This is a genomic window from Actinomycetospora sp. C-140, assembly GCF_054796175.1.
In genome coordinates this window covers 1-56,776 of the sequence record NZ_JBTWNF010000012.1, presented here as the reverse complement: position 1 = coordinate 56,776, position 56,776 = coordinate 1, and the positions used below count along the sequence as shown (strand labels likewise).

The window sequence follows — 56,776 nt, the reverse complement described above, 5'->3', positions numbered from 1 at the left end:
GTCCTGCCCGTGCTCGCCGGGACGGCCTTCCAGCCTATCGCCGTCGACGACGTCGCCGCCCGCCTCGCCGCGCTCGCCGCCGGTCCCCCGCACGGGTGGACGACGCCGATGGGAGGCCCTGAGGTCCGGTCGATGGGCGACCTCGCCCGGACCTGGGCACGGACGACGGGACGGCGCCGCCCGGTGGTGCCGCTGCGCGTGCCCGGCGCGATCGCCCGGGGCTTCCGCTCGGGCGCGCACCTCGCCCCCGGGCACGCCGACGGCGTCGTCACCTTCGAGCGGTTCCTCGCGGCCCGGGCCGGGGTGCACTCGTGACCGTGCGCGTGCTGCTCGCCGTCCTCGCCGCCTTCCAGTTCGTCATCGGCGTCTGGTCGTTGGTGCTGCCGCCGTCGTTCTACGCCGACTTCCCTTACGGCGGGACGCCCTGGGTCGCCCTGCTCCCGCCGTACAACGAGCACCTCGTGCGCGACCACGGCGCCGGGACGCTCGCGCTCGGCGTGGCCCTGGCCCTGGCGGCGTGGTGGGCGGACCGAAGGGTCGTCCTCACGGCCGTCGCGGCGTTCCTGACGTTCGTGGTGCCCCACACGCTGTTCCACACCCTGCACCTCGAGCACTTCCCGCTCGGCGACGCGATCGCTCAGCAGGCCGCCTTCGTGCTCGAGATCGTCCTGGCAGTAGCCGTGCTCGTTCTGGTGGCCCGCGACCGTCGGTCCACGCCGGCCAGGGACGCCGTGAGCTCTCCACGATGATCTCCCGACAATGTCACCAGCGCGCCACGCTGGTGACACTCCCGGGAGATCGTTCTGGAGAGCCCCTCAGCGGCCGGTCGGGGTGAAGCCGCGGACGACGTCCGTGATCGACGCCCGCAGACCGTCGGGGTCCCGGGACGGACGGCCGGCCCCCGCGAGCTGGTCGAACGCGAGACCGTCGAGGCAGGCGACGAGGTCGTCGGCCCGCCGGCGCGGGTCGGCGACGCCGAGACCGTGCAGCGTGGCCGCGACCCGCTCCCGGATCCGCGCCCCGGAGGTGCGCAGCGCGGTCTCGAGCTCCGGGCGGCGGGTCGACTCCAGCGCGAGCTCCCACCGCGCGAGCAGGCGCTCGTGGTCGTGTGCGAGCCAGCGCCCGACGACCGCCACGCAGACCGTGACCAGCGCGTCCGGCGTCGCCGGCGCGGCCCCGTCGGTGGGCATGTCCGCCAGCGTCCGCGCGGCCAGGCGGTCGACACAGGCCTGCAGCAGCGCCGAGCGGGTGCGGAAGTAGTACGAGCTCGTGCCCTGCGCGAGACCCGCGGCCGCGTCGACCGCGCGGTGGGTCAGCCCCCGGCCGCCCGCCCGCGCGAGCACGGTGATCGCCGCGTCGGCCAGCACGTCCCGACGGTCCACCGGCACCCCTTCCGCCCGATCCCTCTACAGCCGTAGAGTAGCGCCACTACAGATGTAGAGGGGCGTGGGTGATGGCGCGGGCGGTCGTCGTGGGCGCGGGACTGGGCGGACTGGCGAGCGCGGTCGCGCTGCGGCGGCGCGGCTGGGAGGTCACGGTCCTCGAGCGCCGTGCGCACGCCGACGAGGTCGGCGCGGGGATCGCGGTCTGGCCGAACGCCCTGCGCGCCCTCGACACGCTCGGCCTCGGCGCCCGGGTCCGCGCGCTCGGCACCGTGGAGATCGGGGGCGGCATCCGCACGCGGACCGGCCGCTGGCTCGCCCGGTTGGACGCCGCGGACCTGCGGCGACGTCAGCACGACGAGGTCGTCGTGCTCGCGCGTCCCGACCTGCACGGTCTCCTGCGCGCCGCGGCGCCGGCGGTGCACGAGGGCGTGACCGTGGCGCGGGTCGACCCCGGTGACGCCGACCGCCCCGCGGTCGTCCACGACGAGGCGGGCGGACGCCACGAGGCCGACCTGGTGGTCGCGGCCGACGGACTGCACAGCACCGTGCGGGCGGGGTTCTGGCCCGCCGCGACGGTCCGCGACACCGGGCTGACGGCCTTCCGCCTGGTCGCGGCGCACCGGCTCGACGCCGGGGGCGAGAGCTGGGGGAACGGCGACCTCGTCGGGCTGGGGCCGCTGCCCGGTGGCCGGACCTATCTCTACGCCGTGGTGCCGACCGTCGAGGTCCCGGCCGCCGCCGATCCGCTCGCGTGGCTGCGGGAACGGCTGCGTGGCTGGCACGACCCCGTCCCGGCTGTGCTCGAGGCGGTCGAGGGCCCGGTGCTCGTGCACCCGCTCGCGGACCTGCGCCCGCCGTCGTCGTGGCACCATGGTCGGGTCGCGCTGCTCGGTGACGCCGCCCACGCCATGACCCCGAACCTCGGCCAGGGCGCGGCCCAGGCCTTCCTCGACGCGGTCGCGCTCGCCGAGGAGGCCACCGGCGACCCGACCTCGCTGGCTGCCTACGACCACCGGCGCCGCGCGGCCGCCGAGGCCGTCGCCCGCCGGTCCCGGCGCGCGGGCGAGGTCGCCGCGTGGCGGTCGCCGGTCGCCGTCGCCGTCCGCAACGCCGTCGTCGCCGCTCTGCCCGCGCGCGCCTCGGCCGCCGCCCTCGACCGCCTGCTCGGCACGCCCGGCGGCGCTCCCGGCGACCGGGTCCCCTCGGGCCGCACGGCAGAATGACTCCGGTGAGCACGACGCCCCTGGTCCTCGGCATCGAGACGTCCTGCGACGAGACCGGCGTCGGCCTCGTCTCCGGCGGGGTGCTCCTGGGCGACGCGCTCGCGTCGAGCATGGACGAGCACGCGCGGTTCGGCGGCGTCGTGCCGGAGGTCGCCGCGCGGGCGCACCTCGAGGCGATGGCGCCGATGGTCCGCACCGCGCTGCAGCGCGCCGAGGTCGACCTCGCCGACGTCACGGCCGTCGCCGTCACCGCCGGCCCCGGGCTGAGCCCGGCCCTGCAGGTCGGGCTCGCGGCGGGGAAGGCCTACGCGCTGGCCGCCGGGGTGCCGCTCTACGCCGTGCACCACCTCGCCGGGCACGCGGCGGTCGACGTCCTCGACCACGGCCCGCTGCCCGCGCGCTGCGTCGCGCTGATCGTGTCGGGGGGCCACACGTCGCTGCTGAGCGTCGGCGACCTCGCGCGCGACGAGATCGTGCACCTCGGCGACACCGTGGACGACGCGGCCGGGGAGGCGTTCGACAAGGTCGCCCGCCTCATCGGCCTGCCCTACCCGGGCGGCCCGGCGATCGACCGGGCCGCGCGCGAGGGCGACCCGCACGCCATCGCGTTCCCCCGCCCGCTCACCGGGCCCGCCGACCCGCCCTGGACCTTCTCGTTCTCCGGGCTGAAGACGGCGGTCGCCCGCTGGGTCGAGGGTCACGACGGCCCCCTGCCTGTGCCCGACATCGCCGCCTCCTTCCAGGAGGCCGTCGCGGACACGCTCGCGCGCAAGGCCGTCGCCGCGTGCGCCGACCAGAGCGCGGACACGCTGCTGATGGTCGGCGGGGTCGCGGCGAACTCGCGGGTGCGGGGTCTGGTGGAGGAGCGGTGCACGGCCGCCGGCCTGACGCTGCGGGTCCCGCCGATCCGCCTGTGCACCGACAACGGGGCGATGATCGCGGCGCTCGGCGACCTGCTCGTGCGGGCGGACGTCGAGCCCGACCCCCTCGACGTCGCGGCCGACCCCCGCGCCCGGCTGACCGGCGCCCTGCTCCACGGGACACGGGCGTTACCCGTGGCGTGACACCGGGGTGTCGGAACCCTCACGTTGTCGCCCGAACGGACGCTCGGTATCCGTGGAGGGGTGCCAGGTTTCCGCGCCGTCCTCGACGCCGAGCAGTTCCCGCTGCGGCGCTGGCAGATCCTCGCCGTCGCGGACGACTACGGCGTGGACACGCGGACCCGCGCGAAGCTCGAGCAGATCCCCGACCGGCGCTACGTCGACGCCGGTGACGTCATGATCGCGCTGGCCATGACGCCGGCGCACCTGGCGGCCCGCACACCGTTGTGACGAGCGCCGGTCGACGCCGTCAGCCCCGCGGCGAGACGGCGAGCACGATCGCGGTGGCGTTGTCGTGCCCGCCCTCGTGCAGTGCCGCGTCGACCAGGGCGAGCGCGCCGGCGTGGACGTCAACCTGTGACTCGTCGGCGCCCTCGTCGGCGGTGAGCACCGCGGCGAGCACCGCCGGATCGGGCAGGTGGTTCCACACGCCGTCGCTGCACAGGAGCAGGACCCCGGTGTCGTCGAGCGGCCAGCCGCGGTGCCGGGCGACCACGTCCGGCGCGTCGGCGGCGAGCCACCGCGTGATCACGTGGGCGCGCGGGTCGGAGAGCGCGTCCTCGGCCTCGACGATGCCCGCGGCGACCATCTCCGCGGCCCACGAGTCGTCCTCGGTGAGCACGCCGGACTCGTCGGGCCGTGCCGGGCTGAGCCAGTACGCGCGGCTGTCGCCCGCCCAGCTGATCACCGCGCGCTCGGTGTCGAGCACGGCGGCGACGTAGGTGCACGCCGGGGACGACCCGGCGGCGGGGGCGAGGGCGGCGACCGCGCGCCGGGCGGCGTCGGCGGCGGTGGCGGCGGCCTCCTCGAGGTCCTGCCCTCCGGAGAGTGCCTCCTGCCCGGCGGCGACGGCGACGTCGCAGGCGGTGCGCGACGCGGCCGCGCCGCCGGGGACGGACGCGACCCCGTCGCACACGACGGCGACGACCACCGGCGCGCCCTCGGCGGTGACGGCGCGGGTCAGGGCGAACGCGTCCTCGTTGCGCCGCCGGCGGTGTCCGCGGTCGGTGACGCCGGCGCCGAGCACCACGAGCTCGCCGGAGTCGTCCTCGGGCGGCGCGAGCGTCTCCTCCGCGTGCTCGACGCCGGCGGCCAGGTGCCCGCAGTCGGCGCAGCGGCCGTCCTCGCCCACCGCGCCCGAGCCGCAGGCGCTGCACGTGGCGCCGCCGGACGACCCGCCGGAGACGGACGACGAGGCGGGCGACGCGGAGGCGGGCTCGATCGGCACGGGCACTCCCTACACCCTCACGCCCGGTCGGGCGGGACCGACGCGGCCGGACGGGGCCGCCGTGTCGTCCGACGGGCCGTCCGGGCGGCGGAGCGCACACCGGGGAACGATCACCAGCTGTCCCCTCCGCGCGGCGGCCCGGATCGCCGGGAGTCTCCCCCGAGAGTAACCGCTCACCCTGCGCAGCGGGCCTCCCACCAGGCGCCCCACCAGGCAGGAAGCGCCGTCAGCTCCAGCCGTAGCCCCGTCGCAGCTCGTCGGCGACCGTGTCGAAGCGGTCGGCGGGCATGACCGCGCCCTCGCGCCGGATGCCGTGCTCGGGGATGTCCAGGACGCGGTCGAGGCGCACGAAGGACTCGCGGCCCTCCCGGTCCCAGGGCCCGGACCCGACCGGGAGCCAGTGGGCGTCGTCGCGGCGGTGACCCTGGCTGGAGAGCATCAGCCCGAGCAGGTCGCCGTGCTCGGCGCGCGCGACGACGAGCACGGGACGGTCCTTGCCCTGCGACGCGTCCTCCTCGAACGGCACCCACGTCCACACGACCTCGCCCGGGTCGGCCGCCCCGTCGAGGTCGGGCGCGTAGGAGATCCGCCGCGCCCGCTCGCCCGCGGGTGCGGTGCGCACACCGCTCGGTCCCGGCCTCGGCGCCTGCTGCCCGGGCCGGTCCGGCGACCCCGGCGAGCGTTGCCCGTCCACCTGCTTGTTCAGCAGGTCCAGGCCTGCCTGCAGCGCCCGCCCCACCACGTCCCGGAATCCCGCCACGCGGGCAGCATGCCACCAGCCCGGGCGCGGCGTTCTGGCAAGGTCATCCGCCATGACCGTCCTGGCGCTGATGGTCGCCGCGCTGCTCGTCGGGGTGCTCCTGGTCGGGGTCGGGGACCGGCTGCGGCTGCCGTGGCCGGTGCTGCTGGTGCTCGTCGGCACGGCCGCCGCCTTCGTGCCCGGCATCGACGCGCCCGACCTCGAGCCCGAGCTGATCCTGCCGCTGTTCCTGCCGCCGCTGCTGTTCGCGACGGCCCAGCGGGCGTCGTGGTCGGTGTTCCGGGCCCGCTGGCGCTCGGTGCTGTTCCTCGCGGTGCTGCTGGTCGCGGCGACGATCGCCGTGGTCGGCGCGACGGTGATGTGGCTGGTGCCCGGGATCGCGCTCGGCGCCGCGCTCGCCGTCGGCGCGGCGGTGGCGCCGCCGGACCCGGTGGCGGTCGAGGCGGTGGCGGGGCCCCTGCGGATGCCGCGCCGGCTCGTGGCCGTACTGCAGAGCGAGGGCCTGTTCAACGACGCGCTCGCGCTGGTCGTGTTCCAGGCGGCGATCGCCGCGACCGTGTCCGGGGAGCACCCCGGGATCGGCACGGCGCTCGGCCTCGTCTGGGCGGCCGTCGGCGCGGTCGCCGTCGGGCTGGCCGCGACGTGGATCGCGGAGCGTCTCGCCGACCGGCTCACCGACGCCGTCGCGCCCAGCGCGCTGACCCTCGTGCTCCCGTTCGCGGTGTACCTCGCGGCCGACGCGCTGTCGGCCTCCGGCGTCATCGCCGTCGTCGTCGCGGCACTGCAGACCCGCCAGCACGCCGACGCCGACGACGTCCTGCAGCGGCTGACCGGCGGCGCGTTCTGGAACGTCGTCGAGATGCTCGTGACCGCCGCCGCGTTCGCGCTCATCGGCCTCGAGCTGCGCGCGGTCGTGGCCGACGCCGGGGACGCGCTCGGCCGGATGGTGGCCGACGCCGCGGTCGTCGCCGTGATCGTCGTCGGCGTGCGGGCGGTCTGGATGCTGGGCGCGCTGGTCGCCGTGCGCCGCCGGGGCGCGGACCCCACGGCCGCGCCGCGGACCGGGCGTGAGGCCGTGGTGCTCACGTGGTCGGGGATGCGGGGCCTCGCGACGCTCGCGCTGGCGCTCGCGCTGCCGCGCGTCACCGCCGACGGCGCGCCGTTCCCGTTCCGGACCGAGCTGGTGATCATCGCGGCGGGCGTGCTCGTCGGGACGCTCGTGATCCCCGGTCTCACCCTGCCCCTGCTGCTCCGGGCGCTCGGGGTGCGCGAGAGCGAGGAGGTCGGGCGCGCGGCCGAGCAGCGGCTCGCGTCGCGGGCGCGGCGGGCGGCGCTGACCGAGCTCGCGTCGCTCGACCGCGAGGCGGCGGGCGTCGACGACACCGTGGGGGAGGAGGTGCTCGGCGAGCTGCGGGCGCGCTTCGCCCGCCTCGGCACCGGTGAGGGCGGCGGCGGGGACGCGCCCGGCGAGGACGCCGCCGACCGTCCCGATTACGACCAGCGACTCGAGACCCTGCGCCGGCGTCGCGAGCAGTGGACCCGGCTGCAGACGCTCGCCCTCGCGGCCGCGCGGCGCGAGGTGCTGGCCGCCCGGACCGAGCCCGGCGTCGACCCCGAGGTCGCGGACCGCGTCCTGCAGCGCCTCGACGTCCGGTCGGTGGCGTCGTCGCGCTGACCGGCCGCGACTCCGGGCGACCTCAGCGACCGTCGCCGAACAGGCCGCCGAGGGCCTCGACCGCCGGGTCGAGCCCGGCGGCGTTCTTGGTGGTCGTGGTCGTGGTCGTGGTCGTCCGCGACGTGGTGGTCGACGGGCGCGTGGTGCTCGCGTGCGGCGTGGTGGTCGGGCGCGGCGTCGTCGTGTGCGGCGTCGTCGTGGAGTGCGTCGCCGTGCTCGTCTCGTCGTCGTCCGATGTCGGGGTCGGCAGGCTCGGCAGCGACACCGAGGGCAGACCGGGCACCGACGGCACCGTGACGTGGGGCAGCGACGGCCGGCTCGGGCGGCGCGTCGGCTCCTGCGTGGACGTCGACGTCGGCGCGGTGGTGGTCGTCGTGCGCTCGGTCGAGCCGCCGTCGGTGGGCGGCGCCTCGCGCTGCGTGCTCGCCACCGCACGGCGCTCGGAGCCGTCGGACGTGCCCGCCCCCCGCGTCGACACGGTGGCGTCGTCGGACGAGCTCTCCCGGTGCTCGGACCCGCCACCGGACCCGCCGCCCAGCAGGGACCCGGCGCCCGGGTCGGCGACGACCTCCGCGGACGGCGGCGCCACCGTGGCCGCGGGCGGGGCGGCGGCGCCGACGCGGTCGACGGTCCAGGCGGAGGCGACGACGACGCCGCTCGCGAGCAGCACGGCCGCACCGACGGACGCGGCGACGACCAGCCCGCCCGCTCCGGCGGCGGCGCGACGCGCCCGCCCCGGCGTCTCGTCGAGCTCGGGGTCCGCGGTGTCGGCCGCCGCGGCGGCGCCGGGCATCCCGACGGGGGCGGCCCCGCCCGTGCCGGTCGCGGCGGCGGGCCCCCGGGCCGCGGCGCCGGTGCCCGTGGAGCGCAGGGTCTCGGTGGTGGCGTCCGGGACGGCCGAGGCCGGACCGACGTCGGCGATCGGGGCGACGGCCCGCAGCGGCGTGAGGGTCTCGGCGGCGAGGGCGGCGCGCCGCAGGCCGACGCACACGCGGTCGGCGGCGGGCCGGGAGCGCGGCTCGTCGGCGGTCATGGCCTCGAGCAGGGCCTCGACCTCGATGTCGATGCCCGGGGGCATCTCCGGGCGCCGTTCCAGGCGCGCCCGGGCGGCGGCGAGCGGCTTGCCGTCGTAGGCGGGCCGCCCGGTGAGCGCTTCGATCATCACGAGGCCGAGCGCGTAGACGTCCGCGGGCGGTCCGACCGTCCCGCCGGCCACCTGCTCGGGCGCGAGGTAGGGCGCCGACCCGACGACGATGCCGGTGTCGGTGATCCGGGGGGCGTCGGCGACGAAGGCGACGCCGAAGTCCGCGAGGTGGGCGCGCCCGTCGGCGTCGAAGAGGACGTTGCGGGGCGTCACGTCGCGGTGCAGCACGCTGGCGCGGTGGACGTGGGCGAGGCCGTCGGCGACCGAAGCGACCGCGAGCAGCGTCTCGGTGACGCCGAGGGGTCCGTCGGCCAGCCGGTCGACGAGGTTGCCGCCCTCGAGCAGCGCCATCACGACGAACGCGCGCCCGTCCACCGAGCCGACGTCGTACACGGGCACGAGGCTCGGGTGGTCGAGCGAGGCCATGAGCGCGACCTCGCGCTCGATGCGCGGGTCGTTCTCGACCGGGAAGATCTTCACCGCGGCGTCGCGGTCGAGCAGGAGATCGTGGGCGCGGTACACCTCGGAGCAGGTGCCGCGGCCGATGAGCTCGCCGAGCGCGAAGCGCTGACCGAGGCGTTCGGGCAGGGGTCCGGGCTGAGGTCCGGGCTGCGGTCCGGGTCGGGATCCGGGCGCGGGCGAGCCGGGATCGGTCGTCACGTCGCCTCCCCCCTCCCACGTTCCTCGATCGACAGTCTTCCACTACCGATACCCGGATCGGGGCACATCGACATACCGGTTTCCCGAATTCGTGTGACCGTCATGTGGTGTTCGGGCCGTTCGGCGTCCCGCGTCCCCTCGTCCGGGTGACGGCGCTCGCGCCGGGACCGGACAGCGTTGACAGAAGTTGTAGTGCCGAGTAGAACTTCGGCGCGTCCCTCCTGCTCACGGGCGGGTCGGACTGCGCAGAGCACGAACACAAGGACGCGACGGAAGCCGTGGGCGCCGAGAGCCTCGACGACGAGGACACCCCCGCCCTGACCACCGGTCAGGCGGCGGAGTTCCTCGGGGTTCGACCGGCGTTCCTCCGGAGTCTGGACGCGGGTCGGATGGTCCGCCCGGAACGCTCCGCCGGCGGGCATCGGCGCTGGACGCGCCGTCAACTGGCCCTCGCCGCCCGGATCCGCGAGCTGTTCGACGAGGGCCTCACCCTCACCGCGGCCGCGATGGTCGTGTCTCTGCAGGACGAGGTGGCCCTGGTCGCGTGCGAGCGGGATCAGGCCCACGACGAGCTCGACCGAGCCCGACGCGAACTGGCCCGGGTGCGCCACGAGCTCGCCGCGGCCCGGAACGGATCTACCGCCGGTTCCGGGTCATCCGCACGTGTCCACAGCGCGTGCGGGCCCGAAGTGCCCACGACCGCTCTTCGACCGTCCCTGCCGGCCCTACCACCTCAACGGACTTCCTGACTCATGAAGCTCATCGACCACCGTCGGTCCCACCGTCCTCTCCTCCGCGCCCCCCTGCCGCCGTCGCTGGCCCGGGTCCCGCTCGTGGACCTGTGCACCTGCAAGCACCCGCGCGAGTCGCACGAGCACTACTACCTCGGTGACCACTGCGCGCAGTGCCAGTGCGCCCACTTCAAGCGCGTCGAGCCCTCGGACATCTGAGCGCGCGCCGTCCCGGCCCCGTCACCGCTCCGGTGGCGGGGCCGTTCGCTGTCCGGGCCCGGCGCACCCGGGACCGAGAGCGGCACCACGTCGCCACGGGCGGCCGGTCGGGCGACGTGCGCCTACCCTCGTGATCGTGGAGCGGACCGGGCGAAACGGACGGAGCGCTCTCGTCGTGGGGGCCGGGGTGGCCGGGCTCGCGGCGGCCGCCTCGCTGGACCGTGCCGGCTGGGACGTCGTCGTCTGCGAGCGTGCCGCCGCCCGCCGCACCGGGGGGTACTTCGTCCGCCTCGCCCCCGAGGGCCTCGCCGCCGCGGGCCGGCTGGGCGTCGCCGAGGCGCTCCGCACGCGCTTGCCGGCCGACGGCGTGATCACCGGCGTCGACGCTCGGGGCCGCACGGTCTCGCGGGTCGAGGCCTCGCTCGCCGACGACCCGGAGGCGCTGGCGCTGGTGCGGGGCGACCTCGAGGCCGCGCTGTGGGCGGCGCGCCCCGAGCACGTCGCGGTCCGCTTCGCCACGGTCCCGCGGCGCATCGACATGGCGCGCGACGCCGCCGACGTGGTGCTCGACGGTCCCGACGGCGTCACCCGCGAACGGTTCGACCTCGTCGTCGGCGCCGACGGGGTGCGGTCGGCGGTGCGCTCGATGATCTTCGGGCCCGAGGAGCGGTTCCGTCGCGAGTTCGACCACGTCGTCGTCTCCGCGGTGCTGCCGCGGCTTCCCGGCGGTCTGCGTGAGGGCGACTACGTCGTGCCCGCCGACGTCGGCCGCACCGCGCACCTCATGGCCGTCGAGGCCCACGCGCCGGTCGTGTTCTTCACGTTCCGGGCCGACCTCGCCGGCGACGTCGAGCGTGTCGCGGCCGACCCGGTCGGGACGCTGCGCGCGGTCTACGGCGACTTCGCCGGGCTGATGCCGGAGATCCTCGACGGCGTCGAGGAGGCCGGCGCCACGCACGTCGACACCGTCGCCCAGATCCGCCTGGGGTCGTGGCGGCGCGGGCGGGTGGTGCTCGTCGGCGACGCCGCGTGGTGCCCGACGCTGTACTCCGGGCAGGGCTCGGCGCTGGCCCTGGTCGGCGGCGAGTCGCTGGGCACGCACCTCGCCGCGCACCCCGACGACCCGGAGGCCGGCCTCGCGGCGTGGGAAGGCACCCACCGCCCGGCGGCGCTCGCCGCGAGCAGCGCCGCGCGCCGGTCGCGGCACTTCTTCCTGCCCGGCAACCGCGTGGTCGCCGCACTGCGGGTGACGGCGCTGCGGCTCGCGTCGTGGTCGCCCGCGGGACGGTTGTTGCAGGCGGTGGCCTCGCGCGCGGCCGGTCCCGGCGGGCCGGGAACCTCACCCGATCGACGTGACGTTCATCCGACAGCCACTTCCGAGTCGCGCTCGCCGCGTCAACCGGCGCTGCACCGCCCGTAAGCTGTCGCTCGCCGGTGTCCGACGTTGGGCCGTTCGGGCGCCGTCGCGCCGGCGGCGGCGACACCGGACGCGTCGAGACCACGGCGCGGACGAGCGACCCGCACACCCTCGTCGTCGAGAGGACGCCAGCCACCCCCATGGCCTCCCCACCCGTTCCCCGTCCGCAACGCGGTCTGCTCGCGCGCATGGTCGACCCGCTGGGCATCGCCTCCGGCGTGCTCGACCGCGTCGACCCCTTCCGGCACCGCGGCCGCCGGGTGTGGCGCGGCGCCGGGCGGGTGCAGATCGGCGTCCCCGGGATCGTCGGCGAGGCGGGGGAGGAGCTCGCGCGCGCCGTGGAGAAGGCGCTCGCGGCGCACCCGGACGTCGCCTGGGCGGCGGTCAACGCCACCCTCGGGGCGGTCGTGGTCGGCATGACCGCCGTCGCCGACGACGGGCCGGCCGGACTGCCCGACCAGGAGGTCGTCGACGACCTGGTCGACCTCGTCGAGATCCTCGAGGAGCGCGAGGGCGGCGTCGCCGTCGAGCCCACCCCGCGCGCGATCGGCGCCGCCCAGCAGGCCTTCACCGCGCTCGCGGCCGACCTCGCCGGCCTCGGGGTGGCCGCCGTCGGCACCGTCCTGCGCCGCACGCCGCTGCCCACCGAGCTCGCGTCCGCGGCGACCTTCGTCGACCACCAGCCCCGCCTGCGCGACGCCGTCGAGCGCGCGGTCGGGCAGGACCGGGCGAACGTCCTGCTCGCGCTCGCCAACGCCGCCGCCCAGGCGATCGGCCAGGGCAGCACCGGCCTGCTGGTCGACGCCGCCTACCGCGCGATGCAGGTGGCGGAGGCCCGCGCCCGCGCGACGACGTGGACCGAGGCCGAGCCGCGTCTGCTCGAGACCGCCGACCACGCCGTCGCCGTCGCCGACGACGAGCTGCACGAGCCCCGCCCCGTGCCGCTGCCCCTCGGTCCCGTCGAGCGCCACGGCGACGTCGTGGGCACGGGGGCGGCCGTCGGGTTCGCCGCCGTCGCGGCCGGCACGGGGAGCCTGCGCAAGGGCGCGGGCGTCGCGCTCTCGACGCTGCCGAAGGCCGGACGGATGGGGCGCGAGGGCTTCGCGACGACGTTCGGCCGGGTGCTCGCGCGCCGGGGCGCCGTCGTCGTCGAGCCCACCGCGCTGCGCCGTCTCGACCGGGTCGACACCGTCCTGCTCGACGCCGAGGCGCTGACCACCGGCGTCCTCATGCTCGGCGACCTGCTCGCCCTGCCCGGCGCCGACGGAGTCGCGGACCCGCTCGAGGAGCTCGTCCCGCGGGTCCACGAGCTGTTCGACCCGACCGACGCGACCACGCACCAGCGCCTCGCCGACGAAGGTGAACACTGGCTGCTGGCCCCGCTCGACGACGTGCCCGGCGGCGACGACCCGCGGGCGGTCGAGGCCGCCGACGCGCTCGTCGCCGACGGAGCCACGCACGTCCTGGGCCTGCGTCGCGACGACCGGCTCACCGCCGTCGTCGGCGTCCTGCCCGAGCCCGCCTCCGCCGCCGAGGCCCTGGCCGCGGCCGCCCGCCGCGCGGGCGTCACGCTCGTGCTCGGCGGGCAGGAGGGGATCGCGGCCGGCATCGGCGACCGCGCCGTGGCCGGCGGGGAGGCGCTGCGCACCTCGGTGCGCGAGCTCCAGGAGGCCGGCGCGGGCGTGCTCGTCGTGTCCCGCGACCGCCGCGCCCTGGCCGCCGCCGACCTCGGCATCGGGGTCTCCCGGCCCGACGGCACCGCGCCGTGGGGCGCGCACGTCCTCGTCGGCGACGACCTCGGCACGGCCGCGCTGCTCATCGAGGGCGTCAAGGTGGCCCGCGGGGTCTCCGGCCGCTCGGTGAACCTGGCCCGCGCCGGCACGGTCCTGGGCACGATCATGGCCACGGCCGGCACGGCGCCGCGCGGGCCGTCGCTCGCGGGGCTCGCGGTCAACGGCGCCGCGGCGGTCTCGCTGGGCAACGGCGCCTGGCAGGCCACGGAGCTGGGCCGGCGCGTCGTCGTCCCGGGCGTGAGCCGGACGCCGTGGCACGTCATGCCGGCGACCACCGTGCTCGCGCGCCTCGACGTCACCGAGCGCGGCCTGACCACCGCCGACGCCCACCGCCGCCACCGGGACGACCCGGCCGCGGCGGAGAGCGGGACGACCCTCGGTCGCGCGTTCCTCGACGAGCTCAACAACCCGCTGACGCCGGTGCTCGCCGGTGGCGCGGTGCTCTCGGCGGCCATCGGCGCCGTCGTCGACGCCGCGATCGTCGTCGGCGTCACCGCGTTCTCGGCGCTGATCGGCGGCGTGCAGCAGGTCGCCACCGAGCGTGCCGTCTCCGGGCTGCTCGAGCGCTCCGCGATCCGCACGCGGGTGCTGCGCGACGGCCACACCCGCGGCGTCGGCGCCGACGAGGTCGTCGTCGGCGACGTCATCGAGCTCGGCCCCGACGACGTCGTGCCCGCCGACTGCCGCGTGCTGCGCTCCGACGCCCTCGAGGTCGACGAGTCCTCGCTGACCGGCGAGTCCCTGCCCGTGGTGAAGACCCCGTCGCCGGTGATCGCCCGGACGGTCGCGGACCGCCGCTCGATGCTCTACGAGGGCAGCACGGTCGCCACCGGCCGCGGGGCCGCGGTGGTCGTGGCGACGGGCTCGAGCACCGAGGTCGGTCGCTCGACGGCCGCCGCGAAGGCCGCCGCGCCCGTCGCCGGCGTCGACGAGCGCCTCGCCGGGCTCACGAAGATCACCACCCCGCTGGCGCTGGGGTCGGCGGCCGCCGTCGTCGCGGCCGGTGCGCTGCGGGGCCTGCCGTTCCAGCAGAACCTGCACTCGGGCGTCGGCCTGGCCGTCGCCAGCGTCCCCGAGGGCCTGCCCTTCGTCGTCTCGGCCGCCCAGCTCGCGTCGGCGCGGCGCCTGTCGGCCGAGGGCGCGCTCGTGCGCAACCCGCGCACGATCGAGGCGATCGGGCGCACCGACGTCCTGTGCTTCGACAAGACCGGCACCCTCACCGAGGGCCGCCTGGCGCTGTCGGCGATCTCCGACGGCGTGAAGCTGCGGCCCACCGACCGCCTCCGCAAGCGCCAGCGCCGGGTGCTCGCCGCTGCCCTCCGGGCCACGCCGCGTCCCGCGCCGGGCGAGCGGCTCGCGCACCTCACCGACCGTGCGGTGGTCTACGGCGGCCAGCAGTTCGACGTCGACCCGGCCCAGAAGCGCCCGGGCTGGTGGCCCGTCGCCTCCCTCGACTTCGACCCGTCCCGCGGGTACCACGCGACGCTCGGAGAGGTGGACCCGCCGGAGGACACCACCGACGACGGTCCGTTCCGCCTGATCTCGGTGAAGGGCGCGCCCGAGGTCGTCATCGAGCGCGCCACGAGCTGGGGCGGCGCCCCGCTCGACGACGAGGCCCGTCAGCGTCTCGTCGAGCACACCGAGCTGCTCGCGGGGCAGGGCATGCGCGTGCTCGCCGTGGCCGAGAAGGTCCTCACCGCCGACGAGCACGCCGCTCGCGCGGCGGAGCGCGACACCGACGGCGCCGACGACAACGATCTCGACGACGTCGACGTCGCCGACCTCGAGTTCACCGGCTTCGTCGGGTTCACCGACCCGGTGCGCGCCGGCTCCCAGGCCACGGTCCGCGACCTGCGCGACGCGGGCGTCCAGGTCGTCATGATCACCGGTGACCACCCGAGCACCGCCGAGGCCGTCGCCGAGGAGCTCGACGTCCTCAACGGCGGGATCGTCGTGACGGGCAGCGAGCTCGACGAGCTCGACGACGACGCGCTCGACGACGTGCTGCCGAAGGTCCGCGTCGTCGCCCGCGGCACGCCGGGGCACAAGGTCCGGATCGTCCAGGCGTTCCAGCGCCTCGGCCGCACCGTGGCGATGACCGGCGACGGGGCGAACGACGCCCCGGCGATCCGGCTGGCCGACGTCGGCATCGCCCTCGGCCGCCGCGGCACGCCCGCGGCCCGGGCCGCCGCCGACCTCGTCATCACCGACGACCGCCTCGAGACGATCCTCGCCGCGCTGGTCGAGGGCCGCGCGATGTGGGCCTCGGTGCGCGAGGCGCTGGGCGTGCTCGTCGGCGGCAACCTCGGCGAGATCGCGTTCACGGTGCTGGGCGCCACGACCACGGGCACCTCGCCGCTCAACGCCCGCCAGCTCCTGCTCGTCAACCTGCTCACCGACCTCGTGCCCTCGCTGGCCCTCGCGGTGCGCGCGCCCCAGCCCGAGTCCGCGGCCGAGCTGCTGGCCGAGGGGCCGGAGGCGTCGCTCGGGGAGGCGCTCGACCGCGAGATCGGGCTGCGCGCCATGGCCACCGCCGGCGGCGCGAGCCTCGCGTGGTTCCAGGCCCAGGCCACGCCGTACGGCAGCCCGGCGCGGTCCCGCACCGTGGCGCTCACGGCGCTCGTCGGCACCCAGCTGGGGCAGACCATCGTCGCCGGTGGCGGGCGCAGCCCGCTGGTCATCGGCGCCGGGATCGTGTCCGCCGGCGCGCTCGTGGCGGTCGTCCAGACGCCCGGGGTCAGCCAGTTCTTCGGCTGCGTGCCGCTCGGGCCGATCGCGTGGGCACAGGCGGCGGGGTCGGCGACGGCCGCCACCGCCGCCTCCGTCGTGGGACCGGGGCTCGTGGAGCGCTACGGTCCGGTCCTCGTGCCCGAGGGCTCGCCGCAGGCGTCGTGGCTCGCCCGCCTCGAGGAGGTCCGCGACGAGGCCACGAAGCGCTACACGGAGCTCCAGGACCGCGCCACGGCGGCGCTCAACGGCTGAGTTTGGCGCCGGTCACGCTGCGTTTGTGCAGGTCGGAGCCTGGGAATCAACCACGCGGATGATGTCGAAAGTCAGGAGTTGAGACCGAATGGCCGACCGTTACGTCGTCCCCACCGAGGACGGCTGGCAGGTGCAGAAGAAGGGCGCGCAGCGCGCCAGCGCCAAGGCGGCCACGCAGGCCGAGGCCGTCGAGCGGGCGACCGAGATCGTGTCGAAGGACGGCGGCGGCAAGGTCGTCGTGCACGGCACCGACGGCAAGGTGCGTGACACGCACACCGTCGCCGGAGGCACGGAGAACACCACCGGCGAGGCCGCGAAGGCCACGACGAAGGCGACCGCCGAGGGCGCCCGCGCCAAGGCTCAGTCCGCCTCGGACAAGGCCTCGAGCAGCGCCAAGAAGGTCGGCGCGGACGCGAAGGCGACCGCGCAGAAGGACGCCGACCGTGTGGAGGCGTCCGGCAAGAAGGCGGCGGCGCAGGCCCAGGCGGGCGCGACGGGTGTCGCCGACGAGGCCGCGAAGGCCGCGTCGGGCGACAAGTCGGTCTCGGCCGCGGCCCAGGACGCCGCGACCGTGGCGCAGGTCAGCGGCGACCAGGTCGCGACCACGACGTCGCGCGCGGGCGAGCGCGTCGCGAAGGACGCCACGCGGGTCGCGCAGCACGCCGGGTCCGAGGCCAAGGCGCGCGCCGACGAGGCCGGGGGAGCGGTCGCCGACGCCGGCGACCGCGCCGCGACCGTGTCGTCCGGGGTCGCCTCGGAGCTCGACGACGCGGGCACCACGACCGCCCGCAAGGTCAGCGCCGCCGCGGAGTCCACCGCACAGCAGGTCGACCGCTCCGTGCGCCAGGCCGCCCAGGACGTGCAGGACAACGCCCCGGACTACAACCCGGTGCGCATCGCGGGCAACGCCGCGGCGATGACGGTGAAGACCGCGTTCAGCGTGGCCGGTGCCGTGATCTCCACGGGCGGGCAGGTGCTGCAGTTCGCCGCCCGCAAGGTCACCGGGCGCGGCTGACAACCAGCCCGTCGTCTGTCTGTGTGCCCGCTCAGGCGGCGTGCGAGCCGGCGGTGTCGCCGATGCGCGCGGCGCGGCGCATGGCCCGCCGCTCGTCCTCGCTGGTGCCGCCCCAGACGCCGGCCTCCTGGCCGGTGTCCATGGCCCACTGGAGGCAGCCCCGCTGGAGCGGGCAGCTGCCGCACACCGCCTTGGCGGCGCTCAGCTGGGCCGAGCCGGGACCGTGCTCGGTGAGGGGGAAGAAGAGTTCGGGGTCGTGGTCGCGGCAGGCCGCGAGCTCCCAATCCATGATCCTGCTCGTCCAATCTCGCTCGTCGGTGGTGTGCACCCCGGCCCCTGCGGAGCGGGCAGGGCGGGGTCGGTGCCGCCGGGCCCGACACGAGGCGCGCTTGCGCGCGCCTCGCCACGGCCCCTGCGGCACAGTCGTGCGCCGGGCGTCGTACGTATCCGGGGGTCCTTCGTGTCGGTCCTCGGAGCGGCCCGGGGTGGGCCCGCGCCCCGGGGTCCGGAGCACCTGCTGTACTCGGTATGACGTCGGGGCCGCCGTGGCGGTTCCCTCGACCGCGACCTTTCCGTCGCGAACAGGGTCCACGCGCATGCGTGTGCCCTGCGTCAGCCGAACCACCATGATCTATCCGTACGGCCGGTCGCGCAAACGCCTTTGACGCGGACCACTCCGGCGAACGTGTGTGGTGTTGGTCACACGTGTTGCTCACGCTGTGCCGACCCGCTGGGACGAACGGGTGGGGACGCGAGGTCCGTGCCGTCGATGCGCTGCGATGTCGGCCCGAATGGGCGACACTGGCCGGGTCGCTCGGCCACGATCGAGTGATCCGCGTCGGGGGGCCGCGGTCCGGGAGACGGAGGCGGATCGGAGGCTGGGCCATGCGCGCGCGACGGACGGCACGCGACACCGTGATCTGGGTGGTGGCCACCGCCGGCATCGTCGCGATGGTGCTCGGCCAGACGATCATCGGAGCGATCCTGCTGGCCTTCGCCGTGTGGCAGCTCGTGCTCGTCGCCCGCCGCGGCGGCGGCCTGTTCGTCGACCAGCGCGCCGCCGACCGCCCTGGCAAGCCCACCGTCAGCTGATCCGACATCGCCTCGGCGTGCCCCGCCGCGGCGGGCCCACGAGGATGACCGCATGCGCTGTGCGGTGATCGGGGGAACCGGCTACGTCGGGGTGCGCCTGGTGGGGCGTCTGCTCGCCGCGGGCCACGACGTCACCGTCCTCGTCCGCACTCCCGGCAAGCTCGCCGCCACCGGCTGGGCCGAGCGCGTCGACGTCGTCCCCGGCGACCTCGCCGACGCCGCGGCCGTGGCGACCCTGGTCGAGGGCGCCGACGCCGTCGTCCACCTCGCCCACGCCCTCGAGCACGAGGACTTCCCGGACCGCGACCGGGCGGCCGCCCGCGTGGTGGACGCGGCCGCGGCGGACGCCGGCGTGCGGCGCCTCGTCTACCTCGGGGGGTTGCGGCCGTCGTCGGCGACGACGTCGCGGCACCTCTCGTCGCGGGCCGAGGTGGCCGACGTCTTCCTGGACGGCCCGGTGCCCACCGCGGCGCTCGAGGCCTCGATCGTCGTCGGGTCGGGCTCGGCGAGCTTCGAGATGATCCGCTACCTCGCCGAGCGCGTGCCGGTGCTGCCCGCCGTGCCGTGGCTCGCCCACCGCACGCAGCCGGTCGCGATCGCCGACGTCCTGCACTACCTCGTCGGCGCGCTGGACCTCCCCGACGACGTGAACCGCCGCTTCGACGTCGGCGGCCCGGACGTCCTGAGCTACCTCGAGCTGATCCGGCGCTACCTGCGCCTGGCCGGGCTCCCGCAGAGCGCCGCCGTCCCGGTGCCCGTCCCCGTCCCTCCCGGCGGGCCCGCGCTGGCCGGCCGCGTCGTGGAGGCCCTCACACCGCTGTCGCGGCACCTCGTCACGCCGCTGATCGAGTCGCTGTCCGAGGACCTGGTCTGTGCCGAGGACGACGTGCTGACGCTCATCGGGCCGCCGCCCGGCGGGCGCACGACGTACGACGCGGCGGTGCGGGCGGCGCTGGGGCTGCGCCGCGCCGGCGGGCCCGACCTCGACGACCCCGCCCTCGCCTCGCCCGCCGACCCCGCGGGGTCCGGGGGCGCGGTGTACCGCTGGAGCACCGGGGAGCCCTGCCCCGCCGACGCGGACGTGCTCTGGTCGGTCGTCGACGGCATCGGCGGGGACACCGGCTGGTACGTCCCGCTCGGCGCCTGGACGCTGCGGGGCTGGGCCGACCAGCTGCTCGGCGGGGTCGGCGCCTACCGAGGGCGCCCGGAGGGCCGGCCGCTCGAGGTCGGCGACGTGGTCGACGGATGGTGCGTGGAGTCGGTCGCGTCCGGCACCGCGCTGCGCCTGCGCTCGGAGCTGCGCCAGCCCGGGACGACGACCCTGGAGCTCGCGGTCGACCCCGACGTCTCCGGCCACGGCTCACACCTGCGCCTCGCGGTGTGCTTCGCGGCCTCGGGCCTCGCCGGCGTGGCCTACGGCACCGCCCTGCGCGCCGCCGCCCCCGCCCTCTTCGGCGCCATGGCCCGGGGTATCACCGCGCGCGCCGCCTCCATGTGAGCAGTTGGCGCCCCTGCCGGGGCGCCAACTGCTCACGTACGGCCGTTCAGAGGAAGCGGTCGCGGGCGTCGCGGACGATGGCGGTGAGGTCGGTGTCGCCGTCGCCTGCTGAGCCCGCGGCGGCGCGCTGGCGCTCCGACCCGGTGCCCTCGGCGAGCAGGCGGGCGCAGCCGTCGGCGGCGCGGTCGCCGTCGCCGGCCTCGTCGAGCGCCTCGGCCACGTGCGCGCGCAGGGCGTCGAGGACGTCGCGGGCCGGCGCGGTGCCGCCGCCGCGGGGGTCGACGAGGTCGGCGGTCAGCCCCCAGCGCGCGGCGCGCCAGTGCGCCAGGCGCAGCGCCTCGATCGGGGCGGTGGGCAGCTCCTCGCCCCGCTGGTGCGCCCGGGCGGCGGTGGCCACGAGCGCGCGGGAGAGCACCGCGACCAGCACGGCGTCATCGACCTCGAGCGCCACGTCGGTCACGCGGACCTCGACCGTCCCGAGCGCCCGGGACAGGCGGGCGTCGAAGTAGACCATCGCCTCGTCGAGCACCGTGTCCGTCGCCAGCATGGCCTCGACCGCCGCGTCGTAGGCCGCGAGCGAGCCGAACACGCGCGTCGGGCCCGCCGACGGCCAGCGCGACCACACCACCGAGCGGTAGCTGGCATAGCCCGTGTCGCGGCCCTGCCAGCCCGGCGAGTTCGCCGCCAGCGCCCGCAGCACCGGCAGCCAGGGGCCGATCCGGTCGAGCACGCCGACGCCCTCCTCGGGCGAGGAGACCTCGACGTGGACGTGCTGCCCGCTCGTCAGCTGCGCGGTGGCGATCGGCCCGAAGCGCTCGGCGATCCGCCCGTAGCGGCCCTCGGTGTTGGCGGCCGAGGCGGCCTCGGTCTCCGGCGCGACCGGCGACGTCGCGAGACCGACGACGTCGACCCCGGACGCCCGCGCCGCGTCCCGGGCCTCGCGGCGCCGGCGGCGCAGGTCGGCGGCGAGGTCCTCGGCGGTGTGGTGCGGCGCCGTTGCGGTCTCGACCTGCTCGGTGCGCATCTCGCCGTCCAGGTCGCCGGACGCCTCGTCGCGCACGGCGCCCGACCGGCCCCGCGGCGCGCCGCTCCCGGGATCGACGAGCAGCAGCTCCTCCTCGGCCCCGAACGGGGGCAGGTCGCTCATCCCGCCATCCCACCGCACCGGTCCGCACGTCCTGCCCGGCGGGTCGGCAGCGCCTACGGTGATCTGTCGTGCCGGGAGACGCAGCAGAGCGGAGCTCGACCCCTCGACGCGGCGACGGCGACGGGTGGGTGGTCTGCGACGCCGGGCACCGCCACTGGGGCCGCTTCGGCGCGGCGGGGCTGCTGCTGCGCCACGGCGGGCGGGTCCTGCTCGCACACCGCGTCTGGTGGAGCCACCACGGCGAGACCTGGGGCATCCCCGGCGGCGCGCGCAACAGCGACGAGACCGCGCGCCAGGCGGCGCTGCGCGAGGCCGTCGAGGAGACCGGCGTCGACCCGTCCCGGGTCCGCCTGACCGACGAGACCGTCGACGACCACGGCGGCTGGTCCTACGTGACCGTCCACGGCCGCCTCGAGACCGCCGAGGCCCCCGCCCTGGAACCGACCGACGGCGAGGCCACCGAGCTGCGCTGGACGCCGGTGGACGAGGTGGGTGACCTCCCGCTCCATCCGGGGTTCGCCCAGTTCTGGGCCAGTGACGACGCCGTCGACCGCCTACCGTGAGGGCATGTCTCCGGATCCTAGCGACTTCCTGGCCGTCGACGCCGACCTGAGCGCCGAGGAGCGCGACATCCGCGACGCGGTCCGCGACTACGCGGCCGCGGAGCTCGAGCCGCGCATCGCCGAGTGGTACGAGTCGAACACCCTGCCGCGCGACATCGCCAAGGGCCTGGGCTCGCTCGGCCTGCTGGGGATGCACCTCGAGGGCTACGGGTGCGCGGGGACCAACGCGACGAGCTACGGGCTGGCCTGTCGCGAGCTCGAGGCCGTCGACTCCGGGCTGCGGAGCTTCGTGTCGGTGCAGGGCTCGCTCGCCATGTACGCGCTGCACCGGTGGGGCTCCGAGGAGCACAAGCAGCGCTGGCTGCCGTCGATGGCCACGGGCGACGCGCTGGGCTGCTTCGGCCTCACCGAACCCGATGCGGGCTCGGACCCGGGCTCGATGCGCACGCGGGCCCGCCGGGACGGGGACGACTGGGTGCTCGACGGCACCAAGATGTGGATCACCAACGGCACGCTCGCCGACGTCGCGGTGGTCTGGGCACAGACCGACCCGGACGCCGGCTCGAAGGGCATCCGCGGGTTCGTGGTGCCCTCCGACACGCCGGGCTTCACCGCGAACGAGGTCAAGCACAAGCTCTCGCTGCGCGCGTCGCTGACCGCCGAGCTGGTGCTCGAGGGCGTGCGCCTGCCCGCGGACGCGGTGTTCCCCGAGGTCACCGGGCTGAAGGGTCCGTTGAGCTGCCTCAACGAGGCCCGCTACGGGATCCTCTGGGGCGCGGTCGGGGCCGCCCGGGCCTGCTACGAGTCCGCGCTGTCCTACGCGATCGACCGCGAGCAGTTCGGGCAGCCCATCGCCGGGTTCCAGCTGACCCAGCGCAAGCTCGCCGACATGGTCGTCGCGGTGAACCAGGCCGGGCTGACGGCCTCGCGGATCGGGCGGCTCAAGGACACCGAGCAGCTCCACCCGTCGCAGGTCAGCTTCGGGAAGATGGCGAACGTGCGCGCCGCGCTGGACGTCGCCCGCAGCGCCCGCACGGTGCTCGGCGGCAACGGGATCACCCTCGAGTACCCGGTGTTCCGGCACATGACGAACCTCGAGACCGTGCTGACCTACGAGGGCACCGAGGAGATGCACGCGCTCTCGATCGGCCAGGCGGTCACGGGGATCGCGGCGTTCCGGTAGGCGTCCTCAGCGCGGGGGTGCGCACTCCACGCGGTTGCGGCCCCCGTGCTTCGCGGCGTACAGCGCGGTGTCGGCGCTGACCATCAGCCCGTCGACGTCGCGGGAGGCCTGCGGGAACGTCGCGGTGCCGATGGAGGCCGTCAGGCCCGTGACGGTGCCGCCGCCGAGGGTGGGGGCGACGGTCACCTCGCACTCGCTGATGCTGCGGCGCAGGCGCTCGGCGATCCGCCCGACCTCCTCGGGCCCGGCCTCGGCGAGCAGCACCACGAACTCCTCGCCGCCGAAGCGCCCCACCGCGTCGTAGGGCCGGACCTCCGAGCGCAGGGTGTCCGCCACGGCGCGCAGGACGGCGTCGCCGACGAGGTGCCCGTGCCGGTCGTTGATCGCCTTGAAGGCGTCGATGTCGACCATGATCACGCCGAGCTCGCCGCCGCGGCGTCGCAGGCGGGCGAGCTCGCGGTCGGCCTGGTCGCGCCACGCGGTGGCGTTGGCGAGGCCGGTCTTGGGGTCGGTGCGCGCCGCGCGGGCGAACTGCTGGATGAGGAAGCCCCGGTGCATCCCCATCACGGGGACGAGCAGGACCGGCAGCAGCCACGGCGTCGTCAGCGCGACGACGGCCAGCGCGGCGCCGAGCGCGAGCGCGCCGAGCCCGATCAGCGTGTCGGTGGGGGAGCCGAGCCGCTTCCACCACGGCGTCCCGGGGGCGCTCAGGCAGATCATGAACACGACGAGGCCGTGGTTGACGACCCAGCGGGTCAGTCCGGCGGCCACGAGCACCAGCAGCCCGACGGGGCCGGCCACCTTGACCAGCAGGCCACCGGGCATCAGCTCCAGGACGGCCCAGGCCGCCACCGACGCGATGAGCACCGTCGCGGCCGAGTACGTCCACCGGTGCACGACGGGACGCTGGCTGACCCGCAGCCACCAGTAGGCGAACGTCACCACGACGAGCGCCAGCGCGAGGCCCAGGGGGAGCAGGAGCAGCCCCGCGAAGCTCCAGACGGACTTCAGCTCGATGTAGGGCTGGCCGTCGGCGACGATCTCGCGGCGCCGTTCGATGCCGCGCGCCGTCTCGACGTGGACGACGAGCCCGAGGACGAGCAGGCCGAGCGTGCGCCAGTCGGCGGCGCCGACGGGCTCGAGCCCGGCGACGGCCACCGAGAGCACCACGGCGATCAGGTCGACGAGCAGGACGGCGACGACGACCCGGCGCGGGGCCTGCCAGAGGCTCCACCGCCGCGGGTCGGCACGGCGGAGGTCGAAACGGCGGTAGGGGGGCTCGGCCGGCGAGGCGGTGACGTCGGACACGGGGCCCGTCGCCGCCGACTCGCGACGCCGACTGGGACGAACGGGGCGCACGGGGCGGTCCCCGTCGGCCGAGGCGGCCACCGCCGTCACCGGGCGTACGGGGTGGTCGGGCGGGGTTGCTCCGGGCGCGGGAGCAAGCCCGGAACCGGGCTCTCCTGGAGCCCGCCAGGGCTCGCGCGCCGTCACGATGTGTGACCTCCTCCAGGCCCCGTCGGGACCGCACCGGGCGGCTCCCGTGTGCGGAACACGGTACCGACGGTCTGTGGATCTCGGCAGCAGGCGTCACCCATTGGGAAGAGATCACCCCGTTGGTTGACGCCCAGTCGCCGTCTGGTCACGCACAGCTCCATTGATGAGCATCAAGGGGCGGATGCGCCGCGGACCGGCGCCGGATGTGACAGTTCGGTCGCTCTCCGTCAATGCGGAGGGTGGTCGCACGGCGCCCGGCGTCGCGGCGCGGTCCATCACACGGAGTGTGCGATGGGCCACGTCCGTGTCGCCGGGTCCCACCCGTCCCGCGCGACGTTCCTGATGATCACGAAAGGAGCCCTCCGTGGCCGACTCGAACTGGCACCGCGACTCGAACTGGCACGTCGCGGACTCGAACTGGCACCGCGACTCGAACTGGCACGTCGCGGACTCGAACTGGCACCGGGACTCCAACTGGCACTTCGCCGACTCGAACTGGCACTGATCGGCCGCGCCGTCGCCGGGTGGGGGAGCGACGGCAGCCGATCGCCCCGCACGTCGCGGAACGAACGGCGCTCTCGCTGCTTCGGTGGCAGCGAGAGCGCCGTTCGTGCGGGCGCGGCGCCGTTCGGTCGGGCGGGCGTCACGGGGCGCGGGCCCGGGACCACGCGACCGCGCACGCGAGGGCGACGAGCACCCCGGCGGCCCCGGCCACGGCCACGGCGGGCGCCGGGCCGGTGATCTCGGCGAGCAGGCCGGCCAGGAGCACCCCGAGGCCCTGGGTGACGCGCAGGGCCGTGACGGCGAGCCCGAACGCCTGGCCGCGATGGGCGTCGGGCACCGCGGCGACGAACGCGGCGTTCGCCGGCACCTGGTAGGCGCAGAAGAGCCCCGACAGCACCCACAGCGCGATGACCCCGGCGAGCGGCGGGTCCAGCGCCGAGGCGACCAGGGGCACGCACGAGGCCACCGCGAGGGGGCCGAGGAGTCGGGCGCGGGCGTGCGGCGGGACGAGGCGGGCGAGCAGCACGATCCCCAGCGCGGCGCCCAGCGGGTTGGCCGCGAGGAGCAGGCCGACCGCGACGGGCCCGCCGCCGAGCGCCGCGGCGTAGGGCGCCGCGAGCCCTTCGATCGTCACGACGAACGCCGAGACGCAGGCGAGGGCGACGAGGGCGCGCAGGCGCCGGTCGCCCGCGACGATCCGTGCGCCGGAGCGCAGCCGGGCGTGCTCGTGGGACCCGCCGGTCGCCCGTTGCTCGACGACCCCGTACCGCAGGATCAGCGCGGAGACGACGAACGTCGCCGCGTCGGCCAGCAGGGCGGTCGGCACCCCGACGGCCGCCACGAGCGGGCCGCCCAGGGCGAAGCCGAGCACCTGCCCGCTCTGGTAGGTCGTCCCCGAGATCGCCGACGCCACGACGTAGCGCTCCCCGTGCAGGACGTGCGGCAGGATCGCCGCGCGGGCGGCCGCGAAGGGAGCGGCGAGCAGCTGGCCCGCGACGACCAGCAGGCAGAGCGCCCAGAACGGCATCCCCGGCACGGCCATGAGCGCGAGCAGGCCCGCGCGCAGGAGGTCGGTGACCACCATCGTCGCCCGCCGCGGCGCCCGGTCGGCGATGCCGGAGAGCAGCGGGCCGGCGACGAGGTCGGGCAGGAACGTCAGCGCGTAGGTCAGCGCGGTGAGCCCGGCGGACGCGGTCTCGGTGAACACGAGCACCGCGAGGGCCACGCGGGCGACCTGGTCGCCGAGGACCGAGAGCAGCTGCGCGAGCCAGAGGGCGCGGAACTGGGCGTCGGCGAGGACGTCACGGAACCGGGCACCGTCCGTGTGTGGACGGTCATCCTCGGTCACGGTGGGACGACTCTACGGATCTCGGGCCCGACACGCCCGGAATCCGGTGACACTGGCGCCACAAGAGCATCACGGTGCACACTGCGTCCCGGTTGCGATCAGTTCGATCTCTGCCCGCTCGCGAGGACGTTGGGGAAGGCGCTTCTCGTCGAGTCGGAGGTCAGCAGTGAGCACCCGTGGCGTGATCTACGTCCACTCGTCGCCGTCTGCGGTCGGCCCGCACGTCGAGTGGGCGATCTCGAGCGTCCTCGACGCTCGTGTCGTGCTGGACTGGACCGCGCAGGACGCGGCTCCGGGGTCGGTGCGTGCCGAGGTGTCGTGGGACGGACCCGTCGGCACCGCGGCCCGGTTGGCGACCGCGCTGCGGGCCTGGGGCATGGTCCGCTTCGAGGTCACCGAGGACCCGTCGCCCGGCACCGACGGCGAGCGCTTCAGCCACGTCCCCGGGCTCGGCCTGTGGCACGGGCGCACCAGCGCCAACGGCGACATCGTGCTCGGCGAGGACCAGGTCCGTGCCGCCCTGGCCGGGGCGTCGACCCGCGAGTCGCTGACCCGCCGCCTGGACGACCTGCTGGGTACCCGCTGGGACGCCGCCCTCGAGGAGTTCCGCTTCGCCGGCGACGGCGCCGCGCCGGTGCGCCTGCACCAGGTCGGCTGATCACCGCGCCCTCGCGGTCCGTGCCGCGCTGAGGCGTCGACGGGAGGGCTGGCAGGCTGGACGGCATGCTCGGGCGGTTCCGTGACGGCGCGCTGGCCGATCGGCTGCGCCCCGGGATCGTCCTGCCGATCGTGCTCGCCGTCGCCCTGGTCCTGCTCGTCGTCGCCGGCGCCCTGCTCGGGGCGCGGGCCGCCGCCGTGGGGCGGTCGGCGATCGGCGACACGGGCCCGGTGCTCGTCGGCGCCGACCTCCCGGGCGACGGGTCGGCGGGGCCGGCCGCCGTGTCGCTGTCCGCCGCGGCCGCGGCGCACCCGGAGTCGGGCGCCGTGCGCGACCTCCTCCAGCGCTGGACCGACGCGCGCAACGCCGGCGACCTGACCGCCTACAAGGCGGCCCTCGTGCCCGACGCGCGCGTCGACCCGGCGACGTTCGCCGCCACCGCCCGCACCCAGCGGGTCGGGTCGGTGGTCATCCGGCGCATCGACCCCGTGGCGGGCGGCGAGCTCGTCGTGCCGCTCGGGTACGTCACGACGCAGGACCCGGCCGTCGCGCCGCCGGACGTGCGCGTGCCGCGCCTGTGCTGGCAGGTCAGCGCCGTCGTCGAGACCGGCGGCGGCGCGCCGCGGCTGGTCGACCCGCGGCCGGGCAGCCAGCTGCGCACGCCCTGTTGAACCAGGACGTGCGCAGCCGAGCTGGCGGCTTGCCTGACGGTGAACGTCAGCGTGGACGCCAGGCTTGCACTCAGGCGAGCGTTCAGGCCGGGGTGAAGGCCAGGCAGACGTTGTGCCCGCCGAAGCCGAAGGAGTCGCTGATCGCGGCGTCCAGCGACGTCTTGCGGGCCTCGCTGGCGACGACGTCGAGGGTGACGTCGGGGTCGAGGTCCTCGAGGTTCGCGGTCGGCGGGATGAGGCCCTCGCGCACCGAGAGGATCGTCGAGATCGCCTCGACGGCCCCGGCCGCGCCGAGGAGGTGACCCAGCGAGCCCTTGGGTGCGGTGAGCACCGGGTGGTCGCCGATCGCCTTCTTCACCGCCACGGTCTCGGCCACGTCGCCCACGCTGGTCGCGGTGGCGTGGCAGTTCACGTGACCCACGTCGGACGGTTCGAGGCCTGCCGTGCGCAGGGCGGCCGCGATGGCGCGGGACTGGCCCGTGCCCTCGGGGTCGGGCGCGGTGATGTGGTACGCGTCGGCGCTGGTGCCGATGCCCGCGAGTCGCCCGTGCACCGTGGCGCCGCGCGCCGTCGCGAACTCCTCGCGCTCCATCACGACCATGCCCGCGCCCTCGCCGAGCACGAAGCCGTTGCGGCCGGTGTCGAACGGGCGCGAGGCGCGCTCGGGCTCGTCGTTCCGCAGGGCCATCGTGCGGGCCTGGCTGAAGCCGGCGAGGGTGATCGGGTGGATGCAGGCCTCGGTGCCGCCGGCGACGACGACGTCGACCTCGTTCGCCTGCAGCATCCGCCAGCCCCAGGCGATGGCCTCGGCGCCCGAGGCGCAGGCCGACACCGGGGCGTGCACGCCCGCGGCGGCGCCGAACTCGAGCCCGACGTGCGCGGCCGGGCCGTTGGGCATGAGCATCGGGATGGTCAGCACGGCGACCTTGCGCAGGCCCTGCTGCTCCAGGATGTCGTCCTGGCCGAGCAGGGTCAGCGCCCCGCCGATGCCGGTGCCGATGATGACGGCGAGCCGCAGGGCGTCGACCTTGGGCGAGCCGTCCTGGGTCGACGGGTAGTCGCCGAGGTCGGCGTGCTGCCAGGCCTCGCGCGCCGCGATGACCGCGGTCTGCTCGCTGCGATCGAGGCGGCGGGCCTCGACGCGCTTGATGATCTCGGTCGGCTCCGTGGCGAGCTGCGCCGCGATCTTGACGGGCAGCTCGTAGGTGTCGACCCAGTCTTCCTCGATCTTGGACGCACCGCTGCGACCGGCCAGGAGGCCGTCCCAGGTGGTCGCCACGTCGCCGCCGAGCGGGGTCGTCGCGCCCATTCCGGTGACGACGACCCCCTGGCCGGTGCTGCTCACGGAGTCGCCCCTCAGGAGTGGTTGGAGATGTAGTCGACGGCGTCCTGGACGGTGGTGAGCTTCGCGAGCTCGTCGTCCGGGATCTTGACGCCGAACTTGTCCTCGGCCTGCACGGCGATCTCGACCATCGACAGCGAGTCGATGTCGAGGTCGTCGACGAACGACTTCTCGGAGGTCACCTCCGCGGCGTCGACGCCGGCCACCTCCTCCACGATGCTCGCGAGGTCGGGCAGGATCTCTTCGTTGGTCGCCACGGGCGTCCTTTCTGGTGCGGGTACTTCGGGCCGTGCCCGGGTGGTGGGCACCGTAGGGCAGATCAGGGCGGCGCGGTGACAGGCAGGAGGATCACGGCAGGACCACGACCTGCGCGGCGTACGACAGGCCGGCGCCGAAGCCGACGATCAGGGCGACGTCGCCGGACTTCACCCGCCCGGCCCCGCGCATGTGGTCGATGGCCAGCGGGATCGACGCCGACGAGGTGTTGCCGGAGTGCTGGATGTCGTCGGCGACGCGCAGGTCGTCGCGGCCACCGACCTGGCGCAGGCGCTTGGCGATCGCCTCGACGATGCGCAGGTTCGCCTGGTGGGGCACCAGCACGTCGATGTCGGAGGGCTTCAGCCCGGCCGCCTCGACGGCGCGCAGGGCCACCGGCGCGATCTTCGTGGTGGCCCAGCGGAAGACCGCCTGGCCCTCCTGGCGCAGCGCGTCGGTCTCGTCGATGTGGATGCTCGACACGAGGTCGCCGGCCGCGCCCCAGACCACGGGGCCGACCCCGACCTCGTCGTCGCTCGCCGCCGGGCCGAGCACGGCCGCGCCCGCGCCGTCGGCGAAGATGATGCAGGTCGAGCGGTCCTGCATGTCGAGCCAGTCGGAGAGCTTCTCCGAGCCGATCACGAGCACGTGCTCCGCCGTGCCGGACCGGATCATGTCGCCGGCCAGCCCCGTGCCGTAGCAGAAGCCCGCGCAGGCGGTGTTGACGTCGAACGCGCCGATGCCGTTGACGCCGATGCGGTCGGCGGTCTGGGCGGCGGCGTTCGGGATCGGCTTGGGCATCGTGCAGGTGGCGACGATGACGGCGTCGAGGTCGGTCGGCGCCAGACCGGCGTCGGCGAGGGCCTTCGACCCGGCGTCGACGCCCATCGAGACGACCGAGTCCTTCTCGGACCCGAAGCGGCGCTCGACGATGCCGACGCGGCTCTGGATCCACTCGTCGTTGGTCTCGACGATCTTCTCGAGGTCGTGGTTGGTCACCACGCGGTCGGGCTGCATGCTGCCGAGCCCGAGGATGCGGGCACCCGGCCTCTGGGTGGCGAGCTGGAGCTTCACGCGGCCTCCCCGCGGAGCATCGTGACGGCCTTCTCGAGGTCGTCAGGGGTGTTGATGTTTCCGACCGGCGTCCCCTTGATCTGACGCTTCACCATCCCGGTGAGCGTGCCGGCCGGGGTCAGCTCGACGGCGGCGTCGAGGCCCCGCTCGGCCATCGTGTCCATGCACGCGTCCCAGCGCACCGAGCGCGTCACCTGGGCGACGAGACGGTCGAGGAACTCCGACCCGCTGGTGACGACCGCGCCGTCGGCGTTCTGCAGCAGCGGGTGCGACGGGTCCGCGGGCGCGAGCTCGTCACGGTGCTCGCCGACCCACGACGCCAGCGCCTTCTCGGCGGGCTCCATGAAGCGGGTGTGGAAGGCGCCGGCGACCGAGAGCGGCCGCACGCGGGCGCCCTCGGGCGGGTTCGCGACGAGCTCGTCGACGGCGTCCTTGCGGCCGGCGGCGACCACCTGGCCCGAGCCGTTGCGGTTGGCGGGCTCGAGGTCGAGCTCGGCGAGGCGGGCGAGCACGGCCTCGGCGTCGCCGCCGAGGACTGCCGCCATGGTGGTCGGCTCGGCGGCGCACGCCGCGGCCATCTCGCGTCCGCGGACGGCGGCGAGCGCCACGGCCTGCTCGGCGTCGATGACCTCGGCGATCGCGGCGGCGGCCAGCTCACCGACGGAGTGGCCGGCGACCACCGCGTCGTCGGGGACGGTGACCTCGAGGCGCAGCTGGTCCCACGCCAGCAGCGCGGACGCGACGAGCAGCGGCTGGGTCACCGCGGTGTCCTCGATCGCCGCGGCGTCGGCGTCGGTGCCGAGGTGGACGAGGTCGAGCCCGGCGGCGTCCGAGAACGCCTCGAGCCGCCCGCGGGCCTCGGGGCGGTCGAGCCACGGGGCGAGCATGCCGGGCTTCTGGGCGCCCTGGCCGGGAGCGAGGATCGCGATCACGTGCTCACCTCATCACGGCCCCACGTCGGGCCGAAGGCGTCGGGGCGACGAACTCGCGTCCGCCGTGGTTGTCGAGTTCCCACAATGCCGCGCGTCACACACCGGGGGAAGGTGATCCGGCCGGACGGCGTCGTCGCTGGTGAGGCCCTCACCGGGCGTGTCCGTCAGGGTTCAGACGATCCAGACCCATGGCCAGTCGGAGCACCAGCGCGCCACGCGCGTCGCCGGGGTGCTGCCCCGTGAGTTCGGCCACCCGCCGCAGCCGGTAGCGCACGGTGTTGGGGTGGACGAACAGCCGGCGGGCCGCGGCCTCGAGCACGCCGGCGGCGTCGAGGTAGCTCTCCACGGTCGTCTCGAGGTCGCCCGCGCCGCGCAGCGGGCCGGCGACCTCGCGGCGCAGCTGCTCCACGGCTCCGGCGTCGCCGTCGAGCACGCGCTCGGGCAGCAGGTCGTCGGCCGCGACGGGCCGGGGTGCGCCGGGCCAGGCCCGCACCGCGCGGTGGCCGGCGAGCGCCGCGGTCGCGCTGCGGTGGGCCGCGGTCAGGCCGGACACGGTCGGCCCGTGCACCACCGCGCCCGGGCCGAACGACGCCGACAGGTCCGCGAGCGGGGCGCCCGGCCCCGCGATCATGACGAGCTTCGCGCCGTGGGTGCCGAGCAGCACCGTCGCCCCGGCCCGGTGCGCGGCCCGTCGCACCGCGTGCAGCGGCTCGGGGGGCTCCTCGGCGGGCGGCTCGCCGACCACCACCGTCGCCTCCGCCCCCGGGTCCCACCCGAGGGCCGACGCCCGCGACAGCAGTGTCTCCTCGGCCTCGCCGCGCACCACCGCGTCGACGACGAGCGCCTCGAGCCGGGCGTCCCACGCGCCGCGGGCCTCGGCGGCGCTGGCGTAGACCGTGGCCGCCGAGAACGCCACCTCGCGCCCGAAGCGCAGGATCGCCTGCACGAGCGCGGCCTCCTCCCGCTCGTCGGCCCCGAACGGCGGGATTCGCTCCTCGAACACCTCGATGGCGATGCGCACCAGCTCGACGGTCTGGCGCAGCGTGACGCGGCGGGCCAGGTCGATCGGCGCGGTGCGGAAGGCCTCGGCGGTCAGCCGCGGGGTGGCGTCGGGGTCGCGGAGCCACGCGACGAAGTTGGCCGCGCCGGTCTGGGCGACGACGAGGACCCCGGAGCGCTGCTCGGCGGTGAGTCGGGAGAACCACGCCAGGCGCTCGGCCATCGCGGTCACGCTCGCCGCGGCGAGATCGCCCGAGGCCTTCTCCAGGCGGCGCAGGGTGGTCGCCCGGACCGCCGCGCGGGCGCGGCGGCTCGCCGCGGTGCTCATGGACGGGGGGAGGCGGAGCACAGCGGAGGCCGGGCCATTCCGGGAGCATGGCACGGATGCCGAGCGTGCGACGTCTCCCGCGGGCCGACCGGTCCGCCAGCTCCGGCGGCGGCGTGCTCTCGCGCCACGGCCTGTCGTTCGGGGCGCACTACGACCCCGAGCGCACCTCGTTCGGCGCCCTCGTCGCGCACAACGACGACGTCCTCGACGCGGGCGTCGCCTACGGCGCCCACGAGCACCGCGACGTCGAGATCCTGGCGTGGGTGCTGGACGGGACGATGATCCACACCGGGCCGGACGGGGCGGAGACGCCGGTTCCGGCGGGGACCCTGCAGCACCTCGTGGCCGGCACCGGCTGGCACCACGACGAGCGCGCTTCCGCTGACGGACCAGTGCACCTGCTCCAGCTCTGGGTGACGCCGGCGCTCGACGACCCGCCGGCGGGGGAGCCGTCGCTGACCCACCACCGCCCGGACCTCGCCGAGGGCCCGTTCACGCTCGGGCTCCGTCGCCCCGGGGTGACGGTGACACTGGTGCGGGTCGGGGCGGGGTCGCGGTTCACGCTCGCCGACGGGGCGTTCCGGCACGTGCACGTGGCCCGGGGCTCGCTGGCCGACGTCCCCGCCGGCGACAGCCTGGAGATCGCGGGCACGGGGGTATGGCGCACCGACGCCGGCCCCGAGGGCGCCGAGCTCGTCGTCGTCACCACCGCCTGATTCCCGGCGCCCCGGCGTCCCGGCGGGGTGTGGGCCGGCGGGGTGGTGGGAGCGAGGGTCACCTTCGCTGCGTGGGGTGCAGCGAGGGACGCCTTCGCTCCCCGCGGGGCTGCGGGGTCGCGGGGGCGGCAATGGACCGAGGGGCGCCCTGGCTGCGTGGGGTGCAGCGAGGGACGCCCTCGCTCCCCACCCCACGACGCGTCCGCACCGCCCGACGCGCCGGCCACCCGGCCCCGGACACACGACGGGGGCGGCGCGTCTCCCGACGCACCGCCCCCGTTTTCGAGAGGTAACTCCGCTGAATGCTTACAGCGGCGTGACCTGAACGGCCTGCAGGCCCTTCTGGCCCTGCTCGACGTCGAACGAGACGCGCTGACCCTCGTCCAGGGTGCGGAAGCCGCGAGCCTGGATGGCCGAGTAGTGGACGAACACGTCAGCGCCACCACCGTCGGGAGCGAGGAAGCCGAAGCCCTTCTCGCTGTTGAACCACTTGACGGTGCCTTCTGCCATTCCTGCTCCTCATACCGATGTCCCGAGGCGTCGATCAGCCCCGGCCTTCAGATCCGCCGCTGGAGCCCGAGGCTCCGTACGTCGGAGTCGCGCCGTCGGACCGCTCGAGGACGACCGGCGACGTGACGCCGACAGCCTATCCGGAAGGACGGGGTCGCCCACCAGCCCCGACGGCGATCCCGCGACGAACGGTCACGACACGATCACAGCAGTGATCACACGAGCCTCACCGGTGATCACGCGACCCCCGAGTCCGAGGTCTGCGGACCAGCGGCCTGCGGGTCGTCGACCTGGTACTGCTCGGCGGCCCGGACGACCGTGTCCTGCCCGACCTCGCCGCGGCGGGCGAGCGCGGACAGGACCCCGACGACGATGTTCTCGGCGTCGACGCCGAAGTGGCGGCGCACCGCGGGGCGGGTGTCCGAGAGGCCGAAGCCGTCGGTGCCCAGCACGGTGTAGTCGCCGGGGACCCACTTGCGGATGAGGTCGGGGACGGCCTTCATCCAGTCCGACACCGCCACCACCGGCCCGGCCGCGTCCGCGAGGGCCTCGGTGACGTACGGGGTGCGCGGGTCCTCGCCGGGGTGGGCGTGGTTGAACTCGTCGCACGCGGTGCCGTCGCGGCGCAGCTCGCCCCACGACGTCGCCGACCACACGTCGGCCTGCACGCCCCACTCCTGCGCGAGCATCTCCTGCGCCTGCAGCGCCCACGGCATGGCGACGCCGGAGGCGAGGATCTGCGCCCGCGGGCCCGGGCCGCCGGAGGCCTGGGCGTAGCGGTAGAGCCCGCGCAGCAGGCCGTCGACGTCGAGGCCCTCGGGCTCGGCCGGCTGCTGGTACGGCTCGTTGTAGACCGTCAGGTAGTAGGAGACGTTCGGGTCCCGGTGCGGATCGGGCTCGCCGTACATCCGCGCCAGGCCGTCGCGCACGATGTGCCCGATCTCGAAGGCGTACGACGGGTCGTAGGCGACGATGCCCGGGTTGGTCGCCGCGAGCAGGTGCGAGTGCCCGTCGTTGTGCTGCAGGCCCTCGCCGACCAGCGTCGTGCGGCCCGCGGTGGCGCCGAGGTAGAAGCCGCGCGCCATCTGGTCGGCGGCCGCCCAGATGCCGTCGCCGGTGCGCTGGAACCCGAACATCGAGTAGAAGATGTAGATCGGGATCATCGGCTCGCCGTGGGTGGCGTACGACGTCCCCACCGCGGTGAACGAGGCGACGGAGCCGGCCTCGTTGATGCCCTCGTGCAGCAGCTGGCCCGCCTCGGACTCGCGGTAGGCGAGCAGCTGGTCGTGGTCCACCGAGGTGTAGAGCTGGCCCTGCGGGTTGTAGATCTTCAGGTTGGAGAAGAACGAGTCCATCCCGAAGGTCCGCGCCTCGTCCGGGATGATCGGGACGACGCGCTTGCCGATCTCGGCGTCGCGGGTGAGCTCCTTGACCAGGCGGACGAACGCCATCGTCGTGGCGATCTCCTGCTTGCCCGAGCCGCGCTTGACGACGTCGTAGACCTTGTCGCCGGGCAGCACCAGCGGCTTGGCGTGCGTCCGGCGCTCGGGCAGCGGGCCGCCGAGCTGGCGGCGCCGGTCGAGCATGTACTCGATCTCCGGGGCGTCGGCGCCCGGGTGGTAGTACGGCGGCAGGTAGGGGTCGCGCTCGAGCTCGGCGTCGCTGATCGGCACGCGGACCTCGTCGCGGAACGTCTTGAGGTCCTGCAGCGTCAGCTTCTTCATCTGGTGGGTCGCGTTGCGGCCCTCGAACGTCGGGCCGAGCGTGTAGCCCTTGATCGACTTGGCGAGGATGACCGTCGGGCGGCCCTGGTGCTCCATCGCCGCCTGGTAGGCCGCGTAGACCTTGCGGTAGTCGTGGGCGCCGCGCTTGAGGTTCCAGACGTCGTCGTCGCTCATGTCCTTGACGAGGTCCTTGGTGCGCGGGTCGCGCCCGAAGAAGTGCTCGCGGACGTAGGCGCCGTCGTTGGCCTTGTAGGTCTGGAAGTCGCCGTCCGGCGTGGTGTTCATCAGGTTGATCAGGGCGCCGTCGCGGTCGGCGTGGAGCAGGCGGTCCCACTCGCGGCCCCAGATGACCTTGACGACGTTCCAGCCGGCGCCGCGGAAGAACGACTCCAGCTCCTGGATGACCTTGCCGTTGCCGTGCACCGGGCCGTCGAGGCGCTGCAGGTTGCAGTTGATGACGAAGGTCAGGTTGTCGAGGCCCTCGGCCGCGGCGACGTGGATCGCCCCGCGCGACTCCGGCTCGTCCATCTCGCCGTCGCCGAGGAACGCCCAGGTGTGCTGCTGGGACGTGTCCTTCATGCCGCGGTTGTGCAGGTAGCGGTCGAAGCGCGCCTGGAAGATCGCGTTGATCGGGCCGAGGCCCATCGACACCGTCGGGTGCTCCCAGAACCACGGCATCAGCCGCGGGTGCGGGTACGACGGCAGGCCGCCGCCCGGGCCGGCGTGCGAGAGCTCCTGACGGAACCCGTCGAGGTGCTGCGCGCCGAGGCGGCCCTCGAGGAACGCGCGGGCGTAGATGCCGGGGGAGGCGTGGCCCTGGATGTAGACGTGGTCGCCGCCGCCGGGGTGGTCCTTCCCGCGGAAGAACCAGTTGAAGCCGACCTCGTACAGGGAGGCCGCGGAGGCGTAGGTCGAGATGTGCCCGCCGACGCCGACCCCGGGTCGCTGCGCGCGGTGCACCATCGTCGCGGCGTTCCAGCGGATCCAGGCGCGGTAGCGGCGCTCGGTGTCCTCGTCGCCGGGGAACCAGGGCTCCTGGTCGGTGGGGATGGTGTTGACGTAGTCGGTCGAGTACAGCGGCGGCACCGACACGCGCCGCTCCCGGGCCCGCTGGAGCAGCTGCAGCATGATGTAGCGGGCGCGCTGCTCGCCCTGCCCCTCGAGCATCGCGTCGAACGACTCGATCCACTCGGCGGTCTCGTCCGGATCGATGTCGGGCAGGTGCGACGACAGGCCGTCGCGGATGATGTGGACCCGACCGTCGGCGTTCCCGGTGTTCGCGGAGCCCTTCTGGGTGGTCACGGATCGTTCTCCCTGTCGCTCGTGGTCGACGGCTCCGGGCCGGGTCCGGATCGCGGGCCTCCGGCCTGTTCTCGTCATCGATTCTGCCCGGTCGGCCGGGGCGTCGCCGCCCCGCCGGACGTGGTGCCGTCGTGGTGCTCGTGGACCATCGTCGCCCGGTGTGTCCCTCCCGTCACGCGTACCGACGGGTAGCCGCGGCGGCTGTTGGGGAGGGCTCCGCGCGGGTACGTCCCTCCGCGTGGCTGGTTGCGCCAGGTACGGCGGGCGTGTTCGCTAAGCGCTTCGGACGGGTGACGTGCGCCTCTGTGGGCGCCATCAGTGAAGGGGGAGACGGCGTGGTCGCGGCCACGGGAGATTCGGACAAGTCCGATCTCGCCGGCAAGCTCGGCATCGAGCCGGGAATCATCGTGCAGGAGCTGGGCTGGGATTCCGACGTCGACGAGGAGGTCCGCAGCGCCGTCGAGGACCGCGCCGGCGAGGACATGCTCGACGAGGACGCCCAGGAGGTCGTCGACGTCGTCCTGCTGTGGTGGCGCGACGGGGACGGCGATCTCGTCGACACCCTCGTGGACGCCCGGTCCCCGCTGACCGACGAGGGCGTCATCTGGGTCCTCACCCCCAAGACCGGCACCGACGGCCACGTCGAGCCCTCCGAGATCGCCGAGGCCGCCCCCACCGCGGGGCTCTCGCAGACCTCGAACGTCAGCCTCTCCGAGGGCTGGGTCGGCACCCGCCTCGTCCCGCCGAAGGCCTCCGCCCAGCGACGCCGCTGACCTGGGCTCCTCGCTACGCTGGACGGGTTTCGGGCACCCGGACGGACAAGGAGACAGGTCCACATGACCGTCGAGGTGGGCTCGCAGGCCCCCGACTTCACGCTCAAGAACCAGGACGGCCAGGAGGTCTCGCTGGCCGACTTCCGCGGCGACAAGGCCGTCCTGCTCGTGTTCTACCCGTTCGCCTTCTCCGGGATCTGCACCGGCGAGCTCTGCTCGGTGCGCGACGACCTCTCGGCGTTCGAGAACGACGACGTCCAGGTGCTGGGGTGCTCGACCGACACCACCTGGTCGCTCAAGGCGTGGGCGAACCAGGAGGGCTACACCTTCCCCCTCCTCTCGGACTTCTGGCCTCACGGCGCCACCGCCGAGAGCTACGGCGTCTTCTCCTCCGACCTCGGCTTCGCCTTCCGCGGCACGTTCCTGATCGACTCCGGCGGCGTGGTGCGCTTCGCGGAGCACAACGGCCCCGGCGACGCCCGCGACCAGCAGGGCTGGCGCGACGCGGTGAAGCAGCTGTCCTGAATCTCGCTCGCTCCCGGAGCGGACCTGCTGTTCGCTAGGGGGTGCCGGGCGCGTAGCTCAGCGGAAGAGCAACGGCCTTACAAGCCGTCGGTCGCAGGTTCGAATCCTGCCGCGCCCACGCAGGTCAGAGGCTTATAAGCCTCTCGCACGTGGAGTCCGTGTCATCAAACGTGGTGCGAGCACGCGCTACGGTCGCACCATGACGGCCTCCTCGGCTCCGACGCGACGTCGCCGCGGGACGATCCAGAAGCTGCCCAGCGGGTCGCTGAGGGTGCGGGTGTACGCCGGCTACGACTCGGTGACCAAGCAGCGCCACTACCTCACCGAGGTCGTCCCTGCCGGTCCGAGAGCGGCCGCACACGCTGAAAAGGTACGGACCCGCCTGGCCGCAGAGGTCGACGCGGGCCGCCAGCCGCGAACCTCAGCGACCGTCGGTCAGCTGATGGAGGCCTACCTGGAGGTCGCCCGCGTCGAGCCCTCCACGCGTCAGGGCTACGAGGGCCTCGTCCGCAACCACATCATCCCGCTGCTCGGCGACCAGCAGGTCGGCCGCGTCCGTGGCGAGGCCCTCGACTCGTTCTACGCCGAGCTCCGGCGGTGCCGGGTGCACTGCCGGCGCGGCCGAACCTCGGTCGATCACCGAACCCAGGTCGAGCACCGGTGCGACGAGCGCTGTCGTCCGCACCGGTGCCGCCCGCTGGGCGAGGGCACCATCCGCCACGCCCACAATCTCCTCAACGGAGCCTTCGCCCTGGCCGTACGGTGGGATTGGGTCGGGAGCAATCCGGTAGCCAAGGCGGTAGCGCCGACTGTGCCGGCGCCGAATCCGGAGCCTCCTACAGCCTCGCAAGCGGCTCGCATCGTGTCGGAGGCGTCGAAGGACCCGATCTGGGGCCTGTTCGTCTGGCTGGCGATGACCACCGGCGCACGGCGCGGGGAGCTCTGCGCGCTCCGTTGGAACCGCATCGACTTTAGTACGGGCGTGGTGACGATCAGATCGAGCATCGCCGAGGTCGGCGGTCGGTCGTGGGAGAAGGGCACCAAGACTCACCAGCAGCGCCGCATCGTCCTCGACCCGCAGACTCTCGCTCTTCTCCGCGCCTTTCTCGTGCACACCGCCGAGCAAGCGGCCGCACTCGAGATCACCCTGCCCGAGGACGGGTTCGTCTTCTCACCCGACCCCGACGGGTCTAGCTGGCCCAAGCCCGGCACGGCGACCCAGCGCTACTCCCGGATGTGCGCGCGCCTCGGCTACGCCATGCACCTCCACCAGCTCCGTCACTACTCGGCGACCGAGCTCATCAGCGGCGGCGTCGACATCCGCACAGTGGCAGGGCGGTTGGGACATGGGGGAGGTGGAGTAACGACTCTCCGCGTCTACAGCGCGTGGGTCGCCGAGGCCGACCAACGAGCGTCGAGCTCGTTGGCGGCGCGTATGCCCGACCTCCCGAATCCGGCGCTCGGGGACGGCGCCAGGGCGCTCGGCATCTCGGCGTTACCGGTGCCGCCTGAGGACGCGCCGGTCGATCCCTACAGGAAGATCGCGGTTGACCTCGAGGGGGCGATTCGCTGTGGGGTTCTCAGGCCGGGCGATGCACTTCCAACAATCAAGGACCTTGCCGCCCAGTACCGGGTCGCTTTCAGCACAGCGCACCGAGCTGTCGCTCTCCTCGCCGAGCGAGGACAGGTCGTGGTTCCCCGTGGCCGGCGTGCCGAGGTGGCTCCGCTCAACTGAGCACCGCCTCCGGAAACCGGGCGACCAAGTGCTCGGCAGCGCTCTACCTGGTGCTCGAGGTCCCCTGAGGGCGCCCCCTGCCTTTGCCGACCGCTCCTGAACCCTGCAGGTTATGCCACGTGCTGTGTCACGTGAGTGGGTGATGGCGCTAGCTGAAGCTCCCCACTCCTGCTAGATCAACTTCCCCAGGTCGTACGGCGGTTCCGGCGTGGTGTCGGGGCCGGGTGAGGGTCTGCCGCTGGGCTCGCGGGTGAGTGATCACCGGCGGAGCGGCGGGAGGCCCGGGTGCTGTCCTGGGAGGCAGATGTGGAAGCGCACGCGTTGCGCGAGCAGGGCTGGACGATCTCGGCGATCGCCCGGCATCTGGGCCATGACCGCAAGACCGTCCGCGCCTACCTCGAGGGTCGGCGGGTCCCCGAGCAGCGGGTGCGCCGCGAGCCGACACGGACCGAGCCGTTCCTGGAGTACTGCCGGCTGCGGCTGGCCGAGGATCCGCACCTGTGGGCCTCGACCCTGTTCGACGAGCTCACGGGGCTGGGTTTCGCCGGGTCGTACCCGTCGTTGACCGCCGCGATCCGCGCCCACCGGTTGCGGCCGCACTGCGAGCCCTGCACGGCCTCGAAGGGCCGCGACGCGGCGATCATCAGCCACCCGGCCGGGGAGGAGACCCAGTGGGACTGGGTCGAGCTGCCCGACCCGCCGACGTCGTGGGGCGTCGGCGGCCAGGCGCATCTGCTGGTGGGGTCGCTGGCGCACTCGGGACGCTGGCGGGCGGTGCTCGCCGAGTCGGAGGACTTCCCGCACCTGATCGAGGCGGTGGACCGCGTGACCCGCAAGCTGGGCGGACTGACCCGGCGGTGGCGCTTCGATCGGATGGCCACGGTCTGCTCCCCGCAGTCGGGGGCGGTGTCGGCGGCGTTCGCACAGGCCGCGAAGCACTACGCGGTGGCGGTGGATCTCTGCCCGCCGCGGCACGGCAACCGCAAGGGCGTGGTCGAGAAGGCCAACCACTCCGCCGCGCAACGCTGGTGGCGCACCCTTCCCGACGACGTCACCGTCGCTGGCGCGCAGCAGGGCCTCGACGAGCTCTGCGCCCGGCTCGATGGCCGGGTCCGGCGCCGCGACGGCGAGCGCACCACGGTCGCCGAGCTCGCTGCCGGTGAGGGGCTGCGGGCGGCGCCGGCGACAGCGTTCCCGGCCGAGCTCTCGGTGGTGCGCACGGTCTCGACTCAGGCGCTGGTCTCGTTCCGCGGGAACCGGTACTCGGTGCCGCCGGGGATGCCCGGCGCCCAGGTCGTGGTCCGGCACCGTCTCGGGGGCGATCAGCTGCGCATCGTCACCGCCACCGGCGCGACCGTCGCGGTCCACCACCGCGCCCCCAACGGCGCCGGCGCGACAGTCCGCGACGAGGGGCACGTCCGCGCGCTGGAGAGCCGGGTGCTGGCCGAGTTCAGCGACGCTCGACCCTGCCGCTCGAAGACCCGTCGCCCGGCCGGGGACGCTTCGCTCGCCGAGGCTGCCCGACTGCGCGGGTCGACCGCGAGTTCGGCGGCGAGTTCGGGGCAGCGGGTCGTGATCGACATGGCGGCCTACGCCGCTCTGGTCCCCGCCGCCGCCCGCGCCACCAGCACGAACACCGGCACGAACGCCGGTGAGCTGCGATGACCGCCGGTCCGACCAGCGAGGCTCGCCGCTATCAGAACCTGCGCGCCCACCTCGGGTACTTGAAGCTCAACGACGCTGCCGACGCCCTGAACACCGTGCTCGATGCCGCCCGCAGCGACGGGCTGTCGCTGACCGCCGCGCTCGAGCGGCTGCTCGAGATCGAGGTCGAGGCCACCGAAGCCCGCCGGCTCGCATCGAGGCTGCGGTTCGCCTGCCTGCCCGGTCCCTGGACCATCAGCGACTTCGACTTCGCCGCCCAACCCGGCGTCGACGAGAAACTCGTCCGCGACCTCACGACCCTGCGCTTCCTCGACGACGCCGCCAACGTCCTGTTCGTCGGCCCACCCGGAGTCGGCAAGACCATGCTGGCCACTGCCCTGGCACGGGGCACAGCCGAGGCCGGGGCGCGGGTCTACTTCACCACCGCCGCCGACCTCGCCGCCAAGTGCCACAAGGCCGCCCTCGAGGGCCGCTGGAACACCTGCATGCGCTTCTTCGCCGGACCGAAGCTGCTGGTCATCGACGAGCTGGGCTACCTGCCGCTGCCCGGCGACGGCGCCTCGGCGCTGTTCCAGGTCATCAACCAGCGCTACCTCAAGTCCAGCACGATCCTCACGACCAACGTCGGCATCGCCGACTGGGCCGGCGCCTTCGGCGACGCCACCGTCGCCGCGGCCATGCTCGACCGGCTCCTGCACCGCGCCACCGTCGTCGGCATCGACGGCCCCTCCTACCGGCTACGCGCCCATCAGAAGACGTCGGACACCCTGCGCGCCGCCACCGGTCACCGGAGCGGACCCGGCCCGAGCCTGGAAGGCAGCCATGCCAGCTGACCAGAGCGTGGACTGGCGATCCGAGCGCGCATGCCCGATCTGCTGGACCACCTTCACCCCCGCCGGGCCACGGCACCGCTACTGCTCCGACCGCTGCCGCAAGCACGCCCACCTACGCCGCCGAGCCGAACCGGCCGCCACCAGCGCCAGCCGCTCATCCGAATCCGCCCCGGCACCCATAGCCGTTCGGGCCTGCCCGCACTGCGGCGGCGAGGTCAGCATCGTCGCCCTGCTCACCACCCCCGAAGCCGCCCGACCCGCCCTCCCCGAACCCGGCGACATCCCGCTCCGACGAGCTTGACCACCCGCGCCGTCACCGCACTAAGGTGATCTCTCACCTGGGGAAGATGATCTAGCACCTCTGGGGAACTTCGGCCAGCGTCATCATGGGCGATCACGGCAACACGAGACCGGGCCAGTCGGCGTCCTCCATCGCTGTGCGTGCCGGTGACTCCGGAACCCAGTGGACGAGAGTCACGTCTGTCGCCGTGTGCCGTGGTGAGCGTTGGTGCTGGTCAGCGATGGTGTCGCTGGCTATCGATCATCGGCGGTGACGAGTTGGGGTAGTCACGGCGTGATGTAAGCGGTTCCCCATCAGGGCCTCGTGGTTGATCTTGTTCCGACGCGCTGAGCCGCCTGGTGCGCGGAATCATTGCGGTGTCGACCGTCGCAACGCGGTGCGACTCTCGCAGAGGGTGAAGGGTAGAGCCCCGATCAAGGCCCTCCAACAGCATCGTGAGCGCGAGGACCATCCGCGGGACCTCGCCAAGGCCGATGGCCTCGCGCGGTGACTGGCTGGCTTGGCGCACGCCTGCCCTGAGAGTCGCTGCGAGCGCCACAACGACCGTCCTGCGAACGCAATCTCATCTATGAAGATTCACTTTGGCCGAGTGGAGACAGCTGGGCAGGCTTCCAGACGCAACCGCGCCGACGGCAGAGATAGCACCAGGGCCGGCTGGAGGCTTAGCTGGGCTGTCTGGGCTCGCCCAGGCCTCCTACCTCGCCGGAGGCCCCACCGTCGCCTGTCATGGGTATCCCCGCTACCACGGCTGCGACCCCACAGAGTGTATACATTAACGGGATGTCTGGTGACTCTGGCGGCAAGCTCTCCCAGATGACCTCGGTCGTCGATCGCTCCCGACCCGACTAGGCGCCGCCGCTTCTCGAGATGGATCGTCGCGCGCCGCCATCACTCGCCCGGAGATAGGAGTGTCGCCGACCCTGAGGTCGATGGTCGACCCTCCAGCTGCACGCAACATCCCGACGCCATCAGGCCGGACGACGGCTCGCGAGCGAGACGACAGCCACGGCGTTGGTCCGATCTATTACATACTGTCTACACTAGATGCAGTGAGCGCGGAATCGCCAGAGATGAGGAAGACGGTGGACTTCAGCCCCGGCACGGACGCCGAGTACCTGCGCGACGTGGTCCGCGAACTCTTGCGCAAGCACTCCGATGAGGCCGCGGTCCGTCGGCTGATGGACACCGACCAGGCTTTCGACCCCGAGGTGTGGATGCTGCTCGCCGAGCTGGGACTCCAGGGCCTCACCATCGCCGAGGAGCATGGAGGCGCAGGGGCAACGGCCATCGAGCTCGGAGTCGTCTTCGAGGAACTGGGTCGCGCCCTGTTCTGCGGCCCGTTCCTGGCGACGGTCGCGCTCGCGGTGCCCGCCCTGCAGGAACTCGGGGATGTCGAGGCCTGCGCCCGGCTCCTGCCGGACATCGCGACGGGACGATCCATCGCCACGCTCGCCTGGGCCGGCGATCACCCGGCACGCTCGACACTGCGCGTCACGGACGACGAAGATCCGGCGATCACGGGCACCGCGGGCATCGTGGTCGACGGCGCCCTCGCCGACACCATCCTGGTGGCGGCGACCAGCGATGCGGGGGTCTCCCTCTTCGAGGTCCCCGGGGACGCGCCCGGGTTGACTCGCACACCGCTGACTGCCCTGGACCAGACCCGAGCGCTGGCCGAGCTCCGGTTCGACGCGGTGCCGGCCCGCCGCCTCGGTCCGACCGCCGGTGCGGCGGACTGCCTGATCCGCAGCCACCGTGTCTCGGCGCTGCTCCTCGCCGCCGAGCAGCTGGGAGGCGCCGAGCGCGTCCTCGAGCTGGCGGTGGAACACGCCTCCAACCGGGTCCAGTTCGGGCGGGCCATCGGGTCGTTCCAGGCGGTGAAGCACCGGCTGGTCGACATGCTCGTCGGGGTCGAGTCGACCCGTTCGGCGGTCTACCACGGCCTCTGGACCGCGGCTCATGACCCGTCCGGCTTGGCCGTCAGCGCCCCACTCGCCCGCTCCGTCGCGTCCGAGGCCTTCCGGCGGGCTACCACGGACACCATTCAGGTCTTCGGCGGGATCGGCTTCACCTGGGAACACCCCGCACATCTCTACCTGAAGCGTGCGAGCAGCAGCCGGCTCTTGCTCGGAGCGCCCGCACGTCACCGCGCGGAGCTGCTCGGGCTCGTGACGACCGACCACCCCAGTGCCGCCGGCGACGACGTGTCCGCCCACCCGGCCCCCGCGGACCCGACTCCCGACGGAGCCGTCACCGCCTTCCTGCACCGCCACACCGTGCCCGACCCGGACGACCGCGTCGCCGACCGCGCCTTCCGGGAAGCACGCTTCGACGCCGGCCTCGCCGTCATCGGGTTCGACGAGGGTCACGGCGGACGGGGATCGGACCAGTCGATGCAGGCAGCCGTCGAGGAGTGCTTCGTCGCCGCCGGAGCCGCCGATCACTCGGCGGCCAACATCGTCGGGCTCGGCATGGCCATGCCCACCATCCACACCCACGGCACCGCGGAGCAGCGCCGCCGCTACCTGCGTCCCTGCTTCAGCGGGGAGGAGATCTGGTGCCAGCTCTTCTCCGAGCCCGGAGCGGGCTCCGACCTCGCCGCCCTCGCCACCCGCGCGGTCCGCGACGGCGACGACTTCGTGGTCAACGGACAGAAGATCTGGACCTCGCTGGGACACGTGGCCGACTTCGGCATCCTCCTCGCACGCACCGACCCCGACGTCCCGAAGCACCGGGGACTCACGTACTTCCTGCTGGACATGCGCTCGCCCGGGGTCGAAGTACGGCCGCTCCGGCAGCTCACAGGAGAGTCCGAATTCAACGAGGTCTACCTGACCGACGTGCGGGTGCCCGCCCACGACGTCCTCGGCTCTGTCGACGACGGCTGGCGGGTCGCCATGACCACCCTGGCCAACGAACGCGTCTCGATCGGACGACAGGTGGCCGCTCGAGGCAGCGGACCGATCGCCCACGCCGTCGAGCTGTACCGGGCCGCCGTGACCCATGGCCGCGCCGACGCCGCCACGACCGATCGCCTGGGCCAGCTGTGGACACAGGCCGAGGCCGTCCGCCTCACCAACGTCCGGGCCGCCGCCCGGTACCGCGACCCCGGCCCCGAGGGCTCCATCGCGAAGCTCCAGATGGCCGAGCTCAACAAGGCCGTCTACGAGTTCTGCGTCGACCTCTCCGGCGACGCGGGACTCCTCATCGACGGGTACGAGCAGTCGACCTCCGACGTCTCGTCCGTGCACGGTGGCACCGACGTCCGGAAGTCCTACCTGCGGTCGTTGGCCAACTCCATCGAAGGCGGAACGTCGGAGATCCTCCGGAACATCCTCGGCGAGCGCGTCCTCGGACTGCCCGGCGAGCCCCGCGGAGACCGCGACGTCTCGTGGCGGACGACCCGACGCTCGTGAGCGTCACGTCATCTCGACGTTCGACCCATCACATGCACGAGTACGTCCGCCGCTGTACGTGTCGTCTGTATGCTGAAGCTCCGAGGTCGTGACTTGTCAGGAAGGCCGCGCATGCCCGCGAGAGCGCCGAAGTCTGGCCCCGACGACCTGACGCCCGACGAGGCACCGGTCCCGCGTACCACTCTCACCGATGAGGTCTACCAGCGGATTCGGTCGGCCATCATCGACGGCCGGCTCGCAGCGGGCGCCGAACTCAACCAGGTCGACCTCGCCAAGCAATTCGGCGTGAGTCGAGTCCCGATCCGCGAGGCGCTGCGCCGCCTGCAGGCCGAACGCCTGCTGGTGTCCAATCCCTTCCAGCGCTTCGTCGTCGAGGACCTGTCCGCCGTCCAGGTGCTCGAGTTGCACGACATCCGGGCCGAGCTGGAGGTCTTCGCCTTGCGTAAGGCTCTCGAGCTCCCCGACGGCGTACTCGAACGACGGATCGAACAAGCCCAGGCCGAACTGGCCGCCATGCGGCCGGACATGACGGCCGCGGAGTGGCTGCGCGCCGACCGGCGCTTCCACCTCATCCTCGACGGCACCGACAGCGCGGTCGGCGGACTGATCGAGGACATCCGGGACCGGGGTCACCGTCCGCTTCATCTCGGCGGGATCGCGAAGTCCCGAGCCGCCCTGGTGATCCGAGAGCACAACACGATCCTGAGTGCTCTCCGGACTCGTGACGTGGAGTTGGTGGAGATGGCCATCCGGACGCATCTGGACCACACCCGGAAGGTGCTCGAATCGATCGGGTCGCAGAAGTCGGCGGCGACCGTCGAGGCCGAGCAGCCGGCCTGACCGTGGAGATCGGAGAGCCGGCCGCCCGGTGTACGGCTGTCGGTCAGGCGTCGTCCTGGTCGACGACGACGCTGATGGCGCCGGTCGGGCAGTCCTTCGCGCATGCGACGATGTCGGCCAGGGTTGCCGCCTTGTCGTCAAGCACGACGCCATAACCGTCGTCGTCGATACCGAAGACGGCTGGCAACCGCTGGTGGCAGGCTTCTGTCCCGCTGCAGACCGTGTGGTCGATCGAGACCAGGGGCATTGCTCGTCTCCTCAGGGCTACAGGTAACCGAGGCCGCCGTCGGAATACAGCGTCTGCCCGGTGATGAAGTACGCGTCCTCGCTGGCGAGGAAGGCGATGGCGCCGACCACGTCCTCCGGTACGGCCACCTTCGGGATCGCCTGCATGCGGCTGGCCACGCCCGACAACGCCTTGGCGCTACCGTTTTCCTGGGTCCCGGGGGTGTCGGTCAGCGACGGGCTGACGGCATTGACCGTGATCCCGTGGGGACCCAGGTCGGCTGCGAGGCCCCGGGTCAGGCCGACCACGCCGAGCTTGCTCGACTTGTAGGCGGTGTATCCCCGGGAGGTCCCCGCCACGGAGCTGGAGACGAGGTTGACGATGCGGCCGTACTCGTTCTGCCGCATCAGCGGTACCGCTGCGTGACATGTCAGGAACTGAGAATCGAGGTTGATCCTGAGGACGCGACGCCAGTCCGAAAACGTCATCTCCTCGAAGTCGATATTGGGGAAGACGCCCGCGTTGTTGATCAGGATGTCGAGGCGCCCGTAGACGTCATCGACCTCGGCGAAGAGTCGGGCGACGTCGTCGGCGTCGCTGACGTCGCCCTGCACTTCCAGCCAACTGCCGCCGGCGTCGGTGACCCGCTTGCCGGTCTCCGTGGCGTCCTTTAGGTCGAAACCCACCACGACCTCGCCGCGTCGGGCGAGCCCGACACACACCGCCTGACCGACCCCCGCAGCAGCGCCGGTCACGACAGCGACCCGTTCGACCTTCTCGTTCACTGGCTCTCCTCGTGGGACCGATCGGCGGGAGCAGCGGAGGCTGCGGGTGGTCGACCAGCGATCATCGACGATTCATGAGATCCCGGTAGGACCGCCAGATCCCTCGCTGGGTGGTCTCGTCACCGCCCCACTTCGACTCCTGCACGGCACCCTCGGCCGTCTCCCGCTCCACGCCCCGGGAGATGTCGAGGAACGAGGGCTCGACCGTGTGGAGCGCGACCTGGTTCCGGTCCCCGATCTCCGCGTCGTCGGCGATGATCAGACCGGCCGGGCCCATGGCCCCGCTGCACTGCAGCGCGGTACGACGGTTGAGTTCGCGCGCCCCGGCGAGGAACACCGGCGTCGTGTAGGCAGCTGATTCCTCGGCGGACACCGGATCGATCACCATGATGTTCATCTGCGAGAGGAACAGGTTGGGGAACACCATCACGTGTGGCGGACCGTCGACGAGCACCTCGTGCGCTTCCTGCTCGCCGTGGCGTTGCTCGAGGCGCGGGACGTAATCGCCCAGCCGCTCTCGACGCACGGCACCAGACCACACCATCTCGCGTCCGTCGCGACGGTACTGCGGACGAAAGTCCACCTCGGTGTGTCCCATGCCGAGGTGACGGACGGTGAGATCCTCGGCCGAGTCGAAGGATCCGGGAATCGCGTCCGACAGGGACTTGTGCACGAAGTTCACGTGGTAGTTGTCGACGTTGCTCTCGACGACCATCTTCCAGTTGCAGTGCAGTCGGTGGCCGATCCACCCGCCGGTGAGCGTGACCTCGCCGTCCGGCGACAACCGCGTGAGCCGGTCGATGGAACTGCGGACGGGACCGATGAACTCGTCGAACGACGGCGCGGACTCGTCCTCCTCGAGCCGGACGAAGACGAAGCCCCCGTAGGACTCCGTCGCCGCCGGAGCGCCGAGGCCCAGCTTCGAGCGCATCTGGGTGAGCCGGTCGGCGTAGGCGTCGGGACGAGGAACGGCCCGCAGCGAGCCGTCCATCGTGAACGCCCACCCGTGGTAGGCGCACTTGAGGGTGTTCGCCTCACCGCGGGGCGCCATGCAGACGAGGTTTCCGCGGTGGCTGCACCGGTTGAACAGCACCCGGACGACGTCGGCCTGATCCCTCGTCAGGACCAGCTCCTGGCCGGCGACCCGCTTGCGGCAGTAGCTGTTCGGGGTCGGCACCTCGCTCGCGTGCCCGACGTAGACCCAACTGGTCCGGAAGATCCGGTCGAGCTCGGCCTCGTAGAGGGCGGGGCTCCAGTAGAAGCTCGGCGCGATCTTGTTGTCCGAGACGGCATCCCACTCGTCGGTCCGCACGTCGGTGGACTGGTGGACGCTGGTCATGCTTGCTCCTCGACGAACGATCGAGTGGGGCGCGAGAGGTCAGAGCTGGTTGCCGACGTTGGGGCCAAGCGAGCCGTCCGGGAGCACGACCCGGTGACCCCACACGCTCGCCCCGGGCACGCCGGCCTGGTGGACCTGGCTCCAGTCGGCCGTATCGTCAACCCGCCGGCCCCCCGCCCCGTACTCGATGTCCCAGCCGGAGGGGGTCTGCGTGTAGAAGGACACCACGTGGTCGTTCCAGTGTTTCCCCATGCTGATCGACACCGGCCCGGCGCCGTCGAAACACTTGTCCTGCGCGCGACCGACGTCGTCGATGTCGTCGACCTCGATCATCAGGTGCATCAGCTGCGGCGGCGCGTCGTCCGGTAGCACGCCGAGCATGCCCAGGCTGTGCTGTCGAGGGTTCACCCCGAAGAAGGCTGTCTTCTGGAACGTGGTCTCCCGCAGGTGCATGCCCATGACGTCCTGGTAGAAGGCCATCTCCTCCTCGGCCTTGCCGACGATGAGGGTGGCGTGTCCCATTCCCTGATCGCCGGTCACGAACCGGACACCGATGGGTGAGATGAACGGCCGGACCGGTTCGATGTAGCCGCCGAAGAACACCTCGCTCTGCACCCCGGCGGGGTCCTGGAACCGGTACGCCTTGGTAGCGCCGCGCAGCGCGAGACCCTCCGCATCCACCGGCTCGATCTTGACGCTTGCGTCCTGGAGGCGCGTCAGCGCCTCCTCCCAGGCCTTCTCCGTCGGGTATTCCCAGCCCAGCGTGAACGACGGCGTCGCCGACGCCCGGACGACGATCCGGCTCAGGCGGTCGTCCATGCGGAAGCGCAGAGCGCCGGGGGCCGAGTCCTCCGGCATCAGACCGATGACGCCTGCACCGTACTCGCGCCAGCGGTCCACCGTGTCTTCAGGCGTGTCGACCAGCAGGTAACCCAGTCCGTAGGGATGAACCATCGTCGCCTCCACTAAGCGATGCTCGCGCTTGCTGATGGTGCTACTGTATACAGCATATCGAGCCTCGCCAAGGGGACGGTCGGTCCCGCCCTCGACATCGTTCGCCGCGAGACGACCTTCTGCAGCTCTGGAGGACTGATGTACATCGACGTCCACGCGCACATGATCGAAGGCATGCTCGAGTCGGCAGGGCCATACGGTCCTCGCACCGTGGACGCCGGCGAGGGTCGCGCCCTCCTCGAGATCGGGCCGTACCGGACGAAACCCAGCAAGAGTTTGAACTTCGCGGTGCCGGCCGCCTTCAACGACACCGACAAGCGGATCGCCACGATGGACGAGGTGGGAACCTCCCACCTGATCCAGAGCACCTCGCCGCTGTTCTACCTCTACTGGGCCGAGCCGGAGATCGGCGTGCACACCACCCAGGTGCAGAACGACGCGTTGGCCAGGTCGGCCGCGGCTCATCCATCGCGGTTGTCGTGGTCGGCGACCCTCCCCCTCCAGGACATCGCCGCCAGCATCGCCGAGCTCGACCGCGCCGTGCGCGCCGGAGCCGTCGCGGTCAGCCTCGGGACAGACGCCCTCGGTGGCCACGAGCTGGATGACGAGGCTCTCTGGCCGCTCTACGAGGCGCTGGAGAGTCGCCGGGTCCCGATCATGTTCCACCCACACCCGCTTCCCATGGCCACCGGCGCCGAGGACTCTTACAACCTCAGCTGGGTGGTCGGTTACAACTACTCGGAGACCATGGCGTTCGCCCGGCTCACGCTAGGCGGGGTCTTCGACGACTTCCCGAAGCTCAAGGTCCTGCTCCCGCACGGCGGTGGCATGGTTCCTTACCAGATCGGTCGCATCGAGGAAGCTCGTCGTAGCCAGCCCGACAATCGAGCAAAGCGCCCGATCCGCGAGTACTTCGAAAACGTCTTTTTCGAGATCCTCGTCCATGACCTCACCAGCCGGCGCTTCCTCGTCGACGTCGTGGGTGTGTCCCAGCTGGTCGTCGGGAGCAATCTGGGCGGCTGGGACGCCGCAGACGGGGTGCAGATGCTCGAGGAACTCGAACTCGACCAGACCGAGCACGACCGGATCGCCTATCAGAACGTCGCGGATCTCTTTCGGCTCGACGTCACCAAGCTTGGCGCCAAGGCACAGCGGGGCACGCCGTGCTGAGCGGCGCCGAACTGCAGAAGCGGGCGTGGGATGGACGGGCACCGGACTCGCTGCCCGCATGGCGTGCCCTGCGGGCAGACAACCTGGTTCGTACCTGGGCCCGATCACACCCACACCAGGTCGCCGTCCACTTCGAGGACCGGCAGATCACCTTCCAGGTCCTGGACGAAATGATCAACCGCGCCGCGAGCGGCTGTGCTGCCGTCGGCCTGCGCGTCGGGGACGTCGTCGGCGTTATGGCCGAGAACTCGCCCGAGGTGCTCGCCGTGCTCTACGGGCTGGTTCGGGCAGGTATTTCCGCGCTTCCCCTGAATCCACGCCACTCCGAGCGCGAGGTGGAGTTCCAGGTCGCCGACGCCGGCGCGGCGATGGTCATCGGTCCGAGCGGGACCGCCATCGAGGACGTCATGGCGCGCGGCGTGCCGGAGCCCTTCGAGATTGAGTTTGACGAGAACCTGTTCTATCACCTGCGATTCACCGGGGGCACGACCGGCACCCCGAAGTGTGTTGCCACCACCCACCGCGCGATCGCGCTGCTGCACGAACGGCTGGCCCGAGAACTCGGATACTCCCGAAACGACGTCTCGCTCGTCGTCGCCCCTCTCGCGCACGTCTCGTTCCACCTCGCCGCCGCCACCCTGGCGGCCGGGGGCGCCATCTCCCTGCACCGTCGATTCGACCAGAACCGACTCTGGGAGGAATGCGATCGCGCCGGTGTCACCCACGCACTCATGGTCCCCACCATGCTCGCGATGGCGCTCGAGTCCGATTCCCGGCCGCACACCCTGAAACAGATCGTCGTGACCTCGGCGCCGTTCTCCCCCTCGCTGAAGGCCAGGGTCCGCGAGAAGCTGCCCAGCGTCGAGGTGTACGAGATGTACGGCGCCTCGGACATGGGCTTCGTCAGCCTCCTGGTCCCGGGAGACCCACCGGAGAAGTTCGCCTCGGTCGGGCGGGTCTCCTTCGGGTCCGAGGTGCGCATCCTCGACGGCGAGGGCCGGGACTGTGGGCCGGACGTCGTCGGCGAGATCTACTCGCGCAGCGCCACCCACTCGTTCGGCTACGTCGGGTCGGTGCCGATGCGCGCCGACCAGGCCATCGACGGCTGGCTCACCGTGGGCGACCTCGGCTACTTCGACGAGGACGGCTACCTCTACGTCGTCGACCGCCGCGAGGACCTCATCATCACCGGCGGGTTCAACGTCTACCCCGCCGAGGTCGAGGACGTGATCCTCAAGCACGGCGGCGTCGACGAAGTGGCCGTGGTCGGGCTCACCGACGACCGCTGGGGACGTGTGGTCGTCGCGGTCCTGCGCGGCAGCGCCAACGCCGACGACCTCGACGTGCTGTGCCGCGAGCACCTGGCCCACTACAAGGTCCCCAAACGATGGGTCCACGTCGACGCCCTCCCCAAGACCGCGGCCATGAAAATCTCCCGCCGGATCATCCGCGACCAACTCGAAACCGACCCCGAGGCCACCACCCTGTCCTGACCGCCCGCTCCCTACCGGAATCAACGGGTGGGTTTCTGAGTCCCGGGACGCCCACCGCCCGAGACGAGCGATGGCTCTCGACGGCGACGAGTACGAGCGAGGAGTGGACAGAACACATGTGTGAACCATCAGGAGGACACGGGACGTCCTCCGAGTTCGAGCGCAATGGAGGCCCTGCATGAGTGACGGCGCCGCGGTGAGTGGGCTCGATCCGGATGTGAGATCGCCGTTCGAGTTGGACCCGGGGGCGATGGAGTGTCCGCACCGGTACTACGAGGGCATCCGGGATCAGGGTGTCTATTTCGTGGAGTCGATCGACTCGTGGTTGGTGACCGGGTCGGACGATATTCGTGAGGTGCTTGCTGACACGACGCGGTTCTCTCATCGGTATCCGGCGGGTCCGCAGTATGCGCAGATGATGCGGGGGGCGATGTCGGCGGCGTTGAGTTCGAGTGTGGTGTCGCCGGCGGCGCAGGCGGCGTCGGACTTCGCGCGGTGGGAGGTGTTGTTCACCGCGGACCCGCCGGAGCACGAGCGGCATCGGCGTCTGGTGGCTCCGTCGTTCAGTCCGCGGCAGGTGAAGGCCGCGGACGATGAGGTCCGCGAGATCGCGGAGAATCTCATCGCGCGCTTCGTCGAGGCGGGGGAGAGCGACATCGTCCGCGATTTCTGCTGGCCGCTGCCGTTGGAGGCGATCGCGCGTCGGCTCGGGGTGCCGTTGGAGGAGATGCCTCGTTTCCGGCGGTGGTCGGAGGACATGGCGGTGATGCTCGGGAACAACTCGCTCGATGCCGACCGTCTGGTGTCCCTGCTCGAGAGTCTCGGGGAGTTCCACGCCTTCTTCGCCGAGGCGATCGCCGAGGCGATCGCCGACCCGCAGGACAACGTGCTCGGGGTGGTCGCCCAGGCGCACGAGGAACTCACCGAGCGGGAGATGGTGGGGATCCTGGTGCAGTTCCTGTTCGCGGGGAACGGCACGACGACCAACCTCATCGCCTCGGGGGTCCTGCGCCTGGCGCGTGACCGCGACCTCGCCGACCGGCTGCGCGCGGACCCGTCGCTGACGCCGGCGTTCGTGGAGGAGGTGCTGCGGCTGGACGTGCCGGTGCAGGGCGCGTTCCGGCGCGCGAAGCAGGATGTCGTGCTCTCGGGCACCACGATCCCGGCGGGCGCGCACGTGTTCCTGCCCTTCGTGGCGGCGAACCGGGATCCGCTGGTCTATGCCGAGCCCGACGAGCTGTCTTTGCAGCGTCGCGGTGAGAGCCCGCATCTGTCGTTCGGTCGCGGTTCGTACTACTGCCTGGGAGCTCCGCTGGCCCGGTTGGAGGCGCAGATCGCGTTCGACTCGTTGCTCGCCCGGCTCGACGACCTCGAGGTCGTCGAGGGGTCGGTGCAGTACAACCCGAGTTTCATGGTGCACGAGATCAGCACCGCGCGGATCCGTTTCGTTCCGCGTGGAGTTGCCGCGCCGTGAACGAGGTCCAGCTCGTGGCGCCCGAGCGCGTGGTCCTGGAGCGGTCCGGGGTCAGCCTGGTCGGCGACCGGTGGGCGCCGTCGGGGGAGACGCGGGGTGAGGTCCTGCTGCTCCACGGCGCCGGCCAGACCCGGCACTCCTGGGAAGCCACCGCCCGACGATTGGCCACCCTCGGCTTCGCCGCGACCTCGATCGATGCGCGCGGCCACGGTGACAGCGACTGGGCGCGGGCCACCGAGTACACGCTGACCGACTCGGTGCTGGACCTGGCAGCGGTCACGGCCACGTTCCCGGAGCCACCGGTGATCGTGGGTGCCTCGATGGGCGGGTTGACGGCGCTGGTGGCGCAGGGTGAGCGCGGCGACGTCGCCCGCGCGCTCGTGCTCGTCGACGTTGCCCCGCGCATCGAATCGGCCGGTCTGGCTCGGATTCTCGACTTCATGACCCGTGGCTTCGCGGGCTTCGACTCGCCGGCTGCGGCCGCCGAAGAGGTGCAGCGGTACAACCCCGGTCGCCCGCCGCCGTCGAATCAGGACGGGCTCCTGCGGAATCTGCGTCAGCACGACGACGGGCGGTGGTACTGGCACTGGGACCCGGACTGGCTCGTCCAGTCGAACATGGGCGACCGGCGGGAGCGGGACGCGGCCCGCGCCATGGAGGCCGCGCGCGCGGTCCGGGTCCCGACCCTGCTCATCCACGCGACCCGGTCCGACGTCCTCAGCGACGAAGGCGTTCACGAGCTGTTGGACCTTGTGCCGGACGCCCGTTACGCCCAGGTCGAGGCCGGTCACATGGTCGCCGGGGACGACAACGACGCCTTCGCGCACGTATTGATCGACTTCCTCGACGATCAGTGTGCTCCTGCCACTGATCGTTCTCCCGGTCCGGCATCCCCGCCCGACCACCCTCGAAGGAAAGGTTCGTCATGAGCGAGACCGTCACGGCCGATCGGACGCCGGCGTCCGACCGCCCGGTCCCGGACTACCTGCGCACCGGGCCGAAGGAGCTCCTCATCGGCGGGGAGTGGTGCCCCGCCCAGTCCGGCGAGACGTTCGCGACGATCGACCCGACGACCGAGATGCCTCTCATCGAGGTGGCCTCCGCGGGCGCGCCGGACGTCGACCGCGCGGTCGTCGCGGCGAGGCGCGCTTTCGAGGACCGGTCCTGGGCGGCTCTCTCACCCTACGAGCGTTCGAGGTCGCTGCTGGCGATCGCAGATGTGATCGAGCAGCACGCCGAGGAGCTGGCACTCCTCGAGACGTTGGACAACGGGGCGCCACTCACGGTCTCGACGTCGTTCGTCGCGGGAGCGGTCGAGACCTTCCGCCACTACGCGGGCTGGCCCACCAAGATCTACGGCGACACGGCGCCGTCGTCGCCGGCCTCGTTCCACTACACGCTCCGGCAACCGGTGGGTGTCTGCGGAGCGATCATCCCCTGGAACGCGCCCCTGTCCATGGCGGCGTGGAAGATCGCCCCGGCGCTGGCGTTCGGGAACACCGTGGTGCTCAAGCCGGCGGAGCAGACGCCGTTGACGGCACTGCGGCTCGGCGAGCTCCTGCAGCTGACCGACCTGCCGCCGGGCGTGGTCAACATCGTGACCGGCTTCGGGAAGTCGGCCGGCGAGGCCCTGATCGGCCACCCCGATGTGGACAAGATCGCCTTCACCGGCTCGGGGCCGGTCGGGCGGCGGATCCTGGAGGTGTCCACCGGGAACCTGAAGCGGGTCACCCTGGAGCTCGGCGGGAAGTCACCCACCATCGTCTTCGCCGACGCGGACCTGGAGCAGGCCGCAGGCATGGCGGCGGCCGGCTTCTGCCTGAACTCCGGGCAGGTCTGTGCGGCCGGGACGCGTGTGTTCGTCGAGGACACGGTTCTCGAGCCGTTCACCGAGTTGTTGACCCAGATCATGCAGACCTTCCCCGTCGGTGACCCCCTCCAGCCGACGACGTTCATGGGCCCCCTGAACTCCAAGACACAGTTCGACCGCGTGTCGAGCTACCTCGACATCGCCCGCGCCGATGGCGGCGCCCTGCTCACGACCGAAGCCGATCTGCCGACCCAGGGCTACTTCCACCGGCCCACGGTCGTCCGCGGCCTCGACAACGGGTCTCGCGTCGCCCGTGAGGAGATCTTCGGACCGGTCGCCACCGTCATGCCGTTCCGCGACCTCGACGACGCCGTCGCCCAGGGCAACGACACCGAGTTCGGACTGGCCGCGGCGGTGTGGACGCGAGACGTGTCCAAGGCCCACCGGGCGGCATCCGGCCTGCGCGCCGGGACCGTATGGGTCAACCAATGGGGAGCGCTCGACCCCAGCGTGCCGTACGGAGGCTTCAAGCAGTCGGGAGTGGGGCGAGAGCACGGACAGTCGGCCGTCGAGATGTACACCGAGACCAAGACCGTGATGGTCGCACTCTGACCTCGAAAGCCACGCTCGCGACCCTGCAAAAGGATAGGCCGGAGAAGATGGCAATGTTGCCTGGCGCCGCTGACGGCGTCGATTCCGAGGGCGCCGCGGATGTGCGGCGGCCTGTGGTGACGCGTCCCCCGGACCGGGTGATCGATTTCG

The 56,776-nt window shown here is 73.3% G+C and carries 50 protein-coding genes and 1 tRNA gene (1 of these 51 cut by a window edge); 32 read left to right on the top strand and 19 right to left on the bottom strand.

Translation table 11 applies throughout. The annotated features are described in order from the left end of the window. Together ACR9E3_RS19950 and ACR9E3_RS19945 are read left to right on the top strand one after the other, a co-directional pair. Positions 1-315: the 3' end of an SDR family oxidoreductase gene (locus ACR9E3_RS19950; protein WP_460382264.1), read on the top strand. 420 nt of this gene lie to the left of the window's left edge; 315 of the gene's 735 nt are visible here — the last part of the coding sequence; its start codon lies off the left edge, out of view; its stop codon occupies positions 313-315. Beyond that, positions 312-749 carry a hypothetical protein gene (locus tag ACR9E3_RS19945; protein ID WP_460382263.1) on the top strand — a complete coding sequence of 146 codons (438 nt, stop codon included), beginning with the start codon at positions 312-314 and terminating at the stop codon, positions 747-749. The genes ACR9E3_RS19950 and ACR9E3_RS19945 overlap by 4 nt, the downstream gene beginning before the upstream one ends. A gap of 66 nt (positions 750-815) precedes the next feature. On the opposite strand, the gene ACR9E3_RS19940 is transcribed toward ACR9E3_RS19945, so the two are convergent. After that, positions 816-1,382: a TetR/AcrR family transcriptional regulator gene (locus ACR9E3_RS19940; protein WP_460382262.1), complete on the bottom strand. Its 567-nt coding sequence runs from the start codon at positions 1,380-1,382 to the stop codon at positions 816-818. Positions 1,383-1,453: 71 nt separating this feature from the next. Here ACR9E3_RS19940 and ACR9E3_RS19935 point away from each other — a divergent pair, with 71 nt between their 5' ends. The 3 genes from ACR9E3_RS19935 to ACR9E3_RS19925 are packed head-to-tail and all read left to right on the top strand — an operon-like array spanning position 1,454 to position 3,939. Continuing rightward, positions 1,454-2,608 carry an FAD-dependent monooxygenase gene (locus tag ACR9E3_RS19935; protein ID WP_460382261.1) on the top strand — a complete coding sequence of 385 codons (1,155 nt, stop codon included), beginning with the start codon at positions 1,454-1,456 and terminating at the stop codon, positions 2,606-2,608. Positions 2,609-2,613: 5 nt separating this feature from the next. After that, on the top strand, positions 2,614-3,672 hold the full coding sequence (tsaD, locus tag ACR9E3_RS19930; RefSeq protein WP_460382260.1) for a tRNA (adenosine(37)-N6)-threonylcarbamoyltransferase complex transferase subunit TsaD: 1,059 nt from the start codon (positions 2,614-2,616) through the stop codon (positions 3,670-3,672). 60 nt (positions 3,673-3,732) lie between these two features. Further along, a complete protein-coding gene (locus ACR9E3_RS19925) occupies positions 3,733-3,939 on the top strand; it encodes a DUF2795 domain-containing protein (protein ID WP_460382259.1) in 207 nt (68 codons plus the stop codon). Between the two features lie 19 nt (positions 3,940-3,958). Here ACR9E3_RS19925 and ACR9E3_RS19920 read toward each other — a convergent pair whose 3' ends face one another. Together ACR9E3_RS19920 and ACR9E3_RS19915 are read right to left on the bottom strand one after the other, a co-directional pair. Continuing rightward, complete coding sequence (locus tag ACR9E3_RS19920) at positions 3,959-4,936, bottom strand: PP2C family protein-serine/threonine phosphatase (protein ID WP_460382258.1); 978 nt, start codon at positions 4,934-4,936, stop codon at positions 3,959-3,961. Positions 4,937-5,162: 226 nt separating this feature from the next. Next, the gene (locus ACR9E3_RS19915; protein WP_460382257.1) at positions 5,163-5,696 is read right to left on the bottom strand and encodes a type II toxin-antitoxin system PemK/MazF family toxin; all 534 of its coding nucleotides are present in this window, start codon (positions 5,694-5,696) and stop codon (positions 5,163-5,165) included. Positions 5,697-5,748: 52 nt separating this feature from the next. Between ACR9E3_RS19915 and ACR9E3_RS19910 the strand changes: the two genes are divergently transcribed. Then, positions 5,749-7,371, top strand: coding sequence for a cation:proton antiporter (locus ACR9E3_RS19910; RefSeq protein WP_460382256.1), 1,623 nt, complete (start codon positions 5,749-5,751; stop codon positions 7,369-7,371). A gap of 22 nt (positions 7,372-7,393) precedes the next feature. Here the strand turns inward: ACR9E3_RS19910 and ACR9E3_RS19905 are convergent, their stop codons facing one another. Further along, positions 7,394-9,175, bottom strand: coding sequence for a serine/threonine-protein kinase (locus ACR9E3_RS19905; RefSeq protein ID WP_460382255.1), 1,782 nt, complete (start codon positions 9,173-9,175; stop codon positions 7,394-7,396). A gap of 278 nt (positions 9,176-9,453) precedes the next feature. Here ACR9E3_RS19905 and ACR9E3_RS19900 point away from each other — a divergent pair, with 278 nt between their 5' ends. The 5 genes from ACR9E3_RS19900 to ACR9E3_RS19880 all read left to right on the top strand — a co-directional run bounded on the left by ACR9E3_RS19900 (position 9,454) and on the right by ACR9E3_RS19880 (position 17,332). Continuing rightward, positions 9,454-9,924 (top strand): helix-turn-helix domain-containing protein, encoded by a 471-nt coding sequence (locus tag ACR9E3_RS19900; RefSeq protein WP_460382254.1) that lies wholly within the window; start codon positions 9,454-9,456, stop codon positions 9,922-9,924. Between the two features lie 3 nt (positions 9,925-9,927). Beyond that, positions 9,928-10,125, top strand: a complete 198-nt coding sequence (locus tag ACR9E3_RS19895) for a hypothetical protein (protein ID WP_460382253.1) — start codon at positions 9,928-9,930, stop codon at positions 10,123-10,125. Positions 10,126-10,300: 175 nt separating this feature from the next. Next, the gene (locus ACR9E3_RS19890; RefSeq protein WP_460382252.1) at positions 10,301-11,545 is read left to right on the top strand and encodes an FAD-dependent monooxygenase; all 1,245 of its coding nucleotides are present in this window, start codon (positions 10,301-10,303) and stop codon (positions 11,543-11,545) included. Positions 11,546-11,730: 185 nt separating this feature from the next. Then, positions 11,731-16,317: a cation-translocating P-type ATPase gene (locus tag ACR9E3_RS19885; RefSeq protein ID WP_460382251.1), complete on the top strand. Its 4,587-nt coding sequence runs from the start codon at positions 11,731-11,733 to the stop codon at positions 16,315-16,317. A gap of 88 nt (positions 16,318-16,405) precedes the next feature. Then, entirely contained in the window at positions 16,406-17,332 is a 927-nt protein-coding gene (locus ACR9E3_RS19880) for a DUF2188 domain-containing protein (RefSeq protein WP_460382250.1), read from the top strand. 31 nt (positions 17,333-17,363) lie between these two features. Here ACR9E3_RS19880 and ACR9E3_RS19875 read toward each other — a convergent pair whose 3' ends face one another. Beyond that, the gene (locus tag ACR9E3_RS19875) at positions 17,364-17,621 is read right to left on the bottom strand and encodes a WhiB family transcriptional regulator (protein ID WP_460382249.1); all 258 of its coding nucleotides are present in this window, start codon (positions 17,619-17,621) and stop codon (positions 17,364-17,366) included. Between the two features lie 635 nt (positions 17,622-18,256). On the opposite strand from ACR9E3_RS19875, the gene ACR9E3_RS19870 reads away from it, so the two are divergent. Together ACR9E3_RS19870 and ACR9E3_RS19865 are read left to right on the top strand one after the other, a co-directional pair. Beyond that, positions 18,257-18,424 carry a hypothetical protein gene (locus ACR9E3_RS19870; RefSeq protein WP_460382248.1) on the top strand — a complete coding sequence of 56 codons (168 nt, stop codon included), beginning with the start codon at positions 18,257-18,259 and terminating at the stop codon, positions 18,422-18,424. A 52-nt stretch (positions 18,425-18,476) separates the two neighbouring features. After that, on the top strand, positions 18,477-19,922 hold the full coding sequence (locus tag ACR9E3_RS19865) for a DUF2867 domain-containing protein (protein WP_460382247.1): 1,446 nt from the start codon (positions 18,477-18,479) through the stop codon (positions 19,920-19,922). A gap of 46 nt (positions 19,923-19,968) precedes the next feature. Here the strand turns inward: ACR9E3_RS19865 and ACR9E3_RS19860 are convergent, their stop codons facing one another. After that, positions 19,969-21,069 (bottom strand): carboxylate-amine ligase, encoded by a 1,101-nt coding sequence (locus ACR9E3_RS19860; RefSeq protein ID WP_460382246.1) that lies wholly within the window; start codon positions 21,067-21,069, stop codon positions 19,969-19,971. 68 nt (positions 21,070-21,137) lie between these two features. Here ACR9E3_RS19860 and ACR9E3_RS19855 point away from each other — a divergent pair, with 68 nt between their 5' ends. After that, positions 21,138-21,632 carry an NUDIX domain-containing protein gene (locus tag ACR9E3_RS19855; protein WP_460382245.1) on the top strand — a complete coding sequence of 165 codons (495 nt, stop codon included), beginning with the start codon at positions 21,138-21,140 and terminating at the stop codon, positions 21,630-21,632. 4 nt (positions 21,633-21,636) lie between these two features. Further along, the gene (locus tag ACR9E3_RS19850; protein ID WP_460382244.1) at positions 21,637-22,815 is read left to right on the top strand and encodes an acyl-CoA dehydrogenase family protein; all 1,179 of its coding nucleotides are present in this window, start codon (positions 21,637-21,639) and stop codon (positions 22,813-22,815) included. Positions 22,816-22,821: 6 nt separating this feature from the next. On the opposite strand, the gene ACR9E3_RS19845 is transcribed toward ACR9E3_RS19850, so the two are convergent. Next, positions 22,822-24,123 (bottom strand): GGDEF domain-containing protein, encoded by a 1,302-nt coding sequence (locus ACR9E3_RS19845; RefSeq protein WP_460382243.1) that lies wholly within the window; start codon positions 24,121-24,123, stop codon positions 22,822-22,824. A 553-nt stretch (positions 24,124-24,676) separates the two neighbouring features. Between ACR9E3_RS19845 and ACR9E3_RS19840 the strand changes: the two genes are divergently transcribed. After that, the gene (locus ACR9E3_RS19840) at positions 24,677-24,817 is read left to right on the top strand and encodes a hypothetical protein (RefSeq protein ID WP_460382242.1); all 141 of its coding nucleotides are present in this window, start codon (positions 24,677-24,679) and stop codon (positions 24,815-24,817) included. A gap of 138 nt (positions 24,818-24,955) precedes the next feature. On the opposite strand, the gene ACR9E3_RS19835 is transcribed toward ACR9E3_RS19840, so the two are convergent. After that, a complete protein-coding gene (locus tag ACR9E3_RS19835) occupies positions 24,956-26,164 on the bottom strand; it encodes an MFS transporter (protein ID WP_460382241.1) in 1,209 nt (402 codons plus the stop codon). 166 nt (positions 26,165-26,330) lie between these two features. Between ACR9E3_RS19835 and ACR9E3_RS19830 the strand changes: the two genes are divergently transcribed. Together ACR9E3_RS19830 and ACR9E3_RS19825 are read left to right on the top strand one after the other, a co-directional pair. Beyond that, the gene (locus tag ACR9E3_RS19830) at positions 26,331-26,822 is read left to right on the top strand and encodes a DUF3145 domain-containing protein (protein ID WP_460382240.1); all 492 of its coding nucleotides are present in this window, start codon (positions 26,331-26,333) and stop codon (positions 26,820-26,822) included. Positions 26,823-26,887: 65 nt separating this feature from the next. After that, positions 26,888-27,493 (top strand): hypothetical protein, encoded by a 606-nt coding sequence (locus tag ACR9E3_RS19825; protein WP_460382239.1) that lies wholly within the window; start codon positions 26,888-26,890, stop codon positions 27,491-27,493. Between the two features lie 82 nt (positions 27,494-27,575). Here ACR9E3_RS19825 and ACR9E3_RS19820 read toward each other — a convergent pair whose 3' ends face one another. The 5 genes from ACR9E3_RS19820 to ACR9E3_RS19800 all read right to left on the bottom strand — a co-directional run bounded on the left by ACR9E3_RS19820 (position 27,576) and on the right by ACR9E3_RS19800 (position 32,423). Then, the gene (locus ACR9E3_RS19820) at positions 27,576-28,838 is read right to left on the bottom strand and encodes a beta-ketoacyl-[acyl-carrier-protein] synthase family protein (RefSeq protein WP_460382238.1); all 1,263 of its coding nucleotides are present in this window, start codon (positions 28,836-28,838) and stop codon (positions 27,576-27,578) included. 11 nt (positions 28,839-28,849) lie between these two features. Beyond that, positions 28,850-29,092 carry an acyl carrier protein gene (locus tag ACR9E3_RS19815; protein WP_116710334.1) on the bottom strand — a complete coding sequence of 81 codons (243 nt, stop codon included), beginning with the start codon at positions 29,090-29,092 and terminating at the stop codon, positions 28,850-28,852. Positions 29,093-29,183: 91 nt separating this feature from the next. Continuing rightward, entirely contained in the window at positions 29,184-30,164 is a 981-nt protein-coding gene (locus ACR9E3_RS19810; RefSeq protein ID WP_460382237.1) for a beta-ketoacyl-ACP synthase III, read from the bottom strand. Continuing rightward, entirely contained in the window at positions 30,161-31,096 is a 936-nt protein-coding gene (locus tag ACR9E3_RS19805) for an ACP S-malonyltransferase (RefSeq protein WP_460382236.1), read from the bottom strand. Before ACR9E3_RS19805 ends, ACR9E3_RS19810 begins: the two co-directional genes overlap by 4 nt. A 148-nt stretch (positions 31,097-31,244) precedes the next feature. Then, positions 31,245-32,423: a PucR family transcriptional regulator gene (locus ACR9E3_RS19800; protein WP_460382235.1), complete on the bottom strand. Its 1,179-nt coding sequence runs from the start codon at positions 32,421-32,423 to the stop codon at positions 31,245-31,247. Between the two features lie 56 nt (positions 32,424-32,479). Here ACR9E3_RS19800 and ACR9E3_RS19795 point away from each other — a divergent pair, with 56 nt between their 5' ends. After that, positions 32,480-33,139 (top strand): pirin family protein, encoded by a 660-nt coding sequence (locus ACR9E3_RS19795; protein WP_460382234.1) that lies wholly within the window; start codon positions 32,480-32,482, stop codon positions 33,137-33,139. Positions 33,140-33,445: 306 nt separating this feature from the next. Here the strand turns inward: ACR9E3_RS19795 and ACR9E3_RS19790 are convergent, their stop codons facing one another. Together ACR9E3_RS19790 and aceE are read right to left on the bottom strand one after the other, a co-directional pair. Next, positions 33,446-33,649 carry a cold-shock protein gene (locus ACR9E3_RS19790; protein WP_116710338.1) on the bottom strand — a complete coding sequence of 68 codons (204 nt, stop codon included), beginning with the start codon at positions 33,647-33,649 and terminating at the stop codon, positions 33,446-33,448. Between the two features lie 236 nt (positions 33,650-33,885). Further along, positions 33,886-36,675: a pyruvate dehydrogenase (acetyl-transferring), homodimeric type gene (gene aceE / locus ACR9E3_RS19785; RefSeq protein WP_460382233.1), complete on the bottom strand. Its 2,790-nt coding sequence runs from the start codon at positions 36,673-36,675 to the stop codon at positions 33,886-33,888. A 335-nt stretch (positions 36,676-37,010) separates the two neighbouring features. Here aceE and ACR9E3_RS19780 point away from each other — a divergent pair, with 335 nt between their 5' ends. The 8 genes from ACR9E3_RS19780 (at position 37,011) to ACR9E3_RS19745 (ending at position 46,763) form a co-directional block, all read left to right on the top strand. Next, positions 37,011-37,448, top strand: coding sequence for a DUF3052 domain-containing protein (locus ACR9E3_RS19780; protein WP_285658774.1), 438 nt, complete (start codon positions 37,011-37,013; stop codon positions 37,446-37,448). Between the two features lie 63 nt (positions 37,449-37,511). Next, complete coding sequence (locus ACR9E3_RS19775; protein WP_460382232.1) at positions 37,512-37,973, top strand: peroxiredoxin; 462 nt, start codon at positions 37,512-37,514, stop codon at positions 37,971-37,973. 46 nt (positions 37,974-38,019) lie between these two features. After that, positions 38,020-38,091: transfer RNA gene (locus ACR9E3_RS19770), tRNA-Val, on the top strand. 81 nt (positions 38,092-38,172) lie between these two features. Continuing rightward, a complete protein-coding gene (locus tag ACR9E3_RS19765; RefSeq protein ID WP_460382231.1) occupies positions 38,173-39,708 on the top strand; it encodes a tyrosine-type recombinase/integrase in 1,536 nt (511 codons plus the stop codon). A 306-nt stretch (positions 39,709-40,014) separates the two neighbouring features. Further along, positions 40,015-41,373 carry a Mu transposase domain-containing protein gene (locus tag ACR9E3_RS19760; protein WP_460382230.1) on the top strand — a complete coding sequence of 453 codons (1,359 nt, stop codon included), beginning with the start codon at positions 40,015-40,017 and terminating at the stop codon, positions 41,371-41,373. After that, the gene (istB, locus tag ACR9E3_RS19755) at positions 41,370-42,206 is read left to right on the top strand and encodes an IS21-like element helper ATPase IstB (RefSeq protein ID WP_460382229.1); all 837 of its coding nucleotides are present in this window, start codon (positions 41,370-41,372) and stop codon (positions 42,204-42,206) included. The genes ACR9E3_RS19760 and istB overlap by 4 nt, the downstream gene beginning before the upstream one ends. A gap of 1,371 nt (positions 42,207-43,577) precedes the next feature. Next, complete coding sequence (locus ACR9E3_RS19750; protein WP_460382228.1) at positions 43,578-45,923, top strand: acyl-CoA dehydrogenase; 2,346 nt, start codon at positions 43,578-43,580, stop codon at positions 45,921-45,923. Between the two features lie 111 nt (positions 45,924-46,034). After that, positions 46,035-46,763, top strand: coding sequence for a GntR family transcriptional regulator (locus tag ACR9E3_RS19745; protein ID WP_460382227.1), 729 nt, complete (start codon positions 46,035-46,037; stop codon positions 46,761-46,763). A 43-nt stretch (positions 46,764-46,806) separates the two neighbouring features. Here ACR9E3_RS19745 and ACR9E3_RS19740 read toward each other — a convergent pair whose 3' ends face one another. The 4 genes from ACR9E3_RS19740 to ACR9E3_RS19725 all read right to left on the bottom strand — a co-directional run bounded on the left by ACR9E3_RS19740 (position 46,807) and on the right by ACR9E3_RS19725 (position 50,079). Then, positions 46,807-47,010, bottom strand: a complete 204-nt coding sequence (locus ACR9E3_RS19740; RefSeq protein ID WP_460382226.1) for a ferredoxin — start codon at positions 47,008-47,010, stop codon at positions 46,807-46,809. A 17-nt stretch (positions 47,011-47,027) separates the two neighbouring features. Continuing rightward, positions 47,028-47,774 carry an SDR family NAD(P)-dependent oxidoreductase gene (locus ACR9E3_RS19735; RefSeq protein WP_460382225.1) on the bottom strand — a complete coding sequence of 249 codons (747 nt, stop codon included), beginning with the start codon at positions 47,772-47,774 and terminating at the stop codon, positions 47,028-47,030. A gap of 61 nt (positions 47,775-47,835) precedes the next feature. Further along, complete coding sequence (locus tag ACR9E3_RS19730; RefSeq protein WP_460382224.1) at positions 47,836-49,113, bottom strand: aromatic ring-hydroxylating oxygenase subunit alpha; 1,278 nt, start codon at positions 49,111-49,113, stop codon at positions 47,836-47,838. Between the two features lie 39 nt (positions 49,114-49,152). Further along, complete coding sequence (locus ACR9E3_RS19725) at positions 49,153-50,079, bottom strand: VOC family protein (RefSeq protein ID WP_460382223.1); 927 nt, start codon at positions 50,077-50,079, stop codon at positions 49,153-49,155. 126 nt (positions 50,080-50,205) lie between these two features. Between ACR9E3_RS19725 and ACR9E3_RS19720 the strand changes: the two genes are divergently transcribed. From ACR9E3_RS19720 to ACR9E3_RS19700, 5 genes are all read left to right on the top strand, one after another. Then, positions 50,206-51,237 (top strand): amidohydrolase family protein, encoded by a 1,032-nt coding sequence (locus ACR9E3_RS19720; RefSeq protein WP_460382222.1) that lies wholly within the window; start codon positions 50,206-50,208, stop codon positions 51,235-51,237. Further along, positions 51,231-52,730 carry a class I adenylate-forming enzyme family protein gene (locus ACR9E3_RS19715; protein WP_460382221.1) on the top strand — a complete coding sequence of 500 codons (1,500 nt, stop codon included), beginning with the start codon at positions 51,231-51,233 and terminating at the stop codon, positions 52,728-52,730. Before ACR9E3_RS19720 ends, ACR9E3_RS19715 begins: the two co-directional genes overlap by 7 nt. 178 nt (positions 52,731-52,908) lie before the next feature. Next, positions 52,909-54,204, top strand: a complete 1,296-nt coding sequence (locus ACR9E3_RS19710) for a cytochrome P450 (protein ID WP_460382220.1) — start codon at positions 52,909-52,911, stop codon at positions 54,202-54,204. Between the two features lie 14 nt (positions 54,205-54,218). Further along, the gene (locus tag ACR9E3_RS19705) at positions 54,219-55,133 is read left to right on the top strand and encodes an alpha/beta fold hydrolase (RefSeq protein WP_460382219.1); all 915 of its coding nucleotides are present in this window, start codon (positions 54,219-54,221) and stop codon (positions 55,131-55,133) included. Continuing rightward, positions 55,130-56,626, top strand: coding sequence for an aldehyde dehydrogenase family protein (locus ACR9E3_RS19700; RefSeq protein ID WP_460382218.1), 1,497 nt, complete (start codon positions 55,130-55,132; stop codon positions 56,624-56,626). Before ACR9E3_RS19705 ends, ACR9E3_RS19700 begins: the two co-directional genes overlap by 4 nt. Positions 56,627-56,776: the final 150 nt, after the last annotated feature.

What these genes read in the sequence shown, in the direction of transcription:
- ACR9E3_RS19935 (WP_460382261.1), top strand. Translation starts at nt 1,454, where the DNA reads ATGGCGCGGGCGGTCGTCGTGGGCGCGGGACTGGGCGGACTGGCGAGC.
- ACR9E3_RS19910 (WP_460382256.1), top strand. Translation starts at nt 5,749, where the DNA reads ATGACCGTCCTGGCGCTGATGGTCGCCGCGCTGCTCGTCGGGGTGCTC.
- ACR9E3_RS19895 (WP_460382253.1), top strand. Translation starts at nt 9,928, where the DNA reads ATGAAGCTCATCGACCACCGTCGGTCCCACCGTCCTCTCCTCCGCGCC.
- ACR9E3_RS19885 (WP_460382251.1), top strand. Translation starts at nt 11,731, where the DNA reads ATGGTCGACCCGCTGGGCATCGCCTCCGGCGTGCTCGACCGCGTCGAC.
- ACR9E3_RS19880 (WP_460382250.1), top strand. Translation starts at nt 16,406, where the DNA reads ATGGCCGACCGTTACGTCGTCCCCACCGAGGACGGCTGGCAGGTGCAG.
- ACR9E3_RS19875 (WP_460382249.1), bottom strand. Translation starts at nt 17,621, where the DNA reads ATGGATTGGGAGCTCGCGGCCTGCCGCGACCACGACCCCGAACTCTTC.
- ACR9E3_RS19865 (WP_460382247.1), top strand. Translation starts at nt 18,477, where the DNA reads ATGCGCTGTGCGGTGATCGGGGGAACCGGCTACGTCGGGGTGCGCCTG.
- ACR9E3_RS19860 (WP_460382246.1), bottom strand. Translation starts at nt 21,069, where the DNA reads ATGAGCGACCTGCCCCCGTTCGGGGCCGAGGAGGAGCTGCTGCTCGTC.
- ACR9E3_RS19850 (WP_460382244.1), top strand. Translation starts at nt 21,637, where the DNA reads ATGTCTCCGGATCCTAGCGACTTCCTGGCCGTCGACGCCGACCTGAGC.
- ACR9E3_RS19825 (WP_460382239.1), top strand. Translation starts at nt 26,888, where the DNA reads ATGCTCGGGCGGTTCCGTGACGGCGCGCTGGCCGATCGGCTGCGCCCC.
- ACR9E3_RS19800 (WP_460382235.1), bottom strand. Translation starts at nt 32,423, where the DNA reads ATGAGCACCGCGGCGAGCCGCCGCGCCCGCGCGGCGGTCCGGGCGACC.
- ACR9E3_RS19795 (WP_460382234.1), top strand. Translation starts at nt 32,480, where the DNA reads ATGCCGAGCGTGCGACGTCTCCCGCGGGCCGACCGGTCCGCCAGCTCC.
- ACR9E3_RS19790 (WP_116710338.1), bottom strand. Translation starts at nt 33,649, where the DNA reads ATGGCAGAAGGCACCGTCAAGTGGTTCAACAGCGAGAAGGGCTTCGGC.
- ACR9E3_RS19775 (WP_460382232.1), top strand. Translation starts at nt 37,512, where the DNA reads ATGACCGTCGAGGTGGGCTCGCAGGCCCCCGACTTCACGCTCAAGAAC.
- ACR9E3_RS19765 (WP_460382231.1), top strand. Translation starts at nt 38,173, where the DNA reads ATGACGGCCTCCTCGGCTCCGACGCGACGTCGCCGCGGGACGATCCAG.
- istB (WP_460382229.1), top strand. Translation starts at nt 41,370, where the DNA reads ATGACCGCCGGTCCGACCAGCGAGGCTCGCCGCTATCAGAACCTGCGC.
- ACR9E3_RS19750 (WP_460382228.1), top strand. Translation starts at nt 43,578, where the DNA reads ATGAGGAAGACGGTGGACTTCAGCCCCGGCACGGACGCCGAGTACCTG.
- ACR9E3_RS19745 (WP_460382227.1), top strand. Translation starts at nt 46,035, where the DNA reads ATGCCCGCGAGAGCGCCGAAGTCTGGCCCCGACGACCTGACGCCCGAC.
- ACR9E3_RS19740 (WP_460382226.1), bottom strand. Translation starts at nt 47,010, where the DNA reads ATGCCCCTGGTCTCGATCGACCACACGGTCTGCAGCGGGACAGAAGCC.
- ACR9E3_RS19730 (WP_460382224.1), bottom strand. Translation starts at nt 49,113, where the DNA reads ATGACCAGCGTCCACCAGTCCACCGACGTGCGGACCGACGAGTGGGAT.
- ACR9E3_RS19720 (WP_460382222.1), top strand. Translation starts at nt 50,206, where the DNA reads ATGTACATCGACGTCCACGCGCACATGATCGAAGGCATGCTCGAGTCG.
- ACR9E3_RS19710 (WP_460382220.1), top strand. Translation starts at nt 52,909, where the DNA reads ATGAGTGACGGCGCCGCGGTGAGTGGGCTCGATCCGGATGTGAGATCG.
- ACR9E3_RS19700 (WP_460382218.1), top strand. Translation starts at nt 55,130, where the DNA reads ATGAGCGAGACCGTCACGGCCGATCGGACGCCGGCGTCCGACCGCCCG.